The organism is Serratia sp. EWG9, assembly GCF_019913725.1.
GTDB classification, from domain to species: Bacteria; Pseudomonadota; Gammaproteobacteria; order Enterobacterales; family Enterobacteriaceae; genus Serratia; species Serratia ureilytica.
This window is the reverse complement of the sequence record NZ_JADNRO010000003.1, coordinates 449,618-504,995: the sequence shown is the minus strand read 5'-3', so window position 1 is coordinate 504,995 and position 55,378 is coordinate 449,618. Positions and strand designations below refer to the sequence as shown.

Annotated in this window: 54 protein-coding genes, 1 tRNA gene and 3 pseudogenes (2 of these 58 cut by a window edge); 39 read left to right on the top strand and 19 right to left on the bottom strand. The window is 60.7% G+C overall.

Going from position 1 to position 55,378, the window contains the following annotated elements; translation table 11 throughout:
* On the top strand, positions 1-403 hold the 3' portion of the coding sequence (locus tag ITX55_RS10660; protein ID WP_072628338.1) for an acireductone dioxygenase. 140 nt of this gene lie to the left of the window's left edge; 403 of the gene's 543 nt are visible here — the last part of the coding sequence; its start codon lies beyond the left edge, outside the window; it ends in the stop codon at positions 401-403.
* A gap of 17 nt (positions 404-420) precedes the next feature.
* On the opposite strand, the gene mtnA is transcribed toward ITX55_RS10660, so the two are convergent.
* The gene (gene mtnA, locus ITX55_RS10655; RefSeq protein ID WP_069099966.1) at positions 421-1,449 is read right to left on the bottom strand and encodes an S-methyl-5-thioribose-1-phosphate isomerase; all 1,029 of its coding nucleotides are present in this window, start codon (positions 1,447-1,449) and stop codon (positions 421-423) included.
* A 146-nt stretch (positions 1,450-1,595) separates the two neighbouring features.
* On the opposite strand from mtnA, the gene mtnK reads away from it, so the two are divergent.
* From mtnK to ITX55_RS10605, 10 genes are all read left to right on the top strand, one after another.
* Positions 1,596-2,795, top strand: a complete 1,200-nt coding sequence (mtnK, locus tag ITX55_RS10650; protein ID WP_042783731.1) for an S-methyl-5-thioribose kinase — start codon at positions 1,596-1,598, stop codon at positions 2,793-2,795.
* A 511-nt stretch (positions 2,796-3,306) separates the two neighbouring features.
* Positions 3,307-3,609 (top strand): urease subunit gamma, encoded by a 303-nt coding sequence (locus tag ITX55_RS10645; RefSeq protein WP_025160087.1) that lies wholly within the window; start codon positions 3,307-3,309, stop codon positions 3,607-3,609.
* A gap of 99 nt (positions 3,610-3,708) precedes the next feature.
* On the top strand, positions 3,709-4,110 hold the full coding sequence (locus ITX55_RS10640; RefSeq protein WP_223085038.1) for an urease subunit beta: 402 nt from the start codon (positions 3,709-3,711) through the stop codon (positions 4,108-4,110).
* Between the two features lie 3 nt (positions 4,111-4,113).
* Positions 4,114-5,829, top strand: coding sequence for an urease subunit alpha (locus ITX55_RS10635; protein WP_047025807.1), 1,716 nt, complete (start codon positions 4,114-4,116; stop codon positions 5,827-5,829).
* A 12-nt stretch (positions 5,830-5,841) separates the two neighbouring features.
* Positions 5,842-6,438, top strand: coding sequence for an urease accessory protein UreE (gene ureE, locus ITX55_RS10630; RefSeq protein ID WP_047025806.1), 597 nt, complete (start codon positions 5,842-5,844; stop codon positions 6,436-6,438).
* The gene (locus ITX55_RS10625; RefSeq protein ID WP_042783734.1) at positions 6,435-7,121 is read left to right on the top strand and encodes an urease accessory protein UreF; all 687 of its coding nucleotides are present in this window, start codon (positions 6,435-6,437) and stop codon (positions 7,119-7,121) included. Before ureE ends, ITX55_RS10625 begins: the two co-directional genes overlap by 4 nt.
* A 19-nt stretch (positions 7,122-7,140) precedes the next feature.
* On the top strand, positions 7,141-7,776 hold the full coding sequence (gene ureG, locus ITX55_RS10620) for an urease accessory protein UreG (RefSeq protein ID WP_033651013.1): 636 nt from the start codon (positions 7,141-7,143) through the stop codon (positions 7,774-7,776).
* Positions 7,773-8,720, top strand: a complete 948-nt coding sequence (locus ITX55_RS10615) for an urease accessory protein UreD (protein WP_108680206.1) — start codon at positions 7,773-7,775, stop codon at positions 8,718-8,720. The genes ureG and ITX55_RS10615 overlap by 4 nt, the downstream gene beginning before the upstream one ends.
* Positions 8,721-8,739: 19 nt before the next feature.
* Positions 8,740-9,717, top strand: a complete 978-nt coding sequence (gene yut / locus ITX55_RS10610; protein WP_033651015.1) for an urea transporter — start codon at positions 8,740-8,742, stop codon at positions 9,715-9,717.
* A 40-nt stretch (positions 9,718-9,757) separates the two neighbouring features.
* Entirely contained in the window at positions 9,758-10,801 is a 1,044-nt protein-coding gene (locus tag ITX55_RS10605; protein WP_046688284.1) for a HoxN/HupN/NixA family nickel/cobalt transporter, read from the top strand.
* A 73-nt stretch (positions 10,802-10,874) separates the two neighbouring features.
* Here ITX55_RS10605 and ITX55_RS10600 read toward each other — a convergent pair whose 3' ends face one another.
* Positions 10,875-11,027 (bottom strand): Hok/Gef family protein, encoded by a 153-nt coding sequence (locus tag ITX55_RS10600; protein ID WP_004930217.1) that lies wholly within the window; start codon positions 11,025-11,027, stop codon positions 10,875-10,877.
* A gap of 289 nt (positions 11,028-11,316) precedes the next feature.
* Positions 11,317-13,773, bottom strand: coding sequence for an acyl-CoA dehydrogenase FadE (gene fadE, locus ITX55_RS10595; RefSeq protein WP_108680207.1), 2,457 nt, complete (start codon positions 13,771-13,773; stop codon positions 11,317-11,319).
* Between the two features lie 246 nt (positions 13,774-14,019).
* Between fadE and lpcA the strand changes: the two genes are divergently transcribed.
* Positions 14,020-14,601 carry a D-sedoheptulose 7-phosphate isomerase gene (lpcA, locus tag ITX55_RS10590; RefSeq protein WP_004930220.1) on the top strand — a complete coding sequence of 194 codons (582 nt, stop codon included), beginning with the start codon at positions 14,020-14,022 and terminating at the stop codon, positions 14,599-14,601.
* A 103-nt stretch (positions 14,602-14,704) separates the two neighbouring features.
* Positions 14,705-15,507, top strand: a pseudogene (locus tag ITX55_RS10585) (class II glutamine amidotransferase).
* Here the strand turns inward: ITX55_RS10585 and dpaA are convergent.
* Positions 15,442-16,209 carry a peptidoglycan meso-diaminopimelic acid protein amidase gene (gene dpaA / locus ITX55_RS10580; protein ID WP_033641973.1) on the bottom strand — a complete coding sequence of 256 codons (768 nt, stop codon included), beginning with the start codon at positions 16,207-16,209 and terminating at the stop codon, positions 15,442-15,444. The pseudogene ITX55_RS10585 and the gene dpaA sit on opposite strands and share 66 nt — an antisense overlap.
* A gap of 552 nt (positions 16,210-16,761) precedes the next feature.
* Between dpaA and ITX55_RS10575 the strand changes: the two genes are divergently transcribed.
* The 9 genes and pseudogenes from ITX55_RS10575 to ITX55_RS10535 all read left to right on the top strand — a co-directional run bounded on the left by ITX55_RS10575 (position 16,762) and on the right by ITX55_RS10535 (position 24,459).
* Positions 16,762-18,111 (top strand): Na(+)-translocating NADH-quinone reductase subunit A, encoded by a 1,350-nt coding sequence (locus ITX55_RS10575; protein ID WP_042783737.1) that lies wholly within the window; start codon positions 16,762-16,764, stop codon positions 18,109-18,111.
* 3 nt (positions 18,112-18,114) lie between these two features.
* Positions 18,115-19,356, top strand: coding sequence for an NADH:ubiquinone reductase (Na(+)-transporting) subunit B (locus tag ITX55_RS10570; protein ID WP_016928991.1), 1,242 nt, complete (start codon positions 18,115-18,117; stop codon positions 19,354-19,356).
* Positions 19,346-20,140, top strand: a complete 795-nt coding sequence (locus tag ITX55_RS10565) for a Na(+)-translocating NADH-quinone reductase subunit C (RefSeq protein WP_033651018.1) — start codon at positions 19,346-19,348, stop codon at positions 20,138-20,140. Before ITX55_RS10570 ends, ITX55_RS10565 begins: the two co-directional genes overlap by 11 nt.
* A complete protein-coding gene (locus ITX55_RS10560) occupies positions 20,133-20,762 on the top strand; it encodes an NADH:ubiquinone reductase (Na(+)-transporting) subunit D (protein ID WP_004930232.1) in 630 nt (209 codons plus the stop codon). The genes ITX55_RS10565 and ITX55_RS10560 overlap by 8 nt, the downstream gene beginning before the upstream one ends.
* Before the next feature lie 6 nt (positions 20,763-20,768).
* The gene (gene nqrE, locus ITX55_RS10555) at positions 20,769-21,365 is read left to right on the top strand and encodes an NADH:ubiquinone reductase (Na(+)-transporting) subunit E (RefSeq protein WP_004930235.1); all 597 of its coding nucleotides are present in this window, start codon (positions 20,769-20,771) and stop codon (positions 21,363-21,365) included.
* Between the two features lie 15 nt (positions 21,366-21,380).
* Positions 21,381-22,602, top strand: a pseudogene (gene nqrF, locus ITX55_RS10550) (NADH:ubiquinone reductase (Na(+)-transporting) subunit F).
* The gene (locus tag ITX55_RS10545; RefSeq protein ID WP_108680208.1) at positions 22,603-23,634 is read left to right on the top strand and encodes an FAD:protein FMN transferase; all 1,032 of its coding nucleotides are present in this window, start codon (positions 22,603-22,605) and stop codon (positions 23,632-23,634) included.
* 7 nt (positions 23,635-23,641) lie between these two features.
* Positions 23,642-23,869, top strand: coding sequence for a (Na+)-NQR maturation NqrM (nqrM, locus tag ITX55_RS10540; protein ID WP_016928987.1), 228 nt, complete (start codon positions 23,642-23,644; stop codon positions 23,867-23,869).
* A 170-nt stretch (positions 23,870-24,039) separates the two neighbouring features.
* Positions 24,040-24,459 carry a putative T6SS immunity periplasmic lipoprotein gene (locus ITX55_RS10535; protein WP_223085033.1) on the top strand — a complete coding sequence of 140 codons (420 nt, stop codon included), beginning with the start codon at positions 24,040-24,042 and terminating at the stop codon, positions 24,457-24,459.
* A gap of 66 nt (positions 24,460-24,525) precedes the next feature.
* Here the strand turns inward: ITX55_RS10535 and ITX55_RS10530 are convergent, their stop codons facing one another.
* Positions 24,526-25,422, bottom strand: coding sequence for a glycerophosphodiester phosphodiesterase family protein (locus tag ITX55_RS10530; RefSeq protein WP_089191217.1), 897 nt, complete (start codon positions 25,420-25,422; stop codon positions 24,526-24,528).
* Between the two features lie 183 nt (positions 25,423-25,605).
* Between ITX55_RS10530 and dinB the strand changes: the two genes are divergently transcribed.
* A complete protein-coding gene (dinB, locus tag ITX55_RS10525) occupies positions 25,606-26,667 on the top strand; it encodes a DNA polymerase IV (RefSeq protein WP_033641978.1) in 1,062 nt (353 codons plus the stop codon).
* 42 nt (positions 26,668-26,709) lie between these two features.
* Here dinB and pepD read toward each other — a convergent pair whose 3' ends face one another.
* On the bottom strand, positions 26,710-28,170 hold the full coding sequence (gene pepD / locus ITX55_RS10520; protein ID WP_046688291.1) for a beta-Ala-His dipeptidase: 1,461 nt from the start codon (positions 28,168-28,170) through the stop codon (positions 26,710-26,712).
* Positions 28,171-28,509: 339 nt separating this feature from the next.
* Here pepD and gpt point away from each other — a divergent pair, with 339 nt between their 5' ends.
* The 7 genes from gpt (at position 28,510) to ITX55_RS10485 (ending at position 34,143) form a co-directional block, all read left to right on the top strand.
* Positions 28,510-28,968 carry a xanthine phosphoribosyltransferase gene (gpt, locus tag ITX55_RS10515; RefSeq protein WP_033651025.1) on the top strand — a complete coding sequence of 153 codons (459 nt, stop codon included), beginning with the start codon at positions 28,510-28,512 and terminating at the stop codon, positions 28,966-28,968.
* 303 nt (positions 28,969-29,271) lie between these two features.
* Positions 29,272-30,519: an esterase FrsA gene (gene frsA / locus ITX55_RS10510; protein ID WP_033651026.1), complete on the top strand. Its 1,248-nt coding sequence runs from the start codon at positions 29,272-29,274 to the stop codon at positions 30,517-30,519.
* A gap of 60 nt (positions 30,520-30,579) precedes the next feature.
* The gene (gene crl / locus ITX55_RS10505) at positions 30,580-30,981 is read left to right on the top strand and encodes a sigma factor-binding protein Crl (protein WP_033651027.1); all 402 of its coding nucleotides are present in this window, start codon (positions 30,580-30,582) and stop codon (positions 30,979-30,981) included.
* Between the two features lie 116 nt (positions 30,982-31,097).
* Positions 31,098-32,201: a glutamate 5-kinase gene (gene proB, locus ITX55_RS10500; protein ID WP_033651028.1), complete on the top strand. Its 1,104-nt coding sequence runs from the start codon at positions 31,098-31,100 to the stop codon at positions 32,199-32,201.
* Between the two features lie 9 nt (positions 32,202-32,210).
* Positions 32,211-33,464: a glutamate-5-semialdehyde dehydrogenase gene (proA, locus tag ITX55_RS10495; RefSeq protein ID WP_019454296.1), complete on the top strand. Its 1,254-nt coding sequence runs from the start codon at positions 32,211-32,213 to the stop codon at positions 33,462-33,464.
* Between the two features lie 191 nt (positions 33,465-33,655).
* Positions 33,656-33,731: transfer RNA gene (locus ITX55_RS10490), tRNA-Thr, on the top strand.
* 193 nt (positions 33,732-33,924) lie between these two features.
* Positions 33,925-34,143 carry a TM2 domain-containing protein gene (locus ITX55_RS10485; RefSeq protein ID WP_033641985.1) on the top strand — a complete coding sequence of 73 codons (219 nt, stop codon included), beginning with the start codon at positions 33,925-33,927 and terminating at the stop codon, positions 34,141-34,143.
* Between the two features lie 50 nt (positions 34,144-34,193).
* On the opposite strand, the gene ITX55_RS10480 is transcribed toward ITX55_RS10485, so the two are convergent.
* Positions 34,194-34,727, bottom strand: a complete 534-nt coding sequence (locus tag ITX55_RS10480) for a hypothetical protein (protein ID WP_033651031.1) — start codon at positions 34,725-34,727, stop codon at positions 34,194-34,196.
* A 501-nt stretch (positions 34,728-35,228) separates the two neighbouring features.
* Between ITX55_RS10480 and ITX55_RS10475 the strand changes: the two genes are divergently transcribed.
* Positions 35,229-36,326, top strand: a complete 1,098-nt coding sequence (locus ITX55_RS10475) for a hypothetical protein (protein ID WP_072628324.1) — start codon at positions 35,229-35,231, stop codon at positions 36,324-36,326.
* Between the two features lie 3 nt (positions 36,327-36,329).
* On the opposite strand, the gene ITX55_RS10470 is transcribed toward ITX55_RS10475, so the two are convergent.
* The 6 genes from ITX55_RS10470 to ITX55_RS10445 form a co-directional block, all read right to left on the bottom strand.
* Entirely contained in the window at positions 36,330-37,034 is a 705-nt protein-coding gene (locus tag ITX55_RS10470) for a hypothetical protein (RefSeq protein ID WP_108680210.1), read from the bottom strand.
* 16 nt (positions 37,035-37,050) lie between these two features.
* Complete coding sequence (locus tag ITX55_RS10465) at positions 37,051-38,226, bottom strand: hypothetical protein (RefSeq protein ID WP_223524198.1); 1,176 nt, start codon at positions 38,224-38,226, stop codon at positions 37,051-37,053.
* Entirely contained in the window at positions 38,223-39,509 is a 1,287-nt protein-coding gene (locus ITX55_RS10460; RefSeq protein WP_223085032.1) for a hypothetical protein, read from the bottom strand. The genes ITX55_RS10465 and ITX55_RS10460 overlap by 4 nt, the downstream gene beginning before the upstream one ends.
* Before the next feature lie 53 nt (positions 39,510-39,562).
* A complete protein-coding gene (gene cybB / locus ITX55_RS10455; protein ID WP_094141578.1) occupies positions 39,563-40,087 on the bottom strand; it encodes a cytochrome b561 in 525 nt (174 codons plus the stop codon).
* 277 nt (positions 40,088-40,364) lie between these two features.
* A complete protein-coding gene (locus tag ITX55_RS10450; RefSeq protein WP_033641991.1) occupies positions 40,365-41,966 on the bottom strand; it encodes an ABC transporter substrate-binding protein in 1,602 nt (533 codons plus the stop codon).
* A gap of 128 nt (positions 41,967-42,094) precedes the next feature.
* Positions 42,095-42,475, bottom strand: a complete 381-nt coding sequence (locus tag ITX55_RS10445) for a helix-turn-helix domain-containing protein (RefSeq protein WP_108680213.1) — start codon at positions 42,473-42,475, stop codon at positions 42,095-42,097.
* Between the two features lie 84 nt (positions 42,476-42,559).
* Here ITX55_RS10445 and ITX55_RS10440 point away from each other — a divergent pair, with 84 nt between their 5' ends.
* The gene (locus tag ITX55_RS10440) at positions 42,560-43,327 is read left to right on the top strand and encodes an NAD(P)H-dependent oxidoreductase (protein WP_108680214.1); all 768 of its coding nucleotides are present in this window, start codon (positions 42,560-42,562) and stop codon (positions 43,325-43,327) included.
* Here ITX55_RS10440 and ITX55_RS10435 read toward each other — a convergent pair.
* Positions 43,324-43,572, bottom strand: coding sequence for a hypothetical protein (locus ITX55_RS10435; RefSeq protein WP_004940639.1), 249 nt, complete (start codon positions 43,570-43,572; stop codon positions 43,324-43,326). The two genes, ITX55_RS10440 and ITX55_RS10435, sit on opposite strands and share 4 nt — an antisense overlap.
* Before the next feature lie 192 nt (positions 43,573-43,764).
* Between ITX55_RS10435 and ITX55_RS10430 the strand changes: the two genes are divergently transcribed.
* Complete coding sequence (locus ITX55_RS10430) at positions 43,765-44,169, top strand: Exc2 family lipoprotein (RefSeq protein WP_033651039.1); 405 nt, start codon at positions 43,765-43,767, stop codon at positions 44,167-44,169.
* 108 nt (positions 44,170-44,277) lie between these two features.
* Entirely contained in the window at positions 44,278-44,919 is a 642-nt protein-coding gene (locus ITX55_RS10425) for a DsbA family protein (protein WP_108680215.1), read from the top strand.
* 35 nt (positions 44,920-44,954) lie between these two features.
* On the opposite strand, the gene ITX55_RS10420 is transcribed toward ITX55_RS10425, so the two are convergent.
* A complete protein-coding gene (locus tag ITX55_RS10420) occupies positions 44,955-45,677 on the bottom strand; it encodes a phosphatase PAP2 family protein (RefSeq protein ID WP_108680216.1) in 723 nt (240 codons plus the stop codon).
* A gap of 223 nt (positions 45,678-45,900) precedes the next feature.
* Here ITX55_RS10420 and feaR point away from each other — a divergent pair, with 223 nt between their 5' ends.
* A complete protein-coding gene (gene feaR, locus ITX55_RS10415) occupies positions 45,901-46,800 on the top strand; it encodes a transcriptional regulator FeaR (protein ID WP_033644202.1) in 900 nt (299 codons plus the stop codon).
* Positions 46,801-46,833: 33 nt separating this feature from the next.
* On the opposite strand, the gene ITX55_RS10410 is transcribed toward feaR, so the two are convergent.
* Together ITX55_RS10410 and leuE are read right to left on the bottom strand one after the other, a co-directional pair.
* Positions 46,834-48,333 (bottom strand): aldehyde dehydrogenase family protein, encoded by a 1,500-nt coding sequence (locus tag ITX55_RS10410; RefSeq protein WP_042783752.1) that lies wholly within the window; start codon positions 48,331-48,333, stop codon positions 46,834-46,836.
* A 159-nt stretch (positions 48,334-48,492) separates the two neighbouring features.
* Positions 48,493-49,131, bottom strand: a complete 639-nt coding sequence (gene leuE / locus ITX55_RS10405) for a leucine efflux protein LeuE (protein WP_033641999.1) — start codon at positions 49,129-49,131, stop codon at positions 48,493-48,495.
* Between the two features lie 237 nt (positions 49,132-49,368).
* Here leuE and ada point away from each other — a divergent pair, with 237 nt between their 5' ends.
* Both ada and ITX55_RS10395 read left to right on the top strand, forming a co-directional pair.
* The gene (gene ada / locus ITX55_RS10400; protein WP_042783753.1) at positions 49,369-50,424 is read left to right on the top strand and encodes a bifunctional DNA-binding transcriptional regulator/O6-methylguanine-DNA methyltransferase Ada; all 1,056 of its coding nucleotides are present in this window, start codon (positions 49,369-49,371) and stop codon (positions 50,422-50,424) included.
* Positions 50,421-51,134 (top strand): 2OG-Fe(II) oxygenase, encoded by a 714-nt coding sequence (locus ITX55_RS10395; RefSeq protein WP_108680217.1) that lies wholly within the window; start codon positions 50,421-50,423, stop codon positions 51,132-51,134. The genes ada and ITX55_RS10395 overlap by 4 nt, the downstream gene beginning before the upstream one ends.
* Here ITX55_RS10395 and tehB read toward each other — a convergent pair.
* Positions 51,129-51,991: pseudogene (tehB, locus tag ITX55_RS10390) on the bottom strand (SAM-dependent methyltransferase TehB). The gene ITX55_RS10395 and the pseudogene tehB overlap by 6 nt on opposite strands.
* Positions 51,992-52,169: 178 nt before the next feature.
* Here tehB and ITX55_RS10385 point away from each other — a divergent pair.
* Entirely contained in the window at positions 52,170-53,273 is a 1,104-nt protein-coding gene (locus tag ITX55_RS10385) for a DUF1615 domain-containing protein (protein WP_033651045.1), read from the top strand.
* Between the two features lie 52 nt (positions 53,274-53,325).
* Here ITX55_RS10385 and ITX55_RS10380 read toward each other — a convergent pair whose 3' ends face one another.
* Positions 53,326-55,005: an alpha-keto acid decarboxylase family protein gene (locus tag ITX55_RS10380; protein WP_108680219.1), complete on the bottom strand. Its 1,680-nt coding sequence runs from the start codon at positions 55,003-55,005 to the stop codon at positions 53,326-53,328.
* A 208-nt stretch (positions 55,006-55,213) separates the two neighbouring features.
* On the opposite strand from ITX55_RS10380, the gene ITX55_RS10375 reads away from it, so the two are divergent.
* Positions 55,214-55,378, top strand: partial view of a hypothetical protein gene (locus ITX55_RS10375; RefSeq protein WP_159085266.1) — the 5' portion only. Its footprint extends 69 nt past the window's final position; only the first 165 of its 234 coding nucleotides appear in the window; its start codon is at positions 55,214-55,216; its stop codon lies beyond the right edge, outside the window.

The window sequence follows — 55,378 nt, the reverse complement described above, 5'->3', positions numbered from 1 at the left end:
CAACCCGCAGCCGGAGGCGGTGATCGCCGCCTACCAGCATGAGATCGACCGGCTGGTGGCGGAAAAGGGCTACCAGAGTTGGGACGTGATCAGCATGCGGCCGGATCACGAGCAGCGTCAGGCGCTGCGCGAAAAATTCCTGTCCGAACACACGCACGGCGAGGATGAAGTGCGCTTTTTCGTTGAAGGGGCGGGGCTGTTTTGCCTGCATCTGGACAGCAAGATCTTCCAGATCCTGTGCGAAAAGAACGATCTGATCTCGGTGCCGGCCAACACCCGTCACTGGTTCGATATGGGCTCTGCGCCGCACTTTACCGCGATCCGGGTATTTGACAACCCGGAAGGCTGGGTGGCGCATTTCACCGGCGACACGATCGCCGATGCCTATCCGCGTCTGGACTGATCGTCAACCGGCGGGCGTTAACCCAGCGCCCGCTGGAAAATCCCCGCTTCAACCTGCTGCGGCGTGATCACGCCGCTGTCGAACACCCATCCGCTGATAAGCTTGGCCGGCGTGACGTCGAACGCCGGATTGCAGACCGGCGCATCGGCTGGCGCCCACTGGCAGGCGCCGAAGCTGCCTGAAACGCCGGTGACTTCGGCCGCCGCGCGTTGCTCGATCGGGATGGCGGCGCCGTCCGGACAGTGCGGATCGTGGGTGGTATGCGGGGCAGCCACATAGAATGGAATGCCATGGTAGTGCGCCAGCACCGCCAGGCTGTAGGTGCCAATCTTGTTGGCGACGTCGCCGTTGGCGGCGATGCGATCCGCGCCGACCCACACCGCATCGACCTGGCCCTGCGCCATCAGGCTGGCGGCCATCGAATCGCAGATCAGGCGATAGGGAATGCCCAGCTCGCCCAGTTCCCAGGCGGTCAGACGGCCGCCCTGCAGCAGCGGCCGGGTTTCATCAACCCATACCTGTTGCACTTTGCCCTGCTGGTGGGCACGCAGCAGCACGCCGATGGCGGTGCCGACGCCGGCGGTGGCCAACCCGCCGGTATTGCAGTGGGTCAGCAGGCGGCTGCCGGGCTTGACCAGCCCAGCGCCGTGATCGGCGATGCGATCGCACAGCCGGCGATCTTCCTCCACCAGCCGCAGCGCTTCGTTCACCATCGCCGGCGCCCAGTCCGGCTCCGCCAGCGCCAGCTTCATGCGATCCAGATTGTTCATCAGGTTAACCGCCGTCGGGCGGGCGGCGCGTAGCGTGTGCAGCGCCTGTTCCAGCTCGGCGCGCGGCACACCGCGTTCCGCCAGCAGCGCCAACAGCAGGCTGGCGGACAGCCCGATCAGCGGCGCGCCGCGCACCCGCAGGCTGTGAATGTGCCCGACCAACTCCTCCACGCTGTCGCAGGCGCGCCACCGCTTTTCCTGCGGCAGGGCTTGCTGATCGAGGATCCAAAGGCGGTTGTCCCGCAGGGTCAAACTGGTGGTGTTAAGCGCTTGCATCGGCGGTTAATTCCTTGTTGCGAGGTTATTGCATCTGAAACGCTATTCTGCCAACATGACTTCCAGATGTATAGACGTCCAAATGCTTTTACGTCTAAATAAACAGAATCGCTGGGGGCAGCGAGAGAGAACAGAGGGGTTGGGGAATGTCGCTTTATCGTACGTTTACGGCTGCCGATGCCGTTGAATACGCCCGCCAATACGGGCAGGTGGCCGATCCGCAAGCGCTGGTGAGCGCCGACGAGATCGGCGACGGCAACCTGAACCTGGTGTTCAAGATCCGCGATCGCGAAGGCGTGAGCCGGGTGATCGTCAAACAGGCGTTGCCGTACGTGCGCTGCGTGGGCGAATCCTGGCCGCTGACGCTGGATCGGGCGCGCATCGAAGCGGAAACGCTGTTGATCCACGGCGGTTTCTGCCCGCGACATACGGTAAAAATCCTGCACCACGATCCCGAGTTGGCGGTGATGGTGCAAGAAGATCTCTCCGATCATCGCATCTGGCGCAGCGAACTGGTGCAGGGGAACTATCATCCGCTGGCGGCCGGTCAGCTGGCGGAATACCTGGCGCAGACGCTGTTCCACACCTCCGATTTTTATCAGTCGGCGCAGCAGAAAAAAGCGGAAGTCAGCCGCTTCACCAACCCCGAGCTGTGCCAGATCACCGAAGATCTGTTCTTTACCGATCCCTATATCGACCATGAGCGCAATCAGTTCGAGGCGGCGCTGTTGCCGCAGGTGCAGGCGCTGCGTGAGGATGCGCCGCTGAAGCTGGCGGTCGCCGGCCTGAAACACCGCTTTCTCAGCAAGGCGGAGGCGTTGTTGCACGGGGATATCCACAGCGGTTCAATTTTCGTGGCGGAAGGGCGATTGAAAGCGATCGACGCTGAATTCGGTTTCTACGGCCCGATCGGTTTCGATGTCGGCACTGCGTTAGGCAATCTGCTGCTCAACTATTGCGGCCAGCCTGGGCTGTTCGGGCCGCGCGACGCCGCCGCCGGGCGCGAGCAGCGTCTGCAGGATGTGCGCGAGCTGTGGCTGATCTTTGCCGATCGTTTCCTGGCGCTGTGCCATCAGCAAAGCCGTGATGCGGCGCTGGCGACGCCGGGTTACGCCGAGCAGTTCCTGCAGCAGGTCTGGACTGATGCGGTAGGGTACTGCGGCACAGAGCTGATTCGGCGCACTATCGGCCTGGCGCACGTCGCCGATCTGGACAGCATCGCCGACGCCGACATGCGCCTCGACTGTCAGCGTCATGCGCTGGGTTTGGGGCGCACGCTGATCGTCAATGCGCCGCAGATCGAGCATATCGACGCGCTGTTGGCGCGCATTCGTCAGCAAGGCTGAAGAGCCCGACAGTAATGAGGCAAACCCGGCTGCGGCCGGGTTTTTTTTTAATAACTTATTGGCATCAGTAACAGAATAGATAAATTGTTTTTAACTAAAAAGGTATTTTCACTCGCTTCTTATTTGTAAATTTAATTATATTTTATGACCGTTGGTTACATGTCTTTAATATTAACGCCATCCATAAGGACAGTGCTTATTTATCTGGCTTTCATGACGGTAATTAAAATAAAAAAACGCCATCCGTTCTTTTTTTGATCGTTTTATTGTGGGAGTGGGAAGATGAAAAAAGACTTTTTATCGATAAAAACTATCACGTCGCCGTTACTTTTTTAGGAAATGGGATAGCTCATGCTTGGGTTTGAATAAAGCAGCGGGTTGATTATCTCAATATTACCCCCTAGATTATTCGAGTGTCGGGCAATCGTAAATAAATAACGCAAGGTTATTAACTATAAGTAACCTTTGGCCTCACTTTGTCTGATTATTTCTATCGAGATCGGAGTGCTCCATGCAATTAACGCCAAGAGAAATCGAAAAACTGATGGTCTATACCCTGGCTGACGTCGCATTAAAACGAAAATCCAGAGGGATAAAGCTTAATTATCCCGAGGCGGTGGCCATTATTACCACCGCGGCGCTGGAGGGCGCCCGCGAGGGAAAAACGCTGGAAGAAGTCATGAACGACACGCGGCAGGTTTTGAGCCGCGATGACGTCATGGACGGCGTGGCGGACTTGATCCCGCATGTGCAGGTCGAGGCGATATTCAGCGACGGCAGCCGCCTGGTGACGGTGCACGATCCTATTCAATAAACGCCGATGGCCTTCCTGAATCCCATGGACGAATCTTATCAGCACAGGTATTCCGATGAAAAAGCATGACAAAGAAAAGCACGTGCGCCAGGCGGCTATATCCTGTCCGAAAGTCCCATCACCTTCAATGAAGATCGCGAGACGGTTATTTTAACGGTGCGCAACACCGGCGACAGGCCTATTCAGGTCGGCTCACACTTTCATTTCTTCGAAGCCAACAAAGCGCTGCAGTTCGATCGCGCCGCCGCCTTTGGCAAACGGTTAAATATCACCGCCACGACGGCGATCCGTTTTGAACCCGGCGATGAAATCGAGGTGGCGCTTATTGCCATCGGCGGCAAGCAAACGGTTTATGGTTTTAATAATCTGGTGGACGGTTGGGCGGGCGACAGCCCGGTAGCCGCCGGTGAAAGAGTAAAGAAAACTATAGATGTAAAGCGAGCTATTGAGCTGGGTTATAAAAACCGCGATCAGGCGCCCATCAAGACGGACGAGGAATAAAGCATGCCAACGATCTCCAGGCAGGAATATGCCGGGCTGTTCGGCCCGACCACCGGCGATAAAATTCGCTTGGGCGATACGCAACTGTTTATTGAAATAGAAAAAGATCTGCGCGGTTACGGTGAGGAATCGGTCTACGGCGGCGGTAAGTCTCTGCGCGACGGCATGGGCGCCGATAACCGATTAACCAGCGACAATGTGTTGGATCTGGTCATTACCAATGTGACCATTCTGGACGCCCGGCAAGGGGTGATCAAGGCGGACGTCGGCATTAAAAACGGCCTGATCGCCGGCATTGGCAAAAGCGGCAACCCGGCGATGATGAACGGCGTCACGCCCGGCATGGTGGTGGGCGTCAGCACCGACGCCATCTCGGGCGAACACCTGATCCTGACCGCCGCCGGCATCGATACGCACATTCATTTCATTTCGCCGCAGCAGGCCGCACATGCGCTCTCCAACGGCGTGACGACCTTCTTCGGCGGCGGCGTCGGGCCGACCGACGGTTCCAACGGCACCACGGTGACCGCCGGGCCCTGGCATATCCACCGCATGCTGCGCGCCTTCGAGAACATGCCGGTCAACGTGGGAATGCTCGGCAAGGGGCACGCTTCGCACGCTGCGCCGCTGGTCGAACAAATCGCCGCCGGCGTGGCCGGGCTGAAGGTGCATGAGGACTGGGGCGCCACCAACTCCGCGCTGCGCCACGCGCTGAGGGTGGCCGACGACATGGATATTCAGGTGGCGGTGCATACCGACAGCCTGAACGAGGGCGGCTACGTCGAGGACACCATCGACGCCTTCGAAGGGCGCACTATCCACACCTTCCACACCGAAGGCGCCGGCGGCGGGCACTCGCCGGATATCATCAAGGTTGCCTCGCAGATGAACGTCTTGCCGAGCTCCACCAACCCCACGCTGCCGTTCGGCATCAACAGTCAGGCCGAACTGTTCGACATGATCATGGTGTGCCACAACCTCAACCCCAATGTGCCGGCCGACGTGGCGTTTTCCGAAAGCCGGGTGCGGCCGGAAACCATCGCCGCGGAAAACGTGCTGCACGACATGGGCGTGCTGTCGATGTTTTCCAGCGACTCCCAGGCGATGGGGCGGGTTGGCGAAAACTGGCTGCGGGTGATGCAGACGGCGCACGCGATGAAAGCCGCGCGCGGCAAGCTGCCGGAAGATGCGGCGGAACACGATAACTTCCGCGTGCTGCGCTACGTGGCGAAGATCACCATCAACCCGGCGATCGCGCAGGGCATCAGCCACGTGCTGGGTTCGGTCGAGGTCGGCAAGATGGCCGATCTGGTGTTGTGGGAGCCGCGCTTCTTCGGCGCCAAGCCGAAGCTGGTGATCAAGGGCGGGATGATTAACTGGGCGGTGATGGGCGATCCCAACGCGTCGTTGCCGACGCCGCAGCCCACGTTCTACCGACCGATGTTCGGCGCCATGGGCAAATCGCTGCAGGAAACCTGCGTCACCTTCGTCTCCGGCGCGGCGTTGCATGACGGCATCAAAGAGAAACTGGGGCTGGAGCGGCAGGTGATGGCAGTGCATAACTGCCGCGCGATCTCCAAGCAGGACATGGTGCGCAACGCGGAAACGCCGCATATCGAGGTGGACCCCGAAACCTTCGCCGTCAAGGTCAACGGCGAACACGCCACGGTGAAACCGATCGCCACCGCCGTGCTTAATCAACGCTACTTTTTCAGCTAGGAACCGCCGCTCATGATCGTGATTGAAAAGATACTCGGCAATATCAAACGGGATGCCGACTGGCGTGAGCGCTTGCAACACGCCTCGCTGGACGTGCTGGCGCTCTCGCAGTGGGAGGCGCAGAAAAGCCGCTGTCGCAAAACCACCCGCGATGGTCAGGATCTCGGCATTTCCCTCGATCGTCACCAGGTGCTGGCCGACGGCGACGTGTTGCTCTGGGACGAAGCGAACCGCAGCGCGGTGGTGGTGCAGATGAACCTGCGCGATGTGATGGTAATCCATCTTGAGTCGCTGCTGGCGACCGATATAGCGACGGTGCTGAAGACCGCGTTCGAACTGGGGCATGCCCTGGGCAATCAGCACTGGAAATCGGTCATCAAAGGGAATCGCATCTTTATTCCGCTGACGGTGGCGACCAAGGTGATGGATTCGGTGATGAAAACCCACGGCTTTCATGCGCTGCCTTATTCGTTCGTGAAGGGCGAAAGCATTTTGCCGCATCTGACCCAGCCCGAAGCGCGCCTGCTGTTCGGCGGCGCGGAGGATTCCGCGACCCATGTGCATGTTGACAGCCCATTCCTCGGTCAGCATGTGATCAAATTGAAATGAACGCTGTTCAGCTGATTCGCATCCTGCAGTTTGCCGACTCGGTGCTGCCGGTGGGGGCGTTTGCCTTTTCCAATGGCGTCGAGTCGGCGATCCAGGCCGGCATCGTGCGCGATGTCGACACGCTGAAATCGTTCACCCGCACCGCTTTGCAACAGGCGGCGGGCGGCGACGGCCGGGCGGTCGCGGCGGCCTGCCGGGCGCTGCAGGGGGGCGATCGCGAGGCGGTTATCGGGCACGACTGGGCGCTGTTCAACCGCAAGCTGAATGAAGAAGGCCGCAGCATGGTGGTGAGGATGGGAAAGAAGCTGGCGGAAATGACGGCGGCCATCTGTGATGAGCCCCAGGTGGTCTGGTGGCTTGAGCAGATCAAAACCGGCCGCGCCGCCGGCACCTATCCGGTGACGCAGGCGGTAGTGATGACGGCGCTGGGCGCGGGGCCGCGCGAGGTGGCGGTGATGCATCAGTACGGCGTGGCGATGACCATTCTCAGCGCCGCCATGCGCCTGATGCGCGTCACCCATATCGACACCCAACGCATCCTGTTTCAACTCAACCGGGACATCGACGTTTTTTGTGACGAAGCCGAACGCGGCGGCGTTGAACAAATGGCCTCTTACGCGCCGGTGACCGACGTCCTGGCCGCGCTGCACGTCGGCGCATTTACCCGACTGTTCAGCAACTAATGATAAAGGAACGAGCAGAGTGAAGAAAATTACCCGCATTGGCATCGGCGGCCCGGTAGGCTCGGGCAAGACCGCGATTATCGAAGTCATTACGCCGCGTCTGATCGAACGGGGCATCAGCCCGTTAATCATCACCAACGACATCGTCACTACCGAAGACGCCAAACAGGTCAAGCGCACGCTCAAGGGGATCCTCGACGAGGAGAAAATTCTGGGCGTGGAAACCGGCGCCTGCCCGCATACCGCGGTGCGCGAGGATCCGAGCATGAATATCGCCGCGGTGGAGGAGATGGAGGCCCGTTTCCCGGACAGCGACGTGGTGATGATCGAGAGCGGCGGCGATAACCTGACGTTGACCTTCAGCCCGGCGCTGGCGGACTTTTACATCTACGTTATCGACGTCGCCGAAGGGGAAAAGATCCCGCGCAAAAACGGCCCGGGCCTGGTTCAGGCCGACATCCTGGTGATCAACAAAATCGATTTGGCGCCGTACGTCGGCGCCAGCCTGGCGGTGATGGAACACGATACGCGCGTGGTGCGCGGCGAGCGGCCTTATATCCTCACCAACTGCAAAACCGGCGAAGGCATCGACGAACTGGTGGACATGATCATGCGTGATTTCCTGTTCACCCACGCGCCGTCGGCGGCGTTATGACGGCCGTCAGCGAAGCGGCGAGGCGCGTGGCGCAACTCGGCGCCGACGCGCCGGAGTTGGCCGCCTACCAGGACGAACCGCCGCAGATGGCCAGCGGCGGCGTGGGCAAAACCGGCTATCTGCGGCTGGGGTTCGCGCTGAACGGGCATTGCAGCGTGCTGCGGCAAATGGAGCGGCGCGTGCCATTTCTGGTGCAGCGGGCGCTGTATTGGGACGAGGCGCTGCCGCAGATGCCGTGCGTATTCGTCATCTCCACCTCGGGCTGCATCTTGCAGGGCGATCGCCTGACGCTCGAGGTGCAGGTCGCCCCCCGGGCCTGCGGGCATGTCACCACTCAATCGGCGACCAAGATCCACGCCATGGAAAATAATTACGCGGCGCAGATGCAGACGCTGACGCTCGAAGAGGGCAGCTATCTGGAGATGATGCCCGATCCGGTGATCCCTCACTGCGGCTCGCGCTTCATTACCGATACCCGCATTACGCTGCACCCCACGGCGACGCTGCTCTATGGCGAGATCCTGATGTCGGGGCGCAAACACCATCAGGCGGATCGCGGTTTCAGATTCGACGTTTACTCTTCGCGCATCAGCGCCTGTCGCCCCGAGGGCAACATGCTGTTTGTCGAGCGCTATGTGCTGGAACCGCATAAACACCCGCTGAACGGGGTCGGCGTGATGGGGCCGTTCGATGTGTTCGGCAATGTGATCCTGCTGACGCCGCCCGAGCATCATCAGCGGATCCTCGATCGCATCGCGCCCCGCTATGACGAGGCTGAGGGGATCGCCAGCGGCGTCAGCCGGTTGCCCAATGAGTGCGGGCTGATCTTTAAGGCTTTGGGCAAAGAGGCGCGCCAGGTGAAGGCGGCGATTCGCGCTTTCTGGCGCGTCGCCCGGGAGGAAATCTTGGGCGTGACGCTGCCCGAGCCTTTTATCTGGCGCTAGTCTGCAGCGGGAAGCGGTCATGACGACAAAGTGGAGTTGGGCGGCGTTGTGCGCCCGCAGCCGAATAGCGGCGGTGACGGATGCGGTGCTGCGCGGCTGTTCGCAGGTGATGTTTCAAAATAACCCTTTGACCGGATTATTGTTTTTCATCGCCATTTTCGTGGGCGCCTGGGAAGAGGGGCTGCCGCAGGTGGCCTTCGGCTGCCTGCTGGGTACGGCGGCGGCGACGCTCAGCGCGGCGTGGTTGGTGGACGATCGCGCAGCGTTGCGCACCGGTCTCTATGGCTACAACGGCTGCCTGGTCGGCGCCGCGCTGCCGACCTTTTTGCTGCCCTCTGTCTGGCTGTGGATCGGCGTGATCTTCAGCAGCGCGATCTCGGTGATCGTCACCGTCGGCCTCAATCGGCTGCTGCGTACCTGGAAGATCGCGGCGCTGACCGCGCCTTTCGTGCTGACCACCTGGACGGTGCTGCTGGCCAGCTACCCGTTCAGCCATCTGCGGCATGTGCGGTTGCCGCCGGCGGCCATCCCGGCCGACGGCGCGGTGTTCAACCCGCATCCCGACCTGGCGGAGGTGTTGAGCGGTGCGTTGCACGGCGTCTCCCAGGTCTTTTTGTGCAGCAGCGTGAGCGGCGGCGTGCTGCTGTTGCTCGGGCTGGCGGTTTCGTCGCCGCGCGCGATGGCGCTGGGTTTTTTCGGCGCCTTGCTGGCGGTGATCACCGCGCTGGCGATCGGCGCCGATCCGCAGGCGGTCTTCGCCGGGCTGTATGCTTTCAGCGCGGTGCTGACGGCGGTGGCGCTGGGTTCCGTCTTCAACCCGCCCGGCCGGCGGGTGCTTATCTATACGCTGCTCGGCGTGATTTTCACGGTGCTGGTGCAGGGGGCTTTCAATACCTTGCTGGCTCCGCTGGGGATGCCGTCGCTGACCATGCCGTTCGTGATCGCGTCCTGGCTGTTTTTGAGCGCCAATCCGGCGGTGATCGCGGCGCGGCGCTAATCCATTGATTTCAACATAACGAGAAAACGGGAGTGTGGGTATGGCGGTAATTTCCGAAGGATTGCATGGCGCGGCCCGGCGGCGGGCGGTATCCCTGCTGCTGGGGCTGGTGGCGGTCAACGTCGTTGTCTGGCTGCTGGCGCTGGCGGTGTTCAAAGACAATGCGGCGCTGATGGGCACCGCCTTGCTGGCCTACAGTTTTGGTCTGCGCCATGCGGTGGATGCCGATCACATCGCCGCGATCGACAACGTGACCCGCAAGCTGATGCAACAGGGCAAAACGCCGGTGGCGGTCGGCACCTTCTTCTCGCTCGGCCACTCGACCATCGTGGTGCTGGCCTCGGCCGCCATTGCCGCCACGGCGATGATGTTCAGCCGACAGATGGGCTGGTTTCACGAAACCGGCGGTTTGATCGGCACGCTGGTGTCCGCGCTGTTTCTGCTGACGGTGGCCTTTATCAACCTGCTGGTGCTGATCTCCGTGTGGCGCGCTTTCCGGCAGGTGAAGGCGGGCGAGCTGCCTGCGCATCAATCGCTGGATCTGTTGATGAGCGGCGGCGGTGCGCTGGCGCGCTGCTTCCGCCCGCTGTTCAGGCTGGTGAATCAGAGCTGGCACATGTACCTGGTGGGCTTCTTGTTTGGCCTGGGCTTCGACACCGCCACCGAGGTCGGGTTGTTGGGGATTTCGGCTGCCGGCGCCGGCCACGGCATGAACCTGTGGAGCATCATGCTGTTCCCGGCGCTGTTCGCCGCCGGCATGGCGCTGATCGACTCCATCGACAACTTCGTGATGATTGGCGCTTACGGCTGGGCGTTCTCCAAACCGATCCGCAAACTGTACTACAACATGACCATCACGGCGGCGTCGGTGATCATCGCGGTGTTTATCGGCGGCATCGAAGCGCTCGGACTTATCGCCGACAAGCTGGCGCTGTCCGGCCCGCTGTGGGACGCCGTGGCGCGGCTCAACGATCATCTGGGGGAGATGGGCTATTGGGTGATCGCCGTGTTCATTTTCTGCTGGCTGGTGTCGGTGGTGAATTACCGCCTGCGCGGTTATGACAAGCTGACGGTCAGCGGCTGAAAAGGCGGGTGCTCGTGGATCCTGCCTGACACCATCAGCCAACGGGCGGGGCGAACCCCGCCGTTGGGTTGCCTTACCGTTCGGATTCGTAAGCCAAAGTGGCCGCAACCTCCGAGTCTCCCAACCTGATGCGCAGTTCGCACAGCGAACCGCGGGTTAGCCAGATGAACGCGATCAGCGTCATACAGACGATCACCAGCTTAAGCACGACCCGTTTTTGCTGCATTTTTGACCTCCCTATCCTTGCCTTGCGGCGGGTAAGAGGCTAACCTGATGTTGCTTGGCATCAGAGTGGCCTCGGGTTGATAATATCGACTCGGGGCCTTTCTCTTTCTCTCCTTTGCCAAGGCTCCGGACAGAAAGATCCAGAGCACCCGTTGCGCAGTCTACCCGAACTTCCTTCCCGTGAAATCCGCCGTTGCGCCAACCTGCGGCGCGGTGCGCAGTTCGTGATGCAAGAAAAGAAAAAGGGGCGATGATGATCGCCCCTTGGATGCGTGGAGTAGGAATTGGCGTTAAGCCGCTTCGGTCTGCTGTTGGCGCTTAGACTGCGCCGCCGGCTTTTCCGGCTTGGCGGCCGCCAGCGCATCCGGCGCAAAGTCGTCCACGTTGATGGAGCGCAGGCGGCTCTCTTCGGCTTTCACCAGGATCTTCGCTTCGTCGGCGCTGATCTTGCCTTCTTCCAGCGCGCGCTCCGCCAAACGATCCAGACGGGTGAACGGCAGGTTTTTGCCGGCCGCCTTGCACAGGCGTTCGTGAATCGGCTCGGCGGCCATCACGTCGGCCAGCGCCGCTTCCAGCAGACCGATTGGGTTATGCTCGCTCGGCGTCAGGTACTGGCCGCGTCCCAGACGGCTGCGGGTGGCGGAAGGCACCTGCAGGATCTTGGCCAGCTGATGATCCAGGCGATCGGACGGAGCGGTATGCACGCGGCCGAACGGGAAGACCGCGAAGCGCAGCGCGCCGGCGATAAAGCGGTTCGGGAAGTTGCGCAGCAGATCATCCAGCGCCTGTTCGGCTTTATGCAGGCTGTCTTGCACGCCCCAATGTACCAGCGGCAGATCTTCTTTCTGACGGCCTTCGTCGTCAAAGCGTTTCAGCACGGCGGAAGCCAGGTACATCTGGCTGAGGATATCCCCCAGGCGAGCGGAGATGCGCTCGCGGCGCTTCAGGCTGCCGCCCAGCACGCCCATGGAAACGTCCGACAGCAACGCCAGGTTGGCGCTCAGGCGGTTCAACTGCTGATAGTAACGACGGGTCGCGTCCTTGGTCGGCGTGGCGCTGGTGCGGCCGTTGGTCAGGCCCAGCCAGAAGCTGCGTACCTTGTTGCTGCCGACGTGGCCCAGGTGGCCGAACAGCGATTTATCGAAGGCGTTCAGATCGTTGTTCTGCGCCGCCGCCATTTCATCCAGCACATAAGGATGGCAGCGGATCGCGCCCTGACCGAAGATCATCATGGTGCGGGTCAGGATGTTCGCGCCTTCCACCGTGATGGCGATCGGTGCGCCCTGATAAGCGCGAGCCAGGAAGTTGGATTCGCCCAGCATAATGCCTTTACCGCCGGCGATGTCCATGGCGTCAACGATCGACTGCTGGCCGCGGTGCGTACAGTGGTATTTGACGATGGCCGACAGCACGGCCGGTTTCTCGCCCTGCACCAGCGCGTAGGTGATCAGCGAAGCGGCGGCGTCCATCACATAGGTGTTGCCGGCGATGCGCGCCAACGGCTCTTCGATCCCTTCCATTTTACCGATGGAGATCTTGAACTGACGGCGAATGTGCGCGTAGGCGCCGGTCGCCAGGGCGATGGATTTCAGGCTGCCGGTGGAGTTGGACGGCAGGGTGATGCCGCGACCGACCGACAGGCATTCAACCAGCATGCGCCAGCCCTGGCCGGCCATTTTCGGGCCGCCGATGATGTAATCGATCGGCACGAACACGTCGGTGCCGCGGGTCGGACCGTTCTGGAACGGCACGTTCAGCGGGAAGTGGCGGTTGCCGATTTCCACGCCCGGCGTGCTGGTCGGGATCAGCGCACAGGTGATGCCCGGGGATTCGTTGTCGCTCAGCAGGCGGTTCGGATCATGCAGTTTGAATGCCAAACCCAGTACGGTGGCGACCGGCGCCAGCGTGATGTAGCGCTTGTTCCAGGTCAGGCGCATGCCCAGCACCTGCTTGCCTTGCCATTCGCCCATGCACACGGTGCCCACGTCTGGAATGGCACCGGCATCGGAACCCGCTTCCGGGCTGGTCAGCGCGAAGCAAGGGATCTCGTCGCCGCGCGCCAGGCCCGGCAGATAGTGGTTTTTCTGTTCTTCGGTACCGTAATGCTGCAGCAGTTCGCCTGGGCCGAGGGAGTTCGGCACGCCGACGGTGATCGCCAGGATGCCGGAAACGCCGGCCAGTTTTTGCAGCACCATCGCCTGAGCGTAAGGGGAGAATTCCAGACCGCCGTACTCTTTCTTGATGATCATCGCGAAGAAACGGTGTTCTTTCAGGTACGCCCAGAGTTCAGGCGGCAGATCGGCCAGTTCGTGAGTGATCTGGAAGTCGTTGGCCATGCGGCAGGCTTCTTCCACCGGGCCGTCGATAAACGCCTGCTCTTCTTCCGTCAGGCGCGGTTTCGGGTAGCTGTGCAGCTTGTTCCAGTCCGGCGCGCCGCGGAACAGATCGCCTTCCCACCAGGTGGTGCCCGCGTCGATCGCTTCCTTCTCGGTGGTGGACATCGGCGGCATCACCTTGCGGAAGGCGCGCAGCGCCGGCGCGGAGAGCAGAGAGCGACGCACAGAGGAAAGGTTCAGCGGCAGCAGCACGATCGCCAGCGGCAGCAACAGCCAGAAGCTCCACAGACCGATCGCGCCCATGGCGGCGGTGTACGCCACCAGGATCAGGCTGCTGAGGGTAAGGTTCACTCGGTGGTAGAACACCACGCCGAGGAGAGCCAGTAAAACGACAATACTAAGAACCATCATAAGAAGCTCCGAAGTAGTAAGAGGTCTGACCTGTTGTGTGTATGTAATAGGTTTTAGTACAAGGCAGAATTTTTATCAATGCGTTTACAGTTTAATTACAACTCAGGTCACAAACTGACAGCACCAATCATCAAAAACCTCTCCGCTTCCTTAACCGGCGCGCTGTTTGGCTGAGAATGCTTCTCGCTGTTTCCGCGATCCGGTACACTGCGGAGCGGAAGATTTGACGATAACAAGAGGTTCCTCATGTACCACGACCTTATTCGCAGTGAACTGAACGAAGCGGCTGATACCCTGGCGAAATTTATCAATGACGACGCCAACATCGACGCCATCCAACGCGCGGCGGTGCTGCTGGCGGACTCCTTCAAAGCCGGCGGTAAAGTGATCTCCTGCGGCAACGGCGGTTCCCATTGCGACGCGATGCACTTCGCCGAAGAGCTGACCGGCCGCTACCGTGAAAACCGCCCGGGCTACCCGGCGATTGCCATCTCGGACGTGAGCCATCTGTCCTGCGTCAGCAACGACTTCGGCTATGAGTATGTGTTCTCCCGCTATGTGGAAGCGGTGGGCCGCGAAGGCGACGTGCTGCTGGGCATTTCCACCTCCGGCAACTCCGGCAACATCATCAAGGCCATCGACGCGGCGCGCGCCAAGGGGATGAAAGTGATCACCCTGACCGGCAAGGACGGCGGCAAAATGGCGGGTTCCGCCGATGTGGAAATCCGTGTGCCGCACTTCGGCTACGCCGATCGCATTCAGGAAATCCACATCAAAGCGATTCACATCTTGATTCAGCTGATCGAAAAAGAGATGGTTAAGGCTTGATAGCCTTCGGGGGGGCTGCGGCTCTCCCAGGAATAAGACAGCGGGCGCCGCATGCATGCCGCGCCCGCACAGCGTATGTCAGTGTGGTTAAGGAGTGCTGGCGATGTGTGAACTGCTCGGGATGAGCGCAAACGTACCGACCGATATCTGCTTCAGCTTTACCGGCCTGGTACAGCGCGCGGCCGCACCGGGCCGCATAAGGATGGCTGGGGCATTACCTTCTATGAAGGGAACGGCTGCCGCACATTCAAGGATCCGCAGCCGAGCTTCAACTCGCCGATCGCCCGCCTGGTGCAGGACTATCCGATCAAGTCTTGCGCGGTGGTGTCCCATATTCGCCAGGCCAACCGCGGCGAAGTGGCGCTGGAAAACACCCATCCGTTCACCCGCGAACTGTGGGGCCGCAACTGGACCTACGCGCACAACGGCCAATTGAAAGGCTATCGCCAGCTGGATACCGGCACGTTTCGCCCGGTCGGCCAGACCGACAGCGAATACGCGTTTTGCTGGCTGCTGCATCAGCTGGCGTTGAAATACCCGCGCACCCCGAGCCAGTGGCCGGCGGTGTTCCGCTATATCGGCCTGTTGGCGAGCCAGCTGCGCAAGAAAGGGGTGTTCAACATGCTGTTGTCGGACGGGCGCTTCGTGATGGCCTATTGCTCCACCAACCTGTATTGGATCACGCGCCGCGCGCCGTTCGGCAAGGCGACGCTACTGGATCAGGACGTAGAGATCGATTTTCAGCAGCAGACCACACCGAACGATGTGGTCACGGTGATCGCCACCCAACCGCTGACCGCCAACGAAACCTGGCACAAGATTGAGCCAGGCGAGTTCGCGTTATTTCACTTCGGTGAGCGGCTTGTTCTGAGCGAAGGGATTGGTGTTGGGCGTCGGGCTGGTTGACGCGTACTGCGTCATCTGGCCGCTGCTCATCAACGGTTGACCCAGCACATACTGGCCGTTGTCCACGGTCATCATCGGCGGCTGGTGGTTCTTCGCGAAGTAATCATAGCCCGGCTTCAGCTGGCGCCAGAAGGCGATATAGCTGGATGACGCATGGCGCTTCAGGTTCTGTTCGGTCATGCGGAACGGGTAGATGCTGATGTCTACGCGGCTTTGGCCATAGGCGAAGGCGGCTTCGACGTAGCGATAGATCTCATCCATATAGGTGTTGGTCATCGCGTAACAGCCGATCGATTTACATTCGCCGTGGATCATCAGATAAGCGCCGGAATAGCCCTGCGACTTATCGTAATCATTAGGGAAACCGATATTGATCGCCCGATAATACTTGCTGTCGGGTTTCAGATGGCGCGCGTCAACGCTATAAAAGCCTTCCGGACTTTTAAAGTCGCCTTCACGACGTTTAGGACCCAGCCCGCCGGAGAAATTACAGATCGGGAACGTATTGACCAAGCGGAATTCATTGCCCATTTTGGCATACAATTCCAGCTTACGTTCCTCTTTGAAGATCTGAATATAGACCGGCGACCCCAATAATTGCTGTTTAACTACCGGCGCTTCGGGTACCTGCTCGCTGGCGCTGCAGGCCGTGATCATCGGCATAGAAACAAGCATCGCAAACAACAGCGCGATTTTGCTCATTATTATTCCTGCTTATATTTATCTGCCGGCGCAATGAGATTGGCCAGCGTGCCACTGATTATTGTTTTTACTGCTGCAAAACACCGTCAGATTACCAGCGCGTTTATTTTTAGCAATACGTGATATGTATAAAAAAACGACAAAGCTCGATAAAAGTGAAATGACCGGCAGATTTTAACGATAAGTAGTGAAAAACAGGCGAAATTTAATTGCGTTTGCTTGACACAAGTCACGACGGAACGCAGAACAATGTTGCGAACAATGTTAATATTCTCTCTTCAATTTAACGCGCTGTGGCGATTGAAGCGGCAAGAGTTATTGCATATAACCCGGCCGTTTTGATGGTTATTTGGCTACATGCCGTTAACACATCGACTGTCGCGCAAACAACGGAAGGGGGATTCAAGGGAATGCGCGTTACCCCAGTTTTTCACTGCGAGAAAGTTCATGTTGGGCGTGCCGTTGTGCGCACTGCCCGGCAATCCTGGCATCGTCAGCACCCGCCTCTGGGGCCGGTCAGACGTGTAAACCAAACTACATCGTATAAATCCTATGATTAAGATCAGAAAAGGGTTAGATCTGCCGATAGCCGGAGCCCCGGTTCAGGCGATCCAAGATGGCCCGAACATTCAGCATGTCGCCCTGCTTGGGGAAGAGTATGTCGGAATGCGTCCCTCCATGCTGGTGCAGGAAGGCGATACCGTTAAGAAAGGCCAGGCGTTGTTCGAAGATAAGAAAAACCCCGGGGTTTTCTTCACGGCTCCCGCCAGCGGCCGCATCGTCGCGATTAACCGCGGCGAGCGGCGCGTCTTGCAATCGGTGGTGATTGCGCTGGAAAACGGCGGCGACGATCAGCTCGAGTTTGCGCATTATCCGTTGGGTGAACTCAGCCAACTGCCGCGCGAACAGGTCGAAAGCGAACTGATCGCCAGCGGCCTGTGGACCGCGCTGCGCACCCGCCCGTTCAGCAAAACGCCAAGCCCCGGCAGCGAACCGCGCGCCATTTTCGTCACCGCGATGGATACCCAACCGTTGGCCGCCGATCCGCAGGTGATCATCGCCGAACAGCAGGCGGCGTTCAACGCCGGGCTGGTGGTCTTGGCGCGTCTGACGGCGGGTAAGGTACACGTATGCCACGCCGCCGGCGCCTCGGTTGGCCAGCAGAGCGGCCCGCAGATCGCCTACAGCGAATTTGCCGGCCCGCATCCCGCCGGGCTGGTGGGCACCCACATTCACTTCCTTGAACCGGTCAGCCTGAAGAAAACCGTTTGGCACATCGGTTACCAGGACGCGATCGCCATCGGCACCCTGTTCACCACCGGTAAGCTCGATACCCGCCGGGTCGTGGCGCTGGCCGGGCCGCAGGTGGCGCAGCCGACGCTGCTGCGCACCCGCCTGGGAGCCAGCCTCGATGAACTGACCGCCGGCCGCCTGAAAGAGGGCGAGAACCGGGTGATCTCCGGTTCGGTGCTGAACGGTATGCAGGCCGCCGGGCCGAACGCCTGGCTGGGCCGTTTCCATTCGCAGGTGTCGGTGCTGGAAGAAGGGCGCGACAAAGAGCTGTTCGGCTGGATCGTGCCGTCGCCGAACAAGTTCTCCATTACCCGCACCACGCTGGGCCACTTTCTGAAAAACAAACTGTTCGCCTTCTCGACCACCACTAACGGCGGCGAACGCGCCATGGTGCCGATCGGCAACTATGAGCGGGTGATGCCGCTGGATATTTTGCCGACGCTGCTGCTGCGCGATTTGCTGGCGGGCGACAGCGACAGTGCGCAGGCGCTGGGCTGCCTGGAGCTGGACGAGGAAGATCTGGCGTTGTGCACCTTCGTTTGCCCCGGCAAGTATGAGTACGCGCCGGTGCTGCGCGAGGTGCTGACCAAGATTGAGCAGGAAGGATAACCGATGGGCCTGAAGAATTATTTTGAGAAGATAGAGCATCACTTCACGCCGGGCGGCAAACTGGAAAAGTGGTACCCGCTGTATGAAGCGACCACCACGGTGTTTTATACCCCCGGCACGGTGACGCGCGGCGCTTCGCACGTGCGCGACGCCATCGATTTGAAACGCATGATGATCCTGGTGTGGCTGGCGGTGTTCCCGGCGATGTTCTGGGGCATGTACAACGTCGGCCAGCAGGCGATCCCGGCGCTGCACCATCTGTACAGCGGCGACGCGCTGCAACAGGTGCTGGCGGGCGACTGGCATTATCGCCTGGCGCAGTGGCTCGGCGCCTCGCTGGCGGCCGACGCCGGCTGGGTCAGCAAGATGGTGCTGGGCGCCTGTTACTTCCTGCCGATCTACGCCGTGGTGTTCGTCGTCGGCGGCTTCTGGGAAGTGCTGTTCGCCATTATCCGCAAACATGAGGTCAACGAAGGCTTCTTCGTCACTTCTATCCTGTTCGCGCTGATCGTGCCGCCGACCCTGCCGCTGTGGCAGGCCGCGCTGGGCATCACCTTCGGCGTGGTGGTGGCCAAAGAGATCTTCGGCGGCACCGGGCGCAACTTCCTCAACCCGGCGCTGGCCGGCCGCGCCTTCCTGTTCTTCGCCTATCCGGCGCAGATCTCCGGTGACTTGGTGTGGACCTCCGCGGACGGTTTCTCCGGCGCGACGCCGCTGGCGCAGTGGAGCGCGGGCGGGGCGCACAGCCTGAGCAACGTGGCCACCGGCCAGTCCATCAGTTGGCTGGACGCCTTCCTCGGCAACATTCCCGGCTCCATCGGTGAAGTCTCCACGCTGATGATCCTGATAGGCGGGGCGATTATCCTGTTCGGCCGCGTGGCCTCCTGGCGCATCGTCGCCGGCGTGATGCTCGGCATGGTGGCTTCCGCCCTGTTGTTCAACGCCATCGGTTCGGACACCAACCCGATGTTTGCCATGCCGTGGTACTGGCATCTGGTGCTGGGCGGCTTCGCCTTCGGCATGATCTTTATGGCGACCGACCCGGTTTCCGCCTCCTTCACCAATAAGGGGAAATGGTGGTACGGCATTCTGATCGGCGTGATGTGCGTGCTGATCCGGGTGGTCAACCCCGCCTATCCGGAAGGCATGATGCTGGCGATCCTGTTCGCCAACCTGTTCGCGCCGCTGTTCGATTACCTGGTGGTGCAGGCCAACATCAAGCGGAGAAAAGCCCGTGGCGAATGAAGCGAAAAACGACGGCATCGGTAAAACGCTGCTGGTAGTGCTGCTGCTGTGTCTGGTGTGTTCAGTGGTGGTGGCGGGCTCCGCCGTCGGCCTGAAGTCCAAACAGCAGGAGCAAAAGCTGCTCGACAAGCAGCGCAATATTCTCGACGTAGCCGGCCTGTTGCAGCCGAAAATGGAGAGCGAGCAGGTCAAGCGCCTGTACAGCGAGCGCATCGAACCGCGCCTGGTGGATCTGAACAGCGGCGAATTTGTCGCCGGCAAGGCGGCGGCGTTCGATCTGGGCACCGCGCTGCGCGACGACGCCAAAAGCGTGGCGTTGCCCGCGGGCGACGATCCGGCCGGCATCAAGCGCCGCAGCAACCAGGCGGAAATCTACCTGGTGCGCGATGAAAGCGGCCAGGTGAACAAGATTGTGTTGCCGGTATACGGCACCGGTCTGTGGTCGATGATGTACGCCTTCGTGGCATTGGATAACGACGGCAACACGGTCAAGGGCATCACCTACTACGACCAGGGGGAAACGCCGGGGCTGGGCGGTGAGGTCGAGAACCCGTCCTGGCGCCAGCAGTGGGTCGGCAAGCAGCTGTTCGACGACAACGGCCAGCCGGCGATCCGCGTGGTGAAAGGCGGCGCGCGTCAGGGGGACGTACACGGGGTGGATGGCCTGTCCGGCGCCACGCTGACCTCCAACGGCGTGCAGCATACGTTTGATTTCTGGTTGGGCGAGCACGGCTTCGGCCCGTTCCTGAAAAAAGTTCGTGAAGGAGCGTTGAAAAATGGCTGATTCCAAAGAGATAAAGCGGGTCCTGCTGGGGCCGCTGTTCGACAATAACCCGATCGCCCTGCAGGTTCTGGGCGTCTGTTCGGCGCTGGCGGTGACCACCAAGCTGGAAACGGCGGTGGTGATGACCATTGCGGTGACGCTGGTGACCGCGTTCTCCAGCTTCTTCATCTCGCTGATCCGTCATCATATTCCCAACAGCGTGCGCATCATCGTGCAGATGGCGATCATCGCCTCGCTGGTGATCGTGGTCGATCAGCTGTTGCGCGCCTATGCGTTCGAGATCTCCAAGCAGCTGTCGGTGTTCGTCGGCCTTATCATCACCAACTGCATCGTGATGGGGCGCGCCGAGGCCTACGCCATGAAGTCGCCGCCGATCGAGAGCTTTATGGACGGCATCGGCAACGGGCTGGGTTACGGGGTGATCCTGGTGCTGGTCGGTTTCCTGCGCGAGCTGATTGGCTCCGGCAAGCTGTTCGGCGTTCCGGTGCTGGAAACGGTGCAGAACGGCGGCTGGTATCAGCCGAACGGCCTGTTCCTGCTGGCGCCGAGCGCGTTCTTCATCATCGGCCTGCTGATCTGGGTGCTGCGCACCCTGAAGCCGGCGCAGATCGAAAAGGAGTAAAGGCCGATGGAACACTATATCAGCCTGTTTGTGCGCGCGGTGTTCGTCGAGAACATGGCGCTGGCGTTCTTCCTCGGGATGTGTACTTTCCTGGCGGTGTCGAAGAAGGTCTCGACCGCCTTTGGCCTGGGCATCGCGGTGACCATCGTGCTCGGCATTTCGGTGCCGGTGAATAACCTGGTCTACAACCTGATCCTGCGCGACGGCGCGCTGGTGGAAGGCGTCGATCTGAGCTTCCTCAACTTCATCACCTTCATCGGCGTGATCGCGGCGCTGGTGCAGATATTGGAGATGATCCTCGATCGCTTCTTCCCATCGCTGTATAACGCGCTCGGCATCTTCCTGCCGCTCATCACCGTGAACTGCGCCATCTTCGGCGGCGTGTCCTTCATGGTGCAGCGCGACTACAACTTTGCCGAATCGGTGGTGTACGGCTTTGGTTCCGGCACCGGCTGGATGCTGGCGATCGTCGCCATGGCGGGGATCCGCGAAAAACTCAAGTATGCCAACGTGCCGGCAGGGCTGCGCGGTCTGGGCATTACCTTTATCACCACCGGACTGATGGCGCTGGGCTTCATGTCCTTCTCCGGTGTTCAGTTGTAAAGGCGGGAAGAATTTATGGAAATTATTTTAGGCGTAGCGATGTTCACCGCCATCGTGATGGTGCTGGTGTTGCTGATCCTGTTCGCCAAATCGAAGCTGGTGAACACCGGCGACATCGCGGTGGAAATCAATGGCGATCTGGATAAAAGCTTCCATGCGCCGGCGGGCGACAAGCTGCTCAACGTGCTCTCCAGCCAGGGGATCTTCGTCTCCTCGGCCTGCGGCGGCGGCGGCTCCTGCGGCCAGTGCCGGGTGGTGATCAAAGAGGGCGGCGGCGATATCCTGCCGACCGAGCTCTCGCACATCAACAAGCGCGAAGCGAAAGAAGGGTGCCGCCTGGCGTGCCAGGTGAACGTGAAGCAGAACCTGAAGATCGAGCTGCCGGAAGAGATCTTCGGCGTGAAGAAATGGGAGTGCGAGGTTATCTCCAACGATAACAAAGCCACCTTTATCAAAGAGCTGAAGCTGAAGATCCCCGATGGCGAAGACGTGCCGTTCCGCGCGGGCGGTTTCATCCAGATCGAAGCGCCGGCGCACGACATCAGTTACGCCGACTTCGACGTGCCGCAGGAGTATCGCGGCGACTGGGACAAGTTCAACCTGTTCCGCTACCGTTCGACGGTGAACGACACCACGGTGCGCGCCTACTCGATGGCCAACTACCCGGAAGAGAAGGGCATCATCATGCTCAACGTGCGTATCGCCACGCCGCCGCCGAACAATCCGGACGTGCCGCCGGGCATCATGTCTTCCTATATCTGGTCGCTGAAGCCGGGCGACAAGGTGACCATCTCCGGGCCGTTCGGCGAGTTCTTCGCCAAGGACACCGACGCCGAAATGATCTTTATCGGCGGCGGCGCGGGCATGGCGCCGATGCGTTCGCACATCTTCGATCAGCTCAAGCGTTTGAACTCGAAACGCAAGATCACCTTCTGGTACGGCGCGCGTTCGCTGCGCGAGATGTTCTATGAAGACGACTTCAACCAGCTGCAGGCGGAGAACGAAAACTTCACCTGGCACGTGGCGCTGTCGGATCCGCAGCCGGAAGATAACTGGACCGGCTACACCGGCTTTATCCATAATGTTCTGCTGGAGAACTACCTGAAGAACCACCGCGCCGGAGGACTGCGAGTTTTACATGTGCGGGCCGCCGATGATGAACGCCGCGGTGATCAAGATGCTCAAAGATCTGGGCGTCGAAGACGAAAACATCATGCTGGATGACTTTGGTGGCTAAATGCGCGCATTGGCGATGAAGAACTGGCTGACGGGCGTGGCGCTGAGCGCCACCCTGCTGCTGACCGGCTGCGGGCCGGAACAGGTGGACCTGACGGGTAAAACCATGGGCACCTCGTATTCGATCCGTTACGTGACCGGCGAAGATACGCCGTCGGCGCGCGAGATGCAGGCGGAGATCGACAAACGGCTGGAGCAGGTGAACGATCAGATGTCCACCTACCGGCCGGATTCCGAACTGAGCCGCTTCAACGCCAGCCGCGACATTGACCGGCCGTTCCCGGTTTCGCCAGCCACCGCCGAAGTGGTGCGCGAAGCGCTGCGCATCAACCGCGTCACCGATGGCGCGCTGGACGTGACCGTCGGGCCGCTGGTCAACCTGTGGGGCTTCGGCCCGGAAGGGCGGCCGGACAAAGTGCCGAGCGAGGCGGAGCTGGAGCATCGCCGCACCTGGACCGGCGCCGACAAACTGTCGGTGCAGGGCAGCGCGCTGGTGAAAAGCATCCCTGAGCTGTACGTCGATCTGTCGTCGATCGCCAAAGGGTATGGCGTGGACGTGGTGGCGGAATATCTGCAGTCCCGGCATGTGAAGAACTACATGGTGGATATCGGCGGCGAGGTGCGCACGCGCGGGCATAACGGCGAACAAAAGCCGTGGCGCATCGCCATCGAGCGCCCGACCGCCGGTACGCAGCAGCAGGCGCAGCTGGTGATCCAACCCGGGGAGATGTCGATCGCCACCTCGGGTGACTATCGCAACTACTTCGAGCAAGACGGGGTGCGCTATTCGCACACCATCGATCCGATCACCGGGCGCCCAATCCATCATCGGTTGGTGTCGATCACCGTGCTGAGCCCGACCTGCATGACCGCCGACGGCCTGTCCACCGGCCTGAACGTGATGGGGCCGGAGCGCGGCATGGCGCTGGCCAACCTGCTCGGCATCCCGGTGTTCATGATCGTGAAAACCGCCGACGGCTTTGAGGAGCGTTATTCAGACGCGTTCAAGCCCTATCTGAAAAAGCGTTCGTGAGGTTGCTATGTTGACGGTATTCGCCGCTACCTTCGTGTTGTTTCTGCTGATCGTCGGCGGCATGTCGCTGGGCTATGTGTTCAAACGCAAAAGCCTGCAGGGCAGCTGCGGCGGCATCACCGCGCTGGGCATGGAGAAAGTCTGCGACTGCCCGGAGCCGTGCGATGCGCGCAAAAAACGCGAAGCCAAAGCGGCGCAGCGGCGCGAGCAGTTGGAAAAGCACCGCATTCTGTAGCGAAAACCCGGCCTTGGCCGGGTTTTTTATTTGGGGCCTTGCCGAAAGGCGTATGAATGTTTGGCTGGGCGTGATTAACAATGGTGTGAATTTTCAGGGCGTAACGGATAAAACGATCGCCAGAAAATACGAATATGCGCTTTCTCAGTTTCTTAAGCAGAGGTAACAGGATGAACCGCATTATTTTGGCTGGAACGCTAACTTTGTTGCTCGCCGGCTGCATGCACATGAACGATCCGAGGCCAAAAAACTACGCGGCCAACGTCACTGTCGTTGATAACCACGTTTGTGTGCGGGTTCAACCTGAAGGGGACGAGCGGTTGGCCGGCGTTATTATCGAAGAAATCGGCAATGCCAACGCTATCTTCGGCAAGCACTTCACGGATAACGAGATGCCTGCGGTCACCGCGGCTACGTGCATTCCCGACGATAATTATAAATTCGAAGACGGGAAGTCTTACGGGGTATCGGTGACGCTGTTGTCGCCGGATAAACGAAGTCAAGGTCTTGAGCCTGCCGCCCGGCTGTTCGGCGCTGGGTTTAGTGTTCGCAATGAAAATGGCACCATCCAAGTGGTTCCTGCTCGCTAACGGATGTTGAAACCTGGGCGGGCATAAGGCGGGTTTGTCGAACCGCCTTATGCCGTAGCCGGTTATTTATTTCGCCTTGCGGAAGCTTTTCGCCTCGGCCGGGGAGTTAACCATCACGCCGTCGGCGCCCAGCGCCAGCGCCTGCTGATATTCCTGCGGCGAGTTGACCCCGAACAGGATGATGTGCGCCGGGCCCTGCGAGCGGAAACAGTCCATCGACTCTTTATCCCAGGTCAGAAACGCCTTTGAACGCCCTTCGCCGAGGGTATATTTCTCTACCACTTCCACCTCGCGTTTCAGCTCCAGCCCGTACCAGCGCGGCTGCTGGTTGTCCGGTTTGACGTCGCACTGGTGCGCCATGGTGACGTTGGCCAGCAGCGTGCGGGTCTCGTCGCGGCTTTCAAAGCGCGGGATGGCCGGCGGCAGCGCCTGCAGGTATTTGGCGTCGGTAGAGTAGACGCGGGTGCGGTTCAGGCTGTCGGTGCTTTGCAACGTCGCCAGCAGCGCCTGGCCAAACTGCGCCGGATCGGCGTCCGGGGATTTGATGTCCAGATAAAAGGTGACGTGCGGAAACGCCTTCAGCACGTCGTCGAGGCGCGGAATGCCGATGCCCCGGCCGCGGAACGGGTGGGCGTCACCCTTGGCGAAGGCCCAGCCGGCATCGGTCTCGGCCAGCTGCGCGGCGGTATAGGCAGAGACCGGGCCCTGCCGGTTGGTCAACGCTTTCAGATCCGAGGGGCGATACAGCACGATGACGCCGTCTTTGGATTCTTGCAGGGTGATCCAAATGGCGTCGGCGCCGTTTTTCAATGCCGTTTCGATAGCGATGCGGGTGTTTTCCGGCGCATCGGCGGTGCCGCCGCGGTGGGCGACGATCGCCGGCGCATGACCGGCGGCGGCGCTGGCCGCCAGCGCGTTCAGCGACAGTGCGGAAGCCAGCAGCAAATGAGAAAATCTGATCATGTAGGATACCTTGTCGTTATCGTTGTGGAGAGCCGCACGGGATGGCGGAAATCATACTATTGAAAAATTAAGCTTTTTTAACAACGCGGAAATATCTGGCGGAAACGCCGCTTTCCTCGAGCTCCGCGGCCTTGAGCTTTCGGTATCTGACTGTATACTTATACAGTGTTACTGGAGGGTGCGATGCGTAAAATCATTCATGTCGATATGGACTGCTTCTTCGCGGCGGTGGAAATGCGCGACGATCCCAGCCTGCGCGATATTCCGCTGGCGATTGGCGGCAGCGCCGATCGGCGCGGGGTGATCAGCACCGCCAACTACCCGGCGCGGCGCTACGGCGTACACAGCGCCATGTCCACGGCGATGGCGCTCAAGCTGTGTCCGCATCTCACCCTGCTGCCGGGGCGCATGGCGGCCTATAAAGAGGCTTCGCTGCACATCCGTGAAATCTTCGCCCGCTATACCCCGTTGATCGAGCCGCTGTCGCTTGATGAAGCCTATCTCGACGTGACAGACAGCCCGCAATGCAACGGTTCGGCGACGCTGATCGCTCAGGAGATCCGTCAAGCGATTGCCGACGAGCTGAACCTGACCGCGTCGGCCGGCGTCGCGCCGATCAAGTTTCTCGCCAAAATCGCCTCCGAGATGAACAAGCCGAACGGGCAATACGTGATCACGCCGGCGCAGGTGCCGGCGTTTTTGCAGCAGCTGCCGCTCAGCAAGATCCCCGGCGTCGGCAAGGTGACCGCCAAACGGCTGGAGGAAGTGGGGCTCATCACCTGCGCCGACGTGCAGCAATACGATTTGGCGCAGCTGCTCAAGCGCTTCGGCAAGTTTGGCCGGGTGTTGTGGGAGCGGTGTCAGGGCATCGATCGGCGCGAAATCTCGGCGGAGCGGCTGCGCAAATCGGTGGGGGTGGAGCGCACGCTGGCGGAAGACATTCACGACTGGGAAGACTGCGAAACGCTGATTATCGACAAACTCTATCCCGAGCTGGAGATGCGGCTGCGCAAGGTAAAGCCGGATCTGCACATCGCCCGGCAGGGCGTGAAGCTGAAGTTTCAGGATTTTCAGCAAACCACCCAGGAGCACGTCTTCCCGGTGCTGAACCGGCAGGATTTGCTGGAGGTGGCGCGGCAGGCGTGGCGCGAGCGGCGCGAAGGGCGCGGCGTGCGGCTGGTGGGGCTGCATGTGACGCTGCTCGATCCGCAGCTGGAGCGGCAGCTGGCGCTGCCTTGGGAATAAAAAAGCCGGCGAGTTGCCGGCTTTTTGCGTTAAGCGCGCAGATTACGCGCGCTCAGGGATCGCTTTCAGCAGCGAGGTCAGCAGCTTCCAGTACAGACCGACGCTTTCGATATGCACTTGCTCATCCGGCGAGTGCGGGCCGGTGATGGTTGGCCCGATCGATACCATGTCCATGTTTGGATACGGCTTTTTGAACAGACCGCATTCCAGGCCGGCGTGGATCACCATGATGTTCGGCGTCTTGTTGAACAGCTCCTGATACAGCTCGCGCACCAGGTGCATCACCGGCGAGTCGGCGTCCGGCTGCCAGCCCGGGTAGCCACCCTTCGGCGCCACGTTGGCGCCGGCCAGTTGGCCCAGCGCGGTCAGCATCTCGACCACATAATCTTTGCCGCTGTCGATCAGGGAGCGGATCAGGCAGATGATTTCCGCTTCGTTTTCGCTGGTGGTGACTACGCCGACGTTCAGCGAGGTTTCCACCACGCCTTTGACCGCGTCGCTCATGCGGATCACGCCGTTCGGCGTGCCGTTCAGCAGCGCCAGGAAGCGTTGCTGGCTGTCGGCGCTCAGCGCCTGCGAAGCGCTGGTGGTCGGCTCCAGCAGCACGGTGATGTTCTTCTCTTTGGCGGAGAGTTCGTTCTGCAGCACGGCCAGGAACTCTTGGCTCAGCGCTTTCAGCGCGTCGGCTTTTTCTGCCGGCACCGCTACCACCGCGGAGGCTTCACGCGGGATGGCGTTGCGCAGGGTGCCGCCGTTCAGGTCCAGCACGCGCAGGTTCAGCGCCTCCGCATGGGCGAACAGGAAGCGCGCCAGCAGTTTGTTGGCGTTGCCCAGCCCGACGTGGATCTCGGCGCCGGAATGGCCGCCTTTCAGGCCCTTGAGAGTCAGCTTCAGGGTTTGGTAACCGGCCGGCACCGCTTCGCGCTGCAGCGGCAGGGTGGTGATGAAGTCGATACCGCCGGCGCAACCCATGTAGATTTCGCCTTCTTCTTCGGAATCGGTATTGATCAGGATGTCCGCCTGCAGCCAGTTCGGCTGCAACCCGAAGGCGCCGTCCATCCCCGCTTCTTCGGTCATGGTCAGCAGGACTTCCAGCGGGCCGTGCTCAACGCTGTCGTCGGCCAGCACCGCCAGGGCGGAGGCCATGCCGATGCCGTTGTCGGCGCCCAGCGTGGTGCCGCGCGCTTTCACCCACTCGCCGGCGATATAAGGCTGGATCGGATCCTTGGCGAAGTCGTGCACGGTGTCGTTATTCTTTTGCGGCACCATGTCCAGGTGCGCTTGCAGCGCCACCGGCTTGCGATTTTCCATGCCTTTGGTGGCCGGTTTGCGCAGCAGGATATTGCCGACCTGATCGCGCTCGGCGTGCAGGTTCTTTTCTTTGGCCCAGGTGAGGATGTGCTGCGCCAGCGCTTCTTCATGATAAGAAGGGTGCGGGATAGAACAGATCTTGGCGAAAATATCCCACAGCGGCTGTGGCGAAAGCTGAGACAATTCAGACACTATAAGTCTCCTGTGACGGCAGGCTCCGACAGGACGGGCGTGCCGCGCGGTTAAGGTGAGTGGGCATCTGTGCGTCGTGGCACGATCATCAGAGAATATCACTTTATTTCCGGCGGTGCGCGCCCCGTATTGTGCGGTTTAAGCGCTTGATCACACGGCTTCGCGGCGGGAACGTTCGTTTTTTCAGCATCAATCACCGGAAAGCTGCGCGGCGGAAATCACGAGGTTTTCCTCGGTACAGCTGGAATTCAACGCGGCCAGTCTCTATAATCTCGCGCAACCTTTTTTCCCCTGAACTATAAAGTAAGCCGCTTCACCAGCCGGCTGGGACACGATTCTATGAGCGAAAAATACGTTGTTACCTGGGATATGCTGCAAATACACGCACGCAAGCTGGCGCACCGCCTGCTGCCTGCCGACAAATGGACGGGCATCATTGCCGTCAGCCGCGGCGGCCTGGTGCCGGCGGGCCTGCTGGCGCGCGAGCTGGGCATCCGCTATGTGGATACCGTCTGCATTTCCAGCTATGACCATGACAACCAGCGCGAAATGAAAGTGCTCAAGCGCGCCGAAGGCGACGGTGAAGGCTTCATCGTGGTGGACGATCTGGTGGATACCGGCGGCACCGCGAAAGCGATCCGCGACATGTACCCGAAAGCGCATTTCGTCACCATCTTCGCCAAGCCGGCGGGCCGTCCGCTGGTGGACGACTACGAGGTCGACATCCCGCAGGATACCTGGATCGAACAGCCGTGGGACATGGGCGTCAGCTTCGTTCCCCCTATCGGCGGTCGCTAAGTCCAGCCAGTTCCAATTCAACGCCCGGTTATGCCGGGCGTTTGTTTAATGATAAACGTGATGGCGTTGTCAGGCTTACCGAAGGCAAGATATAAAAAATAAGGAAAATCAATTTATTGATTTTCGGCCGTTGACCACAAAGGAGGAAAAACCACGCTTTTTCCTCCTTTGTCAGCCGCCTGACGCCCGGTTATGCCGGGCGTTTGCGTTATCTTGGTTTATCCCGCCAGAGTTAGGTACACTACCTCCAGTTAAGTAGGCCTTTTGCGGCCTATCGCCAGATTTACGGAGGCTGTTGTTACCATGGCACAGGCCAACCTTTCTGAAATTCTTTTCAAGCCCAAATTCAAACACCCTGAAACCTCGACGCTGGTGCTGCGCGCGCGCAACAAAGTGAGCGCCGCCATGCATTCCGCATTGGAAGGCGACACTACCGGCAGCTGGTATCGCATGCTGAACCCGCTGCTGTGGGCCTGGCGCGGCGTCAGCCCGATCGAAATCCACGAAGTGCTGGCGCGTATCGCCGCCTCGGACGCCGAGCGCAGCAATCCGCAGCGGCTGGATACCGTGGTGGGCTACCGCAATGGCAACTGGATCTACGAGTGGATCCATCAGGGCATGCAGTGGCAGCAGCGGGCGACGGAGCAGCAGGATCCGCTGGTCGGCGGCGAGTACTGGCTGAAGGCCGCGAGCCTGTACAGCATCGCCGGTTACCCGCACCTGAAGGGCGACGAGCTGGCTGAACAGGCGGAGATGCTCGCCAACCGCGCTTACGAAGAGGCGGCGCTGCTGTTGCCGTATCAGCTGAAAGAGCTGGAGTTCCGCATCGAAGGCGGCGGCTGCGTCACCGGTTTCCTGCACATGCCCGAGAAGGGCGAAGCGCCGTTCCCGACGGTGCTGATGTGCGGCAGCCTCGATACGCTGCAGACCGATTATCACCGTCTGTTCCGCGACTACCTGGCGCCGCACGGCATCGCCATGCTGACGCTCGACATGCCGTCGATCGGCTCCTCCTGCAAGTGGAAGCTGACGCAGGACTCCAGCTACCTGCACCAGCAGGTGCTGATCCAGCTGGCCTCGGTGCCGTGGGTGGATCATCAGCGGGTGAGCGCTTTCGGCTTCCGTTTCGGCGCCAACGTGGCGGTGCGATTGGCCTATCTGGAGCCGCAGCGGCTGCGCGGCGTGGCCTGCCTGGGGCCGGTGGTGCATCGCCTGCTGTGCGACAGCAGCACCCAGTTGAACGTGCCGGACATGTATATGGACGTGCTGGCCAGCCGCATGGGCATGGCCAATGCTTCAGACAACGTGCTGAAAGTGGAGCTGAACAGCTACTCGCTGAAAATGCAGGGGTTGCTGGGGCGCCGTTGCCCGACGCCGATGATCTCCGGCTACTGGGAGCGCGATACGCTCAGCCCGAAAGAAGAGTCGCAGCTGATCGTCACCTCTTCGGTGAGCGGCAAGCTGATCGCCATCCCGCGCACCCCGGTTTACGATAGCTTCCACCGGGCGTTGCTGCAGATGTCCGGTTGGCTGAAGGATAAAATGCGTTAATTAGTTGCTAAATTTTAACAATTTGTTAAAAAGAGTGGTCTACATTGAGGAGGTTAGAGAATGACGTTACCGAGTGGTCACCCTAAAAGCCGACTAATGAAACGTTTTGCCAGCTTGGGGCCGTACCTGCGTGAAGGGCAATGTGAGAACGACCGGTTTTTCTTTGATTGTTTGGCCGTCTGCGTCAATGTAAAGCCCGCTCCGGAGAAGCGTGAGTTCTGGGGCTGGTGGATGGAGCTGCAGGCGGAAGAGGCGCGCTTCACCTATTCGTACCAATTCGGCCTGTTCGACAAGGAAGGCAACTGGACGACGCAAAACATTAAAGATGATGAAGTGAACGCCAAACTGGAAGACACCCTGCGCGACTTCCATCGCCGCCTGGGCGAACTGCTGGCGACCATGGAACTGGGGCTGGAACCCGCCGATGATTTCAAAGAAAAACTGATCAAACTCTCCGCCTGACCCCGTTTGACCACGTATTGTGCTGATTTCGCGTTGTGCCTGTTGGCATAACGCGTCTCTCCTGTTACAAAGACCTTTGCACTCTTCTTCTCATCATTACACACGGCAGAAATACTATGAACGGCAGCCAGACATTGGTTGTGAAATTGGGCACCAGCGTGTTGACCGGCGGATCGCTGCGTCTGAACCGCGCCCACATCGTCGAATTGGTGCGCCAGTGCGCGCAGCAACACGCCGCGGGTCACCGCATCGTCATCGTCACCTCCGGCGCCATCGCCGCCGGGCGCGAGCACCTGGGCTATCCCGAGCTGCCCGCCACCATCGCCTCCAAGCAGCTGCTGGCGGCGGTGGGGCAGAGCCGGCTGATCCAGCTGTGGGAACAGCTGTTCTCCATTTACGGGATCCACGTCGGGCAGATGCTGCTGACGCGCGCCGATCTGGAAGACCGCGAGCGCTTCCTCAACGCGCGCGACACCATGACGGCGCTGCTGGACAACCGTATCGTGCCGGTAATCAATGAGAACGACGCCGTCGCCACTGCCGAAATCAAGGTGGGCGACAACGATAACCTGTCGGCGCTGGCGGCCATTCTGGCCGGGGCCGACAAACTGCTGCTGCTGACCGATCAGCAGGGCCTCTACACCGCCGATCCGCGCAACAACCCGCAGGCCGAACTGATCCGTGAAGTGCACGGCATCGACGACGCGCTGCGCGCCATCGCCGGCGACAGCGTCTCCGGTCTGGGCACCGGCGGCATGGGCACCAAGCTGCAGGCGGCCGACGTGGCCTGCCGCGCCGGCATCGACGTGGTGATCGCCGCGGGCAGCAAGCCGGGCGTGGTGGCGGACGTGATTGAAGGCAAACCGGTGGGCACTCGTTTCCACGCGCTGGAAACCCCGCTGGAAAACCGCAAGCGCTGGATCTTCGGCGCGCCGCCGGCCGGTGAGATCACCGTCGACGACGGTGCGGTGGAAGCGATGATGGCGCGCGGCAGCTCGCTGCTGCCGAAAGGCATCCGCGAAGTGAAGGGCGACTTCTCGCGCGGCGAAGTGATCCGCATCCGCAACCAGGCGGGGCGCGATCTGGCGCACGGCGTCAGCCGCTACAACAGCGACGCGATGCGCATGATCGCCGGGCACCACTCGCAGGAAATCAGCGAAATCCTCGGTTATGAATACGGTCCGGTAGCAGTGCACCGCGACGATATGATTGTCAGTTAAGGAGTGAGCATGCTGGAGCAGATGGGGAAGGCCGCCAAGCAGGCCTCCTGGCAGCTGGCGGTGCTGAGCACGGCGAAGAAGAATCAGGTGCTGTCGGTGATGGCCGACAGGTTGGAAGCCAACAGTGAAGCGATCCTGCTGGCGAACGAACAAGACATGGCGCAGGCGCGCGCCACCGGCATGAGCGAAGCGCTGCTCGATCGCCTGTTGCTGACCCCGGCGCGGCTGGCGGCGATCGCCAACGACGTGCGCCAGGTGTGTCGCCTGAACGATCCGGTCGGCCACGTGCTGGACGGCAACCTGCTGGACAGCGGGCTGAAGCTGGAGCGCCGCCGGGTGCCGCTCGGCGTGATCGGCGTGATTTACGAGGCGCGGCCGAACGTCACCATCGACGTCGCCAGCCTGTGCCTGAAAACCGGCAACGCAGTGATCCTGCGCGGCGGTAAAGAGACGCACAACACCAACCAGGCGACGGTGAAAGTGATCCAGCAGGCGCTGGAACAGTGCGGCCTGCCAGCGGCGGCGGTGCAGGCGATCGACAGCCCGGATCGTGCGCTGGTGAACGAACTGCTGCGCCTGGATCGCTATGTCGACATGCTGATCCCGCGCGGCGGCGCCGGCCTGCACAAGCTGTGCCGCGAGCAATCGACCATCCCGGTGATCACCGGCGGCATCGGCGTGTGCCACACCTACGTGGATGCCGACGTTGATTTCGACAAGGCGCTGACGGTGATTGAAAACGCCAAGATCCAGCGCCCGAGCGCCTGTAACTCGCTGGAGACGCTGCTGGTGAACCGCAGCATCGCCGCCGAGTTCCTGCCGGCGCTGAGCGCCAAAATGGCGGCGGTGGGCGTGACGCTGCACGCGGCGGAAAACGCGCTGCCGCTGCTGCAGGGCGGCCCGGCGACGGTGGTGCCGGTGAACGCGGAGGATTACGACGACGAATGGCTGTCTCTGGATCTGAACGTGCTGCTGGTGGACGATATCGATCAGGCCATCGACCACATCCGCACCCACGGCACTAACCATTCCGACGCGATCCTCACCCGTTCGCTGAGCAGCGCCGAGCACTTCGTGCGCGCGGTGGACTCCTCGGCGGTGTACGTCAACGCCAGCACCCGCTTCACCGACGGCGGCCAGTTCGGCCTGGGCGCGGAAGTGGCGGTGAGCACCCAGAAACTGCACGCCCGCGGCCCGATGGGCCTGGATGCGCTGACCACCTACAAGTGGATTGGCTACGGCGACGATCTGGTGCGCAGCTAAGGCCGGATTGCGGTCATAAAGAGGTCAGGGCGCACCATGCTGCGCCCTGATTGTTTTTGGAAAAGGGGGACTGCACGACAGTCTGGTTGCTTGCAAAACAACCAAACGCCCCGGCGGGCTATTGACTCATTTCGCGCGCAGGTCTACCTTGTTCAACGCACTTCCGGCTTGCCCCGCAGGCCCGGCTCGATGCCGATATAGCTCAGTTGGTAGAGCAGCGCATTCGTAATGCGAAGGTCGTAGGTTCGACTCCTATTATCGGCACCATCCTCTCCATACTCCCTCTGCTTATCCTTTCGCCGGTTAAACAACCGTTTAATTAATCACTGTTATAATTACCCCTGTTGAGCCTTGATGGAGGAATGTTTTCCTCCTCAAGCATTGCGATGCGGCGCTCTGTGGAGCGGCATCCGTTTTTATGCATGCCGGTGGTTCGGTGAGAAGTTAGGAGAAGTGAACTATGAGCAGAAAAGACAAGCTCGCGGCGGCCCTGTTGGCCATCTTCCTGGGCGGACTGGGCATTCACAAGTTTTACCTGGGGATGAAGTGGTGGGGGCTGTTCTACCTGCTGTTCTGCTGGACGGGGATCCCATCGATTGTCGGCTTTATCGAAGGCATTATTTATCTGTTCCAATCGGAAGAGAAGTTCAACCAGAAATACAATCCTGGTCTGATTTAAGGCTTTGCTGACGGCGCTTCCTGTTGCGGGAAGCGCCGTTTTTCATTCCGTTACTGTTTCTTCATCATCATCTTGCCGCGCATCTCTTTGCTCATCATTTTATTCGAGCTGGAGATCACGCAGTTATATTGCTTGCCTTGGTTAATGATCATAAAGGTGCTGACCGGATTTTTAAAATCCTTGTCGATGGTGAAATAAATATAGGCCTGCGGCAATGCGGCCGGTTTAAAGGCGCCGAAGGCATACACATCCGCCAGGCCCAGCGCGGAGAGATCGACCGTCAGCTCCATGGGTTTCATGGAATCCGGCGATGGGAACATCGACTTGGCCGACATCATCATGGTGCTGCTGTTGATGGTGTAATCGGTTTTGACCTTCATGCCGATATATTTCGATTCCGGCATGGAAAGTTCTTTTTGGCAGGCGGCGTCGTGCTGCGGCGCCGGGCTGCCGTTTTCCATCACGGCGTGCACGTGTTCCAGCATCACTTCCGCGTTGCCGGTGGTAGGTTGTGCATCGGCCGCGTAAGCCGCGCCGCTGAAGGCGGCTACAGAGGTAAGGATAATGCCCGTAACGATTTTCATTGTCGGTCTCCGGAATGCTAATAATGATATTAATTGCGGTGTGTAGCCTATTGGCCTGATAAAACGCAAAGTGACCCGTTCCGTGGAGATAAAATATCCTCGGAATATTGCTGGAAAAGAGTTTTTCTTCCTCGCGGTAAGCAAGGTTGTGTTAATTTTTTAAGCGCCTTTCTGATTTTTTATTCGGTATTTTTTCCTGCATATAAATAGTATGTCTAAACATAGTCAATGTTTAGAATATGTACAAATTATTGCGATTTTTTCTCTTTACGCTTTCTGTTTTTTTAATCGAGCAATAAATATTTATTGAGATACAGAGAGTTATGTTTTTACGCTGGGACCACTCGGTGAAGCGTTATTTATGTGATCTTCATAGTCACAGAAATAACGCTGAAATTATTACCTTTCTATTTAACGGCTAATTATTCATGGCATAGGCTTCAACCCCACTAACCGCCTGAGCTAGAATCAGGCGGTTTTCTCTTCGAAAAGGATATCGCCATGGCCGCCTGGGCGCTTTTGATCGTCGGTTGGTTATTGATTTGGCAGGATCACCCGGTTTGGGGTGTGCTGTGCATCGCGCTGTTTGCCGTGCTGCAATGGGCGAAGCACGCCGCTAAAAGCGGGCAAGAACCCGAAGAGGCGACAGAGTGGCGCAAGACCGACTGGCGTTCGCAGCCGATTGAGATGGCGCACGCCGGCGACAGCGACCGGCAGATTGGCGGCGTGGGGGAACTGGGCATGGGCGGCCCCAGCTTTTGGACGCTGCTGCTGCGCGACGGGGCGATTGTGCATGGCGCCTGTGCCGCGCCGCAGGACGTGGACGATGGCAAGCTGCGCCTGATACCGACCCGCAGCCGCGAGGGAGAGGAGCTGACGGTATACGAGCCCGCCGCCCGGGCGATGTATGCGCTGCCTGCGTTGACCGATCGCGAGCTGGGAGCCTTGGCCGCCGGTTCCGTTGAGGCGTTGGTGCGGCTGCGGGCGACGTGTCGGCAGGTGGAAGCCACGCCGTTGCACCTTGTGCGCGGTCTGTGGGTGCCGCAGTGGGTAGCGGATCCGGCGGATCGGCTGGAGATCACGTTGCCCAGCGGCCGCGTGCTGGCGGCGCGCTCGATGTTGCCGGCGGATCTGCGCCAGGCGGACGATCCTGCCGCGCTGCTGCACACGCCGCCTTATGAACTGTTGTTGGATAACAGGCCGACCGATCGCTTCGTGCGCGATCTCGAACGCGTGGCGGAATCCCCGTCGGGTGACGGTTTGAGCGTCGGCGGCTGCCAGTTCCGCGGCGAGCATATCGTCGATGGCCTATACCATCTCTACTTCGCCGGCGAGTGGTTCAGCCTGCTCTCTTATGCGCATAAACCGGCGGGAGGGCGCGGTTCGGACACCACCTTTTTCGTCGAGCGGGTCGAGCCGCAAGACGGCGGGGTTTTTGTGATTGAATGGGATGCCTACAGCGTGGGGCCAGGCGGGCGTGAGCCGCGCGTGCCGGCCCCGCCGGTATTGGTTATCGCGGTAAGTTGGCAGGAAACGCCGCTGCAGTTGCCAACGGCCAACAACCGCGTGACCGTGCGTTTGCCCAACGCCACGGCGTAAGGCTTAAGGCAGCACCCTGACTTCGCCGTTGTGCATGGTCAGCACCGCGATCGGGCTGCCGGAGAAGCACTCCCTAAAGATCCAGTCGCTGGGCCGAAACGCCGCCGCAGGCAGCCCGGCCTGCCACTCCTCCCACTGCGGGGTCGGCTTATCCGGCGGTAAAGAGAAAGAGACCAGCCAACCGGCTTCGCAGTGCACCGTTTGGCCGGTTGGACGGGTGAAGGTATGCGCACCTGCCAGCTCCATCACCGGCGGTAAAACCTCGAAGGCGATGATCGGCACGCCGGCCACGCTCTGCGGCTGAGGAAAGCGCACGGCGGTCACACCGTTCATCGTGATGGGGCTGTCTTCGGTGCCGGGCTGGCGCGGCTCCTGCCGGTTTACCCAGCTGCCTTTCGGCAGCGTGATTTCACCGAACGGTTTTGCCTCGTCGAGCGTCAGGTAGCTGCGCCGATTCCAGTGTTCTTCCGCCCGCTGGCTCTTGATATCCTGGATGGCGATGCCGATAAGCATCAGTACGCACGCCACCGGATAGACCGCCAGCGCCGAGGCCAGCAGAAAGCCGAACCAGGAAAGCGGCGGCCGCGGGCGGCCGCAGCGGGCGGCGGCGTAGCGCCAGCCCCACCAGGCGAGCAAGATGCCGGTGGGCAGCAGCGCCAACAACAGCGCCAGCAGGCCGGCGGCGCCGGCGCCATAGCCTAACAGCATGGCAGGTTCCTCATGTTCATGGCGTGGTGGATCGATAGCGAACGAAGTAGGGCAGCGCCGGGGTCTCCCCGTCATCGCCATAGTGGCTTTCCGGTTCGATCACGGTTTGGCGTGCGTCGTCCAACCCTTTGTACACATAGTCCAGCGGCTGCCGGTAGCGCACTTCGGATGAGCGCAGATCGAAAATCAGCGAGAGATGACCGTCGCCGTTATCCGTTTGGGCGACCAGCTTGTCGTTGCCCGCCCACAGCCGATACAGCGACTTGTAACCGGTCTCCAGCATCACTTTCAGCTGCCCGTCGGGTTGATGGCGCAGGATCTGATACAGCCCTCTGTCCAGCGTTTGGGCGATCAGGTAGATGCCGCCGTCCGGAGATTGCGCGCTTTCCTTCACGCGCACCGCCAGCCAATGCTGGCTCGTCACTTCACCGGTTTTGCCGTTAACGACGATGTGCAAAGCGCCGGAACCGGCGACAGGGTTCATCCAGAACAGCACGCGGTCGCCATCGACGGCGGTGAAAGTTTCGGGCATCGCCGCACGTGCGCTGGCGTAAGCGAGCGTTGAGGCATCACTCTCTTCGCGATCCTGTCCCAGCAGTTGCCGTTCTTCCAGCAGCGCCGGCAGATCCAGCGTCTGCCGCCAATGGGCGCCGAAGTCCGGGCTGTAGAAGATGCCCTCGGCGCCGACGAAATATAATCCGTCGCTGGAGCGCAGCGCCGCCAGCTTGCCGCTGACCAGAGTGGGGCGACTGTCGTTGTCAGCCTCTTGCCAGGGCAGCAGTTTACCGACGGAGCCCCGCTGCAAGTCGACCAGCCGCCGTCCTTCGGTGAGAAACAACACACAGCGTTGGCCGCTGCAGACCGCATCGTTCACCGATTCTTGCAGGCGGCCCAACATCCGCAGCCCCCGCGGGCCGGCGAACAGCAGTTGGCTGACATAGTCTCCTGACCAGTTGAAATAGCCGAGTCTGTTGTAGACCTCGACCCTTTTATTGGTCACCAACAACGCGCCGTCACCCGCCTGATAATTCTTGATGAAGTCATAATCGGCCACCGGCGGCAACGCTGCGTCGCCGCTGTTCCATTGCCAAGGCGCATAGCGCTGTTCGGGGCTGAGAAAATAGAAGCCCAGCGCGCTGAAAAGAAACAGCATCAGAATGATCAGGGGCCTTTTATAGAGCGGCAGCATCATGATTTCAGCTCCGTCACCTGAGCCTGCTGATACCGCCTGTGGCGCAGGTTTTTCAGATATCGATAAACCTGAAAAGCGCGGCGTTGGCCGGGGAGGAAGCGGCGGCAGCCCTGTCCGAACGCTTCAATCATCAATGCCAGCCCGCTGACCGACATCAGCAACAAGAACAGCAGCGGCGGCAGTTCACTGCCGATCTGTGCCAGGGCCCAGTGGTCCCAATAAAAGCCCTGTTGCTCGAGGTTGTCCCACAGAAACATGCCGAGCATGAAAGCGATCATGATCGCGCCACACGAGAAGATCACACGTGCGGACAGCGTGAGATCCGCTTCACTGCAGTAGCCGCTGCCGGCGACCAGGTAGGCCTGACGATCGCGGTGATTGATGATCCCTTGCACCAGACGCAGAGCCGGCAAGGCGTCATCCTGGCGGTACAAAATCTGCAGCGGGTCGCCCTGGGCGATAAAGAGCGGGTGCCGGCGGCGAAAAACGGGATGCAGCTTGGTGCTCCAGACGTTGACCGAACGAACGGCCAGCGCATAGTGCTCCCCCTGCAGTTGCAGCGCGTAGGTATCCACGGAATAAGTGCGTTGCCGATACTCTGTCTGGTAAAGCTCATAGTGCAGGGCGTTGACCGTCTCGATGCCGGAGGCCTCGATGCCGTCCGGAAGGGGAAGTGCGGTCTGCAGCGGTGCGGTCGTCGGCACGGCGTCTTTGCGGACGGCCCGGTATCTGATGCCGGGGATTTTCAGGCTGAGCGAATCGGGGGGCGTGACGTCTTGCCCCAGCAGCACGCGATCCAGCGCCCTGAGCAGACGCCTGCGGCCGCGATGCCCGATCAGCAAGAGCTCTGAACCGACGAACAGCACCATGCCGATGCCGATGAGGCCGGCGATGATGGCGATAAAGAACAGGGCAATGGTCAGCCAGGAATCTTCCCGGTCCATGATGAAAAAGGCGGCCGGGAAGCCACCGGCCAGCGCCGCGCCCAGCACCAGCAGGGCAAAGTATTTCAGCTTGTATTTCAGCGTTCTGTCGGGTTCCAGCCGGCCTTTCGTGCCGTGCAGCAGCCAGTGCAGCCAGTAGCTGCCGTCACGCAGGCGGTGAGCGCCGATCTTCACCCGATCGCCGGTAGCGAGCGTGGCCAGCAGATTTTCGCTGTCGCTGAAGTCGTCACGGTAAAAAAAGAACGTCTGGCCGGAGGCGATGATCCTCACCAGGTTGTCGGGCGCCGTCTGCTGGCAGGCGCATTGTTCGACGGTCACATTAAAAAATTGGGTTTGCATGTCATTCCCTGTCAGCGGGCGTGGCCCGAAAAGTCATCCCTGGCGCCGGGTATTCAGCGTTTTTTCATCAATGGCAGCATGCGCACCAGCGCATTGTCCTTGACGATGTAGTGATGGAACAGCGCGGCGGCGGCATGCAGGCCGATCAGCCAGTAGCCGAATGAGGCCAGCGTTTTATGCCAGCCGATAATCATCCGCGCCTGCGGCCGATCGGCCACGTCGGTGAACGGCATCGACAGGCCGAACAGATACCACTCCTTGCCGCCCAGATAGCGCGAATACACCCCCAGCACCGGCAGCGTCAGCAGCAGCAGATAAATCAGGGTATGCGTCAGGTGCGCCATGCCGGTTTGCCACTTCGGCGGTTTGGGCGCGATGGCGGGCGAGGCGTGGCGCCGGCGCAGGAGCAGGCGGGCCAGCATCAGCGCAAACACCGTCACGCCGCTGCTGAAGTGGGTGACAACCAGCGCGTACCACGGTGCGCTGCCCGGTTCGGCAAAGCCCCGCAGCTCGATGGTGACGCAGGTGATGACCAGCAGGATCGCCACCAGCCAGTGCAGGCGAATTTGCCACGGCATATAGGTGTTCTGCACCGGGTTACCTTTTGATGTTAAAGGGTCTGTGCGCCGATGGTAACGAAATGTTACATCGGAGGAAAGCGCGTGCGCGCAATTTAGGCAAAACGCCAGGCTCAACTCACTTATTAAGCTATTGGTTTAGTGGGTTATGCGCCTGACGGCAGGGGAGGCCGTGAGCGTCGTAAGGTATGAAGTTAACAGGCGGTAGATTCCGAGGCTGGCAGCTTATTAAGCGATGAAGCGGGTTGCGCCGCAGCCCTCGCTGCGGCGCCTGGGATCAGTTCAATTTGGCCTTGGCGAAATCGCTGCCGTTCACGTCCACCACGTAGCCGCTCAGGTTGCTGCGGGTGGCGTAGAATACTTTGCCGGTGGCCAGCGGTAGCCACGGCGCCTGTTTGGCGAAGATCACCTGCGCCTGTTGGTACAGCTTGGCGCGCGCCTGCGGCTGGTTCTCCTGGATCGCCTGCTGGATCAGCCGGTCGTAATCCTTATCGCACCAGCGCGCCACGTTGGCGCCGCTCTGCACCCCGGCGCAGCCGAGCAGGGTGGCGAAGTTGTCCGGATCGCCGTTGTCCGATACCCAGCCGTACAGTGCGCTCTGCTGCTCGCCTTTGCGCAGCCCGGCCAGATACTGGCCCCACTCCCAGGTGACAATCTTGGCCTTCACGCCCACCTTCGCCCAGTCGCTCTGGATCATCTCGGCGATGCGCTTCGAGTTCGGGTTGTAAGGGCGCTGTACCGGCATCGACCAGATGTCGGTCTCAAAACCCTGCTCCAGCCCGGCCTGCTTCAGCAGCTCGCGCGCCTTCTGCGGATCGTAGGCGTATTCCGGCAGTTTGTCGTTGTAGCCAAGCATGCCCGGCGGCAGCAGCGAATTGGCCGGCGTGCCGCTGTCTTTGAACACCGCGGCGACGATCGCTTTCTTGTCCACCGCGTAGCTCAGCGCCTGACGCACCAGCAGGTTGTCGAACGGTTTTTTCTGGGTGTTGAACGCCAGATAGCCGACGTTCAGCCCGGTAATGTCGTGCAACTGCAGGTTGCCGTCGGCCTTGATGGCGGCGAACTGTTCCGGCAGCGGCGCGGGGATGATCTGGCATTCGTTGGTTTTCAGCTTGGCCAGCCGGGTCTGCGGATCCGGCGTGATGGAGAAGATGAGGTGCTTGCTGGCCACTTCGCCCTGCCAGTAGTGCGGGTTGGCGATGTAGCGGATCAGCGAATCCTGCTTGTACTGCTGCAGCGCAAACGGCCCGGTGCCGATCGGCCAGTTGTCGACGTATTCCGGCGTGCCCTTTTTCAGCATCGCGTCGGCGTACTCGGCGGACAGGATCGAGGCGAAATCCATCGCCCAGTCGGCGACGAAGGCGGCGTTGGGCTGGCTCAGCGTGAAGCGCACGTGGTGTTCGTCCACCGCTTCCACCTTGGTGATCAGCTTATCCAGACCCATGTCGGTGAAGTATTCATAGTTGCCGCCGGAGACCTTGTGATACGGGTTGGCGGGATCCTTCTGCCGCATCACGGTGAACACCACGTCTTCGGCGTTAAAGTCGCGCGTTGGGGTGAAGTATTTGTTGCTGTTGAATTTCACGCCCTGGCGCAGGGTAAAGGTGTAGGTCTTGCCGTCCGGGCTGACGCTCCACTCGGTGGCCAGCGACGGGGCGGGCGTTTTATCGCTTTCGCGCAGCGTCACCAAGCGGTTGTACAGCACCTGCGAGGTGGCGATAAAGGTTGGCCCGGAGCTGGAGAGCTGCGGGTTGAACGATTCCGGCGAGGCAACGGTGCAGTACACCAGCGCATCGGAAGCGGCCAGCGCGCCGCCCGCCGACAGCAGGCCGCAGCCAGCCAGCACCAGCGCGGCGATTGGGTGTTTTAAAAACGTCAAGGCAAGATCCTCAGGTGGAGTGGGCCGTTACCGGCGAATTGAATTAACTATAGATAACGGATGGCGAGACCGGGAACAAGCGTCTCACCTGCGCATTCTGTGCGCTGCGCGTTGCTTGCCAGACCGCTTTACTCGGTCTCGCGCTTGCGGTCGGCATCATAGCGCTCGCGAGCGGCGTCCAGCTCGGGGAAATGGTATTCCGCCCAGCGGTCCAGCGCCGTCAGCGTCTCGACCAGCGAGCAGGCGACGGCGCTGAGCCGATATTCCACATGTGCCTGATTTTTTTCACTGAAATCCAGCCGTTCGAGCAGCCCGTTGCGTTCCAGCTGGCGCAGCGTTTGCGTCAGCACCTTCTGCGAAATGCCGTCGATGCGGCGCAGCAGCTCACCGTTGCGCATTGGCCGCTGCGCCAGCGCAGGCAGGATCAACATCACCCACTTGCCGGAGATCAGCGCCAGCGCATCGCGCGCGGAGCACTTGCTCGAATAGACGTCGCCGGGATAAGCCATTGGGGGTTACCTTCAGGTGCGTAATTGCCAAGGGGGCGATAAAGCCACAGCATAGCAGCACCACCTTACAACGGGAGAAACAGGATGAACGTGCTGATTGTGCTGGCTCACCCCGAGCCGCATTCCTTCAATGCCCATTTGGCCGAACAGGCGCGGCAGACCTGCCTGGCGCAGGGGCATCAGGTGAAGACGGTCGATCTGTATCAGGAGGGATTTGATCCGCGCGAGGGCGCCGGCCATTACCCCAGCAGAAAGCAGGCGGACAGATTTGATGCGATGCAGGAGCAGCGCCATCACTGGACGACTCAGGCGCTGCCGGCGGAGATCCGGCGGCATATCGAGCTGCTGCACTGGGCGGATACGCTGGTGCTGCAGTTTCCTTTCTGGTGGTTCGGCGCGCCGGCCATCATCAAAGGCTGGATGGATCGGGTGTTCGTTTACGGCGGGATCTACGACAGCCGCCACCGCCATGAGAACGGCGTAATGCGCGGCAAACGGGCGCTGCTGACCGTCACCGCCGGCGCTTCCGCACAGGCCTGCGCGCCGAACGGGCGTGACGGCGATATGCGGCTGATGCTGTGGCCCATCATGCATGCGTTGCACTATATCGGTTTTAGCGTGCTGGAGCCGTTCCTGGTCTATGGCGTGCGCGGCGGGTTGGCGGGCGAGGCTCTGCAGGCGCAAAACGCCGCGTTGGCGCAGGTGACGCAGGCGTACCGGGACGGTTTGAACGTGTTTTCCGCCTGGCCGGCGGTGCCGTTCAACCGCAATGAAGATTTTGACGCCGATCTGGCGCTGAAGCCCGGCGCGCCGGTGTATAGCCCGTTCGTGCGGCATTGCGATCCGGATTAGAATCCGGCCTTTAGCAGTTCCTCGCGCAAATCGTCGATAATCGCCGGTTCGATGTCGGGGAACTGCTGCTGAATATCGGCGATGGCTTCGGCCACGCTCGGGCCGGCGAAGGTGCCGGAGAAGGGCAGCAGCGGCAGGTTCGCGTCGCTGTCCGGCAGTTCGCCGCGGATGGTGCCGGTGATCATGCCCGCTTTTTTTTCCGCCGTGAGGTCGTACTCTCCCACGCTTTTGTCGATCGGTTTCATTGGCCGCCTCGCTGTCGGTGAGTGTTTATCCTGTCTGTTAAAGCATAGTGTTTCAGGCAATGAATACCAATCAATGTATATAATATTAATATAAAACAAGGTGATGCGCGTTTTGTCGTTTGACGTTCGCCGGGGGCCGGCGCTATGCTCTAGGCGCTAAAGGAACCTTCCTCACTGACAGGGACAGACGACATGAAAAGACTGAAAAGCGCGGCGCTGTTGTTGCCGCTGTTGGCGCTCAGCGCCTGCACCCATCACCTCAGCAGCGCCGAGCTGCACGCCAAGCACTACATTTATCAAACCCGCGACGATTTCGATCCGCAATTCCGCACCGATGTGAACGGCAGTATTAAGAACGCCGTGCCGATGTTCGAACAGTTCTACCAGCTGGGGAAAAAGGATCGCGCGGCAGGCGTGGCGCGCAGCGAGGCGCAGAAAAAGGCCGACTATCTGGCCAGCCCGGAATTCCAGCAGAACATGGAACACAAAACCATTTTCATCAACCGCACTTACAGCGGCTCCGACAACCCTAAACGCCGCCAGGTGTTCTCGCAGGAAGCGGTAGGCGCGTACTGGGACGGTTACGAAGGGCGCTGAACATAATCCCTCACAAATAGAAGGTAATAAAAACTGGTCTTCTGGCGGTTATTTGATTATAAAAACCGCCGCTAAGGACGATGTTCATAGATGAAACCAGGAGTGTTTATGTTGGCAAAAGTTAAGCGTTCGTTCGCCGCCGCCGTCGTATTGATGTTGGCGCTGCCCGCGGTTCAGGCCGCGGATTACCGCGCGGGCGAGCAATACACCCGGCTGGATAAGCCGGTGGCCGCCGCGCCGGCGGTGGTGGAGTTCTTCTCCTTCTACTGCGGCCCTTGTTATCAGTTCGCCGAAACTTACCGTGTGGGCAGTACCGTGGCGCAGGCGCTGCCCGCGGGCGAGAAAGTCACCAAATATCACGTCAGCCTGATGGGCAAACTGGGCAATGCGCTGACCGAAGCCTGGGCGGTGGCGACGGTGCTGGGCGTGGAAGACAAGATTGAAGGGGCGATGTTCGACGCGGTGCAAAAACAGCGCGCCGTCAACAGCGCCGACGATATACAGCGGGTGTTCACGGCGGCCGGCATCGATGCCGCCACCTATGAAAACGCGCGCCACAGCCTGCTGGTCAAAGGGTTGATCGCCAAGCAGAATGAAGCGGTGAAAGCGTTTGACGTGCGCGGCACCCCGTCGTTCTACGTGGCTGGCCAATACAAGATAGACAATGCCGGCATGGCCAGCACCAGTGTTGAAGGCTACGCCAAAGAGTACGCGGCGGTGGTGCGTTACCTGTTGGACAAACAGCCGTAAACCGGGCCGTCAGGGCCCGGTGTCAGCCGCCGGGTCTATTTCGCCGCGGGTAAATCCAGCGCCTGACGCAGCTCATCACGGGCTTGCCGATACTGCTGCTGGAAATCCTGCTGTTGCGAAAGCTGCTGGCTGATCACGCTGCCGGCGATGCGGCCCATCTCGATATCGGAAGGGTAGTGGATCCCCGCCACCACCCGGTTGTCGCCATATTGCCAGGCGCGCGTCATGATGTCGGCGCGCTTCTCCGGCACCATGTTGGCCAGGGTGATGCCCATCAGCGTGCCCAGCGTGGTGTGGCCGGAAGGCCAGGAGCCGGAGCTGGAGCGCTTGACGATCGGCTCGATGCGGCTGTCCAGCATATGCGGGCGCGGGCGCTTCCAGAAATCTTTCGCCGGATCGACCACCGCCGCTTCGGTCGCGACGATGCGATCGAAGAAAGCGCTCACGGCCGGCAACGCTTTGGCGTTGAACTGCGGCCCCATCACATTGCTGTACACCCAGACGTTCTCTTCCGCATCTGCCTTGGCCTGGCTGGCCATTTCCGGCGTGCGTTTTTGCTGCATGTCGAGGACTTCCCGCAGTTCGCGCTGGGTCTGCGCCGAGTCGTTGGCCGGCGGCGGCGGCAGGATGTGGGTCAGATCCACCTGCTGCGCGGTGGTGAACGGTTGGGCTTCCTCTGTCGCCTGCGCATGGAACGCGGCCAGGGCGCTGGTGGTAAACAAACACAGCGCTAAAACAGATTTTTGCAATGATTTCATCGGGTCATGTCCAGGGTGTCAACGTGAAGGGGGAGCAGCCTGTATCTTTGGCGAGGCCTGTGAAGATGAGATGACGATTTCGTGACGGATTGATGACGACGCGCCGGGCGAACTGTGATCGCGGCGCCAAATCCCCCGCTCGCCATTGATTGTGTGTTAACGGATTGTTATGGTGATTTTCTGTTCAACGGCGCAGCGCCGCCGGCGTTTGAAGGGAGAGATCATGACGGCATTGGCAACGCTCCGCGACGCCGGCTTCGAAGAGTGGCTGGGCAAAATCAACACCGCCTGCGGCAGGTTCTGCGCGAAAACGCTGGGGCCGGGTTTCAGCGGGGCGATGCAGGAGTTCCGCGCCCATGCGCTGCGTCTGAGCGTGGTCGACGTGGCCCAGGCCCGGCTGTATCGCACGCCGCGTGAAATCGCCCGCAGCGACGGCGCGCACTTTTTTACCGTCTTCCAGCTGCGCGGCAGTGCGTTGATGGAGCAGGGAGATCGCCAAACGATGCTCTCTCCCGGCGACATGACGCTGATCGACGCCTCACAGCCCAGCAGCTTCACCTTCCAGCGCGATTCGCGCCAAATCTCTTTGCTACTGCCGCGCGGCTGCCTGCCGCTGCCGCCGCCTTGCGCGCAGCGTCTGGGGGCGGAGCTGAGCGCGGTGCGCCTCAGCCGCCAGCTGGTGCTGAGCAGCATGCAGGATCCTCAGCTCGCCGCGGCGGAAAGCGAGGCGGTGCTGAATGCGCTGGCGGCGCTGCTGCGCCCGGCTCTGGCGCTCGAACAGGCGCGGCCGGAAGGGCAGCACCCGGTCTTTGACAAGGCGCTGGCGCTGATCGACAGGCATATTCAGTCGGCGCAGCTGCGTCCTGAGTGGGTAGCGGCCGAGCTGGGGGTATCGTTACGCAGCCTGTATCGGCTGTTCGCCCGTCAGGGGCTGGTGGTGGCGCAGTACATCAGGAACCGCAGGTTGGATCTGTGCGCGCAGGCGCTGCGCAGCGCCGCCGGGCAGGAAAAGCTGGCCGGCATTGGCCTTGACTGGGGCTTCGCCGATCACAGCCATTTCTCGACCGCTTTCAAGCAGCGTTTCGGCATGTCGCCGAGCGAGTACCGTCGGCAGTATCAGTAAGTCAGGGCGCGGGCCAGGCCCGCGCCGCTGCACTCAATAGCGGATGCAGACCGATTTCGACTCGGTGTAGGCATCCAGCCAATCCGGGCCGAAATCACGGCCGCTGCCCGACTGTTTGAACCCGCCGAACGGCATGTTCGGGTCGATCAACGTATGGGTGTTGACCCACACGGTGCCGGCCTGAATGCGCGGCGTAAACGCCATCGCCTTTTGCAAGCTGGTGGTCCACAGGCTGGCGGTCAGCCCGAAGTCGGTGTCGTTGGCTTTGCTCAGCGCCTCTTCGGCGCTCGCCACCCGGATCAGGTTGACCACCGGGCCGAACACTTCCTCGCGCGTCAGGTTCAGCCGGTCATCCGGGTTGATCACCAGCGTCGGCGGAATGTAGAAGCCGTTGGCGTCCGGGCCGGCCGCGCCGCCGATAAGCTCGGCGTTTTTCGCCCGGGCGTCGTCCAGGTAGGCCGCCACCTTGTTGCGGTGCGCGAGCGACACCAGCGGGTTGATTTGCGCCCCGGTATCCATCCCCGGCCCGACCGACAGCGATTTCACCGCCTGTTCGAATCCGGCCACCAACCGATCGTAAATCGGCGCTTCGATATAAATTCGCGAGCTGGCGGCACACACCTGCCCCTGGTTGAGGAAGCTGCCGAGCATCAGGCCTTCGATCACCTGCTGCGGATCGGCATCTTGCAGCACGATGGCCGGGTTTTTACCGCCCAGCTCCAGCGTCACGCGGGTCAGGCGATCCGCCGCCGCGCGCGCGATGCTTTTGCCCACCGGCGTGGAGCCGGTAAAGCTGACTTTGGCGATCAGCGGATGTTCGGTCAGCGCCTTGCCGCACACGGTGCCGCGGCCGGTGACCACGTTGAACACGCCCGGCGGCACGCCGGCTTCGCTCGCCAGTTCGGCGATGCGCAGCAGGGTGAGCGGGGTGGTTTCCGACGGCTTGATGACGATGGAGCAGCCCGCCGCCAGCGCCGGCATGACTTTCCACATGCCGATCATCAGCGGGAAGTTCCAGGGCACGATGCCGGCGACGACGCCGATCGGCTCTTTGCGGGTATAAACCTGATATTTGGCGCCCGGCGGCATCGGAATGGACACGTCCAGCGTCTGGCCGGTGATTTTGGTCGCCAGCCCGGCGGTGTAACGCATCCAGTTCAGGGTGCTGCCGACTTCGAAAGCGCGGGCGATGTTGATGGATTTGCCCTGCTCCAGGGTTTCGAGCTGCGCCAGCTCTTCGGCGTGCTGCTCCACCAGATCGGCGAAGCGCAGCAGGATGCGTTCGCGCTCTACCGGCAGACGCTGCGCCCAGACGCCTTCGCTGAAGGCTTTGTGGGCGGACTCCACCGCCTGCGCCACATCGTGTTCGTTGGCGTCGGCAGTGGTGGCGATTTGCTGCCCATTGGCGGGGTTATACACCGCCAGGCGGCCTTCCGCGGCGGACGCGCGCCACTGGCCGTCGATATACAGCCCATGCTGACGATCGAGAAAACGCGACACGCTATCCAGCACGGCTACGGTATTGTCAGACATACATCCTCCGATCAGATTCATCAGGTTATCGTTAACCCTGAGAGTCTAGATCAGCGGTAAAGCGGCGGCTTTGCTCTGCCTGACATTCGATTTGTCCTGCGTGTCATTTTGCCGTGACGGAACAGTAAACTGCGGCCGGCGGGCGCCGGCCGGGAAGGATTACGAACTCAGGGTCGCCAGACGGGTGGCGAAACCGAGGAACAGCAGGCCGATCAGGCCGTTGCCGAGCTTCGCCAGGCCTTTCTTGTGGTTGAAGAAGTGCGCCAGCATCGCGCCGGAGAAGATCAGCGTGCTCATGTAGATAAAGCTGACGGCTTCGAGGATCAGCGCCAGAATGGTGAACGACAGCCCGGTGTGCGCGTAGTTGAAATCGATGAACTGCACGAAGAACGACACGTAAAACAGAATAGCTTTCGGGTTGGTCAGGCTCAGCGTCAGCGATTTGCGCAGAATGCTGTTGCCGCCCTCAATCTGTTGCTGTTGCGCCTGCGCCTTCTGCACGAAGGTGGCGTAGAGGATTTTTGCGCCAAGGAACAGCAGGTAAATCGCGCCGAGAAAACGCACCAGGGTAAACAGGAACGGCGTGGTGCGGATCAGCGAAGCCACGCCGATATAGGCGCAAAAGATCAGGATCGCATCGCCGATAAACACGCCCAGCGCCGCGGTATAGCCGGCGCGCACGCCGCGCGATATGCCGGTTTTCAGCACGTACAGCGTATTCGGCCCCGGCAGAATGATGATGAAGACCACCCCGGCCAAATAGGTCCATAAATTCAGGACGCCAAAACTCTCTAACACAATAACCTCTCCATGCGCGCAACTAACAGGCAGAAACACTGGCCACGCCCGTGGCCGGCCGCGATCCTAACGCCGTGCAACCGGGTTGGCAACGTAATAAACTTCATGTTGTTGGTTAAAAATTGTCGAAAGATTGTTGAAAACGTCGGCGACGAATTAAAAAGCAAGAGTCGGCGTGTTTCGCCAACGGCCCGTCACTATGCTGGTTAACATCGAAACCGCAGTGAGGAACGGATGATGAAAAACGTAATCGACAGCGCCGATCCGCGCTGGCTGGCGATTGTCAGCCGCGACAAGCACGCCGACGGCCGCTTTATCTACGCGGTGAAAACCACCGGCGTGTATTGCTCGCCTTCCTGCCCGTCACGCCAACCGAATCGGCAAAACGTGGAGCTGTTTGACGACGCGGAGCAGGCGGAGGCGGCCGGCTATCGGCCCTGTAAACGCTGCCGGCAGGGGCTGACGCCGCTGACGGAACAGCATGCGCGGCAGATAGCTGAGGCCTGCCGCTATATCGAGCAGGCGGAAAAAGCGCCGTCGCTGCAGACGCTGGCGCGCCACGTCGGGTTGAGCCAATACCATTTCCACCGGCTGTTCAAAGCGATCACCGGCCTGACGCCGAAAGGCTACGCCGACGCGCAGCGCAGCCAACGCTTACGCGCCGGTCTTACGCAGCGGGAAACGGTGACCGACGCGATCTTCGACGCCGGTTATGGCGCCAACGGCCGCTTCTACCAGCAGGCCAACGCCGCGTTGGGCATGACGCCGAAGGCCTATCGGGCGGGCGGCAAAGGCATGCGCATCCATTTCGCCGTCGGGCGCTGTTCGCTGGGCGAGATCCTGGCGGCCCAGAGCGAGGTGGGCATCTGCGCCATTCTGCTGGGGGACGATGCGCAGCAGCTGGTGCAGGATCTGCAGGACAAATTCCCCAACGCCGAGCTGATCGGCGGCGACGCGCAGTATGAAGCGCTGATGGCGCAGGTGGTGGGCCTGATTGAAGCGCCGGAGAACGGGTTGGCGCTGCCGCTGGATATTCGCGGCACCGCGTTTCAACAGCGGGTCTGGCGGGCGCTGCAGGCGATACCGGTCGGCGAAACCGTCAGCTATGCCGATATCGCTCGGCGCATTGGGGCTCCCAAAGCGGTGCGCGCGGTAGCCGGCGCCTGCGCCGCCAACATGCTGGCGGTGGCGATCCCCTGCCACCGGGTGGTGCGCAACGACGGCACGCTGTCCGGCTACCGCTGGGGCGTCGATCGCAAGAAAGCGTTGCTGGAAAAAGAGGCGCAGCGATGAGCGGCGCGCTGGTGACCCGGCTGGCCGAATTGGACTGGGCGGCAATTGAACGTGAACTCGATGAGCAGGGCTGCGTGCGTCTGCCGGGCGTGCTCAGCCAAGAGCTGTGCCGCGAGCTTTCGGGGCTCTACCCGCAGGATGCGCATTTTCGCAGCCGCGTCGTGATGGCGAAGCACGGTTTTGGCCGCGGCGAGTACCGCTATTTCGCCTATCCGCTGCCGCCGCCGGTGGCCGAAGCGCGCAGACTGATGTATGCGCGGCTGGCGCCGGTGGCCAACCGTTGGAACGCCTTGTTGGGGCTGGAGACGCGTTATCCCGTCGCACATGAAACCTACCTGGCGGAATGCCGCCGGGCCGGCCAGCGGCGGCCGACGCCGCTGCTGTTGCGCTACGAAACGGGGGATTACAACTGTCTGCATCAGGACCTGTACGGCGAGCGAGTGTTTCCGCTGCAGGTGGCGTTTCTGCTCTCCGCCCCCGAGCAGGACTTCACCGGCGGCGAGTTCGTGCTGACCGAACAGCGGCCGCGGATGCAGAGCCGGGTGGAGGTGGTGCCGCTGCAACAGGGCGACGCGGTGGTGTTCGCCGTGCATCACCGGCCGGTGGCGGGGGCGAAAGGCTGTTATCGGGTCAATCTGCGCCACGGCGTCAGCCGAATACGCGCCGGCCAACGCCACACGCTGGGGATTATCTTTCACGACGCGCTATAGCTTGCGCGCCAGCAGGGTGGCGAAGCGCAGCGAGATGCGGTTGCCGGCGGCGTCGGTCTTGTGCAGTTGGCCGACGTCTTCGTTGTATTTGAGGATCTCCCAGTCGCGATAATAATGCTTCAGCTCACCCGGCCGAAGGTAAACGGGAACGGCAGCGGGCAGGGATAATCCTCGGTATCCATCGCCGCCACGATCAGGTTATGGCCGCCGCGCACGGTGCTGTCCTGCATGTCTTGCACGATATGCGGGATCTGTTGCCGCTCGAGGAACATCAAGACCACGGTGGACAGGATAAAGTCGTAGTCGCCGCTGAAGCGGTGGGTGTTGAGATCTTGCACCCCGGCGCTCAGGCGGGTCAGCTGCTCGGCGTCGACGATCTGGTTGAGGCGGGCTATCGACGGCGCATGCTTGTCCCAGGCGGTGACATCGAAACCTTTCAGATTGAGGTAGAGCGAATTGCGTCCGCCGCCGCAGCCCAGATCCAGCGCCTTGCCCGGCGCGATGCGCGCCGCCGCCTCGATCACTTCGGAGTGAGTGCGCGTCAGTTCGTATTTCTTGTGGTAGTAATCTTCCGGCGTGCAGTAAAACGCCAGCCGGCAGGTCATGTCGTCCGAAAAGGAAACGATGCGATGCCACTGTTGGGGGGCGATAAACGGCGGCTGGCTTTCAGGGCTAAACTGCCAGGTCTCGGTGGTGGCGCCGTCTTCGGTCACCATGGCGAACGTCAGGCTGCCGCTCAGCACGGTGAGCTTCGCCCAGGTGCCGCTCTGGGTGTTGTGGCGCTGACGAAAGGCTTCCGGCAGCGTGTCGCTGTTCCATTCCGGCAGGGTTTTATAGCAAAGCAACTGCTGCTCCATAGGGGGCTCCTCTGGCTGGGCAAGCAAAGTGATTTATATGATGTATATAAAATACATCTTTATCGATCGTTTGAACATAGCAGCCTGAAGGAAAGGCGCGGCGAGATCTTTATACTGGATTGTGCGCGGCGGCTGGGCTAATTTCAGTGCTGTTCATGTCATCACGTTCAGGGAAAAGATGTCGATACGCCGTTTATGCCACCCGAAGCCCCTCCGTTTGCTGAGCCTGGCCGCGCTGCTGGCGCTGGCGGGCTGTACCAGCAAAACCACCACCACCTCGCCGGCGGCGCGCCCCGCCGACGTCAAAGCGCGACTGATGACGCTGATCCCGGCCAATGCCGGCGATCGTCAGGGTTGGGCCACCGATATCACCGCCGCGTTCGCCGCGCAGGGCATTGAGCCGAGCGATGAGAACCTGTGCTCGGTGCTGGCGGTCACCGAACAGGAGTCGACGTTCCAGGCTAACCCGCAGGTGCCGGGGCTGCCGAAGATCGCCTGGAAAGAGATCGACCGCCGCGCCGATCAGATGCATATCCCGAACTTTTTGGTGCATACCGCGTTGAAGATCTCGTCGTCGAACGGCCAGAGCTACAGCGAGCGCCTGGATAAGGTGCGCACCGAAAAGGATCTGAGCGATATCTTCGATGACATGATCGACCGCGTGCCGATGGGGCAGAAGCTGTTCGGTCATTTGAACCCGGTTCATACCGGCGGCCCGATGCAGGTGAGCGTCGCCTTCGCTGAGGCGCACGCCAAAGGGTATCCTTATCCGGTTGACGGTTCGATTCGGCGCGAAGTCTTCAGCCGGCGCGGCGGCATGTACTTCGGCATTATGCATTTGCTGGGGTACCCGGCCGACTATAGCCGGCCAATTTACCGCTTCGCCGACTTCAACGCCGGCTGGTACGCCAGCCGCAACGCGGCGTTCCAAAACGCGGTCAGCCGGGCGAGCGCCATTCCGCTGGCGCTGGACGGCGATCTGATCGACTTTGGCAGCGACAAGCCCGGCTCTACCGAGCTGGCGGTGCGCACGCTCGGCAAGCGCCTGAACATGAGCGACAGCGCCATTCGCCGGGCGCTGGAGAAAGGCGACACGGCCGACTTTGCCGATACCGACCTGTATAAGAAGGTCTATGCGCTGGCGGGCGGCAAGCTGCCGCGCGAGATGCTGCCGGGCATCCAACTGGAAAGCCCGAAAATCACCCGTAAGCTGACCACCGCCTGGTTCGCCAAGCGGGTGGATGAACGCCGCCAGCGCTGCATGGCGCGCGCCGGCGGTTAACCCTAAAGAAAACGCCGCCGGCGGCCTGAGTCACCGGCGGCGCGATCGCGCATCAGGCGCTGCGGCGCGGGTTGGTCAGGCCGAAGTTAAAGCTGTTGCAACGGTTGCAGAACTCTTTCATCACCGGCGGCGTGTCCATCATCGGCACTTTCACCTCGATAAACGCCAGCCTATCCTGCCGCGAGGCGTGTTCCAGGGCCATTTCCAGCTGTTGCGTGGTTTCCACCGCCACGCTGAACGGCTGCGATCGAGTATTCAGCACCGCCGGCAGTTTGGCGTAGTCCCACGGGCTGATGTCGTTGTAGGACGAGCTTTCGCCGAGGATATAGCGTTCGATGGTGTAGCCGTCGTTATTGATCAGGAAGATGATCGGCTTTTGCTCGCAGCGCAGCAGGGTGGACACTTCCTGCGCGGTCAACTGGAAAGAGCCGTCGCCGATGAACAGCAGGTGGCGGCGTTCAGGGGCCGCCATCAGGGTGCCGAGCAGCGCCGGCAGGGTATAGCCGATCGAGCCCCAAATCGGTTGGTTGACCACCTTGACGCCGTCCGGCATGCGCATGCCGCCGATGGCCGCGCCGGAGGTGCCGTTTTCCACCACCACCACGTCATCCGCCCGGATGAAGCGTTGGATGCGCCGCCACAGATAGGCTTGGTCGATAGGCGTGTCGCTCGGCGTCGCCAGCTTCTCATGCGGGCTGGCCAACGGCGTCAGGGGCTGCGCCGGCGCGTCTTCGCTCAGATCCAACAGCGCCTGCAGCAGATCCGCCGTCGACACCGCCGGGTAGGAGGTGTTGTCCAGCTTCATTGAGAACGGTTGGATGTCCACCTGAGCGGCGGCGGGAATGTGCTGCGAGAAATAGCCGGTGGTGGAATCCACCAAACGCACGCCGAAGCTCAGCACGCAGTCCGAGTGGGCCATGTGTTCATACAGTTCGGGGCGCGACAGATTGCCGCTGTAGCCGCCCATCCAACCGGCGGTGTTTTCCGGGATAATGCATTTGGCGGTGGGCATATTGGTCAGCGGAATGGCGAAGCGGTGAGCGACCGCGATGACCAACTGCTGCAACTGGTAGCGATCCACCATTTGATCGACCAACATGATTGGGCGCTGTGCGCGTTTGATTTTGGTTAACAGCGCCATCGCCGCTAATTGCACATTGTATTTATCGCTGGCCGGTAATTGCGGTGCCGTCGCCGCCGTGGCGATTTCAATTTCCACATCGCAAATATCCGACGGCAGCTGTAAATACACCGGTTTCTTCTCTATCCAGGCGCGGGAAATAACGCGTGGGATTTCTTGTGCGGCATTTTCCGGCGTAATCAAGGCTTGCGCAACGGTGAATTGTTTAAAGCAGTTCATGACGTTGTCGAAATTGCCATCGCCCAGGGTATGGTGCAAGAGCTGGTGATTTTTCATCGCATGCAGCGGCGGCGTGCCGGCGATGCAGATAACCGGCGAAGATTCGGCATAGGCCCCGGCGATGCCGGACAGCGCGGCCAGATCGCCGACGCCGTAGGTGACGATCAGCGCGCCGGCGCCTTTCATGCGGGCGTAACCGTCGGCGGCGTAGGAGGCGTTCAATTCATTGCAGTTACCGACAAACGCCAGCCGCTCGTCGTTTTCCAGCAGCTCCAGCAGGCTGAGGTTATAGTCGCCGGGCACGCCGTAAATACGATCGACGTTCAGGGCGTGAAGCTGTTGCAGAATGAATGACCCGATAGTTATTTTCATTGATTGCTCCGAATTATTTATCTTTATTTTGTCAGGCGAAAATCAGCAAAAATAAATTGCTGGCGATGTTGTGTCGTTAGCATTAACAGTTATTTAAAGTGTCGGCTTGTTCAAGACAGGCGTGGCAGCCGATGAATAGGCGGTTTGTATTCGGCGCTTTACGCGATTGAATAATGTATAAAGAGTGTGGTTATTATGCAGGAGGACAGTGCGGTATTTTTCCCTGGCGGTATATCGACAGAAAAATGGCGGCGTATTGGCATTTATCATGATGCAGGGCGAATCATCCGGTACTTTTGACGCCGCGTTAAATCCCATCGGGTGGCGTAACGCTACTTTGCTGGTAAATAAGGCAGAAGCCGGCGCAAAGAGG

Bases quoted from the DNA above. Each gene is read 5' to 3' on its own strand.
- ITX55_RS10420 (WP_108680216.1), bottom strand. From the start codon at position 45,677: ATGAAATCATTGCAAAAATCTGTTTTAGCGCTGTGTTTGTTTACCACC.
- ITX55_RS10435 (WP_004940639.1), bottom strand. From the start codon at position 43,572: ATGAAACCGATCGACAAAAGCGTGGGAGAGTACGACCTCACGGCGGAA.
- mtnA (WP_069099966.1), bottom strand. From the start codon at position 1,449: ATGCAAGCGCTTAACACCACCAGTTTGACCCTGCGGGACAACCGCCTT.
- nqrE (WP_004930235.1), top strand. From the start codon at position 20,769: ATGGAACACTATATCAGCCTGTTTGTGCGCGCGGTGTTCGTCGAGAAC.
- ureE (WP_047025806.1), top strand. From the start codon at position 5,842: ATGATCGTGATTGAAAAGATACTCGGCAATATCAAACGGGATGCCGAC.
- ITX55_RS10600 (WP_004930217.1), bottom strand. From the start codon at position 11,027: ATGCAGCAAAAACGGGTCGTGCTTAAGCTGGTGATCGTCTGTATGACG.
- ITX55_RS10535 (WP_223085033.1), top strand. From the start codon at position 24,040: ATGAACCGCATTATTTTGGCTGGAACGCTAACTTTGTTGCTCGCCGGC.
- ITX55_RS10615 (WP_108680206.1), top strand. From the start codon at position 7,773: ATGACGGCCGTCAGCGAAGCGGCGAGGCGCGTGGCGCAACTCGGCGCC.
- ITX55_RS10480 (WP_033651031.1), bottom strand. From the start codon at position 34,727: ATGAAAATCGTTACGGGCATTATCCTTACCTCTGTAGCCGCCTTCAGC.
- feaR (WP_033644202.1), top strand. From the start codon at position 45,901: ATGACGGCATTGGCAACGCTCCGCGACGCCGGCTTCGAAGAGTGGCTG.
- dpaA (WP_033641973.1), bottom strand. From the start codon at position 16,209: ATGAGCAAAATCGCGCTGTTGTTTGCGATGCTTGTTTCTATGCCGATG.
- crl (WP_033651027.1), top strand. From the start codon at position 30,580: ATGACGTTACCGAGTGGTCACCCTAAAAGCCGACTAATGAAACGTTTT.
- ITX55_RS10485 (WP_033641985.1), top strand. From the start codon at position 33,925: ATGAGCAGAAAAGACAAGCTCGCGGCGGCCCTGTTGGCCATCTTCCTG.
- dinB (WP_033641978.1), top strand. From the start codon at position 25,606: ATGCGTAAAATCATTCATGTCGATATGGACTGCTTCTTCGCGGCGGTG.
- ITX55_RS10635 (WP_047025807.1), top strand. From the start codon at position 4,114: ATGCCAACGATCTCCAGGCAGGAATATGCCGGGCTGTTCGGCCCGACC.
- ITX55_RS10440 (WP_108680214.1), top strand. From the start codon at position 42,560: ATGAACGTGCTGATTGTGCTGGCTCACCCCGAGCCGCATTCCTTCAAT.
- nqrM (WP_016928987.1), top strand. From the start codon at position 23,642: ATGTTGACGGTATTCGCCGCTACCTTCGTGTTGTTTCTGCTGATCGTC.
- ITX55_RS10380 (WP_108680219.1), bottom strand. From the start codon at position 55,005: ATGAAAATAACTATCGGGTCATTCATTCTGCAACAGCTTCACGCCCTG.
- ITX55_RS10385 (WP_033651045.1), top strand. From the start codon at position 52,170: ATGTCGATACGCCGTTTATGCCACCCGAAGCCCCTCCGTTTGCTGAGC.
- fadE (WP_108680207.1), bottom strand. From the start codon at position 13,773: ATGATGGTTCTTAGTATTGTCGTTTTACTGGCTCTCCTCGGCGTGGTG.
- ITX55_RS10625 (WP_042783734.1), top strand. From the start codon at position 6,435: ATGAACGCTGTTCAGCTGATTCGCATCCTGCAGTTTGCCGACTCGGTG.
- ITX55_RS10445 (WP_108680213.1), bottom strand. From the start codon at position 42,475: ATGGCTTATCCCGGCGACGTCTATTCGAGCAAGTGCTCCGCGCGCGAT.
- yut (WP_033651015.1), top strand. From the start codon at position 8,740: ATGACGACAAAGTGGAGTTGGGCGGCGTTGTGCGCCCGCAGCCGAATA.
- ITX55_RS10645 (WP_025160087.1), top strand. From the start codon at position 3,307: ATGCAATTAACGCCAAGAGAAATCGAAAAACTGATGGTCTATACCCTG.
- gpt (WP_033651025.1), top strand. From the start codon at position 28,510: ATGAGCGAAAAATACGTTGTTACCTGGGATATGCTGCAAATACACGCA.
- ITX55_RS10530 (WP_089191217.1), bottom strand. From the start codon at position 25,422: ATGATCAGATTTTCTCATTTGCTGCTGGCTTCCGCACTGTCGCTGAAC.
- ITX55_RS10545 (WP_108680208.1), top strand. From the start codon at position 22,603: ATGCGCGCATTGGCGATGAAGAACTGGCTGACGGGCGTGGCGCTGAGC.
- ITX55_RS10560 (WP_004930232.1), top strand. From the start codon at position 20,133: ATGGCTGATTCCAAAGAGATAAAGCGGGTCCTGCTGGGGCCGCTGTTC.
- proB (WP_033651028.1), top strand. From the start codon at position 31,098: ATGAACGGCAGCCAGACATTGGTTGTGAAATTGGGCACCAGCGTGTTG.
- proA (WP_019454296.1), top strand. From the start codon at position 32,211: ATGCTGGAGCAGATGGGGAAGGCCGCCAAGCAGGCCTCCTGGCAGCTG.
- frsA (WP_033651026.1), top strand. From the start codon at position 29,272: ATGGCACAGGCCAACCTTTCTGAAATTCTTTTCAAGCCCAAATTCAAA.
- ITX55_RS10575 (WP_042783737.1), top strand. From the start codon at position 16,762: ATGATTAAGATCAGAAAAGGGTTAGATCTGCCGATAGCCGGAGCCCCG.
- ITX55_RS10570 (WP_016928991.1), top strand. From the start codon at position 18,115: ATGGGCCTGAAGAATTATTTTGAGAAGATAGAGCATCACTTCACGCCG.
- ITX55_RS10425 (WP_108680215.1), top strand. From the start codon at position 44,278: ATGTTGGCAAAAGTTAAGCGTTCGTTCGCCGCCGCCGTCGTATTGATG.
- ITX55_RS10465 (WP_223524198.1), bottom strand. From the start codon at position 38,226: ATGATGCTGCCGCTCTATAAAAGGCCCCTGATCATTCTGATGCTGTTT.
- mtnK (WP_042783731.1), top strand. From the start codon at position 1,596: ATGTCGCTTTATCGTACGTTTACGGCTGCCGATGCCGTTGAATACGCC.
- ITX55_RS10460 (WP_223085032.1), bottom strand. From the start codon at position 39,509: ATGCAAACCCAATTTTTTAATGTGACCGTCGAACAATGCGCCTGCCAG.
- lpcA (WP_004930220.1), top strand. From the start codon at position 14,020: ATGTACCACGACCTTATTCGCAGTGAACTGAACGAAGCGGCTGATACC.
- ITX55_RS10605 (WP_046688284.1), top strand. From the start codon at position 9,758: ATGGCGGTAATTTCCGAAGGATTGCATGGCGCGGCCCGGCGGCGGGCG.
- cybB (WP_094141578.1), bottom strand. From the start codon at position 40,087: ATGCCGTGGCAAATTCGCCTGCACTGGCTGGTGGCGATCCTGCTGGTC.
- ada (WP_042783753.1), top strand. From the start codon at position 49,369: ATGAAAAACGTAATCGACAGCGCCGATCCGCGCTGGCTGGCGATTGTC.
- ITX55_RS10410 (WP_042783752.1), bottom strand. From the start codon at position 48,333: ATGTCTGACAATACCGTAGCCGTGCTGGATAGCGTGTCGCGTTTTCTC.
- ITX55_RS10475 (WP_072628324.1), top strand. From the start codon at position 35,229: ATGGCCGCCTGGGCGCTTTTGATCGTCGGTTGGTTATTGATTTGGCAG.
- ITX55_RS10430 (WP_033651039.1), top strand. From the start codon at position 43,765: ATGAAAAGACTGAAAAGCGCGGCGCTGTTGTTGCCGCTGTTGGCGCTC.
- ITX55_RS10470 (WP_108680210.1), bottom strand. From the start codon at position 37,034: ATGCTGTTAGGCTATGGCGCCGGCGCCGCCGGCCTGCTGGCGCTGTTG.
- ITX55_RS10395 (WP_108680217.1), top strand. From the start codon at position 50,421: ATGAGCGGCGCGCTGGTGACCCGGCTGGCCGAATTGGACTGGGCGGCA.